Annotated in this window: 57 protein-coding genes and 1 pseudogene (1 of these 58 running past the window's edge); 54 read left to right on the top strand and 4 right to left on the bottom strand. The window is 43.6% G+C overall.

The features are described 5' to 3' along the window. The 11 genes from pelF to G519_RS0118425 all read left to right on the top strand — a co-directional run. Nucleotides 1-701, top strand: the final stretch of a protein-coding gene (pelF, locus tag G519_RS43585; RefSeq protein ID WP_051253498.1) for a GT4 family glycosyltransferase PelF. It extends 1,051 nt beyond the left edge of the window; only the last 701 of its 1,752 coding nucleotides appear in the window; the start codon falls outside the window, past its left edge; it ends in the stop codon at nucleotides 699-701. An 11-nt stretch (nucleotides 702-712) separates the two neighbouring features. Beyond that, entirely contained in the window at nucleotides 713-1,105 is a 393-nt protein-coding gene (locus tag G519_RS0118470) for a hypothetical protein (protein ID WP_029195971.1), read from the top strand. A gap of 2 nt (nucleotides 1,106-1,107) precedes the next feature. Then, nucleotides 1,108-2,448, top strand: coding sequence for a hypothetical protein (locus G519_RS0118465; RefSeq protein WP_029195970.1), 1,341 nt, complete (start codon nucleotides 1,108-1,110; stop codon nucleotides 2,446-2,448). Beyond that, nucleotides 2,448-4,082, top strand: a complete 1,635-nt coding sequence (locus tag G519_RS0118460) for a hypothetical protein (protein ID WP_029195969.1) — start codon at nucleotides 2,448-2,450, stop codon at nucleotides 4,080-4,082. The genes G519_RS0118465 and G519_RS0118460 overlap by 1 nt, the downstream gene beginning before the upstream one ends. A 32-nt stretch (nucleotides 4,083-4,114) precedes the next feature. Continuing rightward, nucleotides 4,115-6,205 (top strand): hypothetical protein, encoded by a 2,091-nt coding sequence (locus tag G519_RS0118455; RefSeq protein WP_029195968.1) that lies wholly within the window; start codon nucleotides 4,115-4,117, stop codon nucleotides 6,203-6,205. A 63-nt stretch (nucleotides 6,206-6,268) separates the two neighbouring features. Further along, nucleotides 6,269-7,162, top strand: a complete 894-nt coding sequence (locus G519_RS43580) for a DUF3473 domain-containing protein (RefSeq protein ID WP_051253497.1) — start codon at nucleotides 6,269-6,271, stop codon at nucleotides 7,160-7,162. Then, nucleotides 7,159-8,568, top strand: coding sequence for a murein biosynthesis integral membrane protein MurJ (gene murJ, locus G519_RS0118445; protein ID WP_029195967.1), 1,410 nt, complete (start codon nucleotides 7,159-7,161; stop codon nucleotides 8,566-8,568). The genes G519_RS43580 and murJ overlap by 4 nt, the downstream gene beginning before the upstream one ends. Beyond that, nucleotides 8,565-9,293 (top strand): glycosyltransferase family 2 protein, encoded by a 729-nt coding sequence (locus G519_RS0118440; RefSeq protein ID WP_029195966.1) that lies wholly within the window; start codon nucleotides 8,565-8,567, stop codon nucleotides 9,291-9,293. Before murJ ends, G519_RS0118440 begins: the two co-directional genes overlap by 4 nt. Further along, the gene (locus G519_RS0118435) at nucleotides 9,286-9,657 is read left to right on the top strand and encodes a DUF2304 domain-containing protein (protein ID WP_029195965.1); all 372 of its coding nucleotides are present in this window, start codon (nucleotides 9,286-9,288) and stop codon (nucleotides 9,655-9,657) included. Before G519_RS0118440 ends, G519_RS0118435 begins: the two co-directional genes overlap by 8 nt. 47 nt (nucleotides 9,658-9,704) lie before the next feature. Next, on the top strand, nucleotides 9,705-11,609 hold the full coding sequence (locus G519_RS47660; protein WP_051253496.1) for an HD domain-containing phosphohydrolase: 1,905 nt from the start codon (nucleotides 9,705-9,707) through the stop codon (nucleotides 11,607-11,609). 46 nt (nucleotides 11,610-11,655) lie between these two features. Then, the gene (locus tag G519_RS0118425; protein WP_029195964.1) at nucleotides 11,656-12,825 is read left to right on the top strand and encodes a carboxylate--amine ligase; all 1,170 of its coding nucleotides are present in this window, start codon (nucleotides 11,656-11,658) and stop codon (nucleotides 12,823-12,825) included. 127 nt (nucleotides 12,826-12,952) lie between these two features. On the opposite strand, the gene G519_RS0118420 is transcribed toward G519_RS0118425, so the two are convergent. Beyond that, nucleotides 12,953-13,555 carry a nitroreductase family protein gene (locus G519_RS0118420; protein ID WP_029195963.1) on the bottom strand — a complete coding sequence of 201 codons (603 nt, stop codon included), beginning with the start codon at nucleotides 13,553-13,555 and terminating at the stop codon, nucleotides 12,953-12,955. 155 nt (nucleotides 13,556-13,710) lie between these two features. Here G519_RS0118420 and G519_RS0118415 point away from each other — a divergent pair, with 155 nt between their 5' ends. The 25 genes from G519_RS0118415 (at nucleotide 13,711) to G519_RS0118290 (ending at nucleotide 42,193) form a co-directional block, all read left to right on the top strand. Beyond that, nucleotides 13,711-13,926, top strand: a complete 216-nt coding sequence (locus G519_RS0118415) for a hypothetical protein (protein ID WP_029195962.1) — start codon at nucleotides 13,711-13,713, stop codon at nucleotides 13,924-13,926. A gap of 168 nt (nucleotides 13,927-14,094) precedes the next feature. Next, nucleotides 14,095-16,341, top strand: coding sequence for a DEAD/DEAH box helicase (locus tag G519_RS0118410; protein ID WP_029195961.1), 2,247 nt, complete (start codon nucleotides 14,095-14,097; stop codon nucleotides 16,339-16,341). Nucleotides 16,342-16,423: 82 nt separating this feature from the next. Beyond that, nucleotides 16,424-17,800 (top strand): ribonuclease H-like domain-containing protein, encoded by a 1,377-nt coding sequence (locus G519_RS43570; protein WP_051253495.1) that lies wholly within the window; start codon nucleotides 16,424-16,426, stop codon nucleotides 17,798-17,800. Between the two features lie 528 nt (nucleotides 17,801-18,328). Beyond that, nucleotides 18,329-19,138, top strand: coding sequence for an Fpg/Nei family DNA glycosylase (locus G519_RS0118400; protein ID WP_029195960.1), 810 nt, complete (start codon nucleotides 18,329-18,331; stop codon nucleotides 19,136-19,138). Nucleotides 19,139-19,153: 15 nt separating this feature from the next. Continuing rightward, nucleotides 19,154-19,987, top strand: a complete 834-nt coding sequence (locus G519_RS0118395; protein WP_029195959.1) for a deoxyribonuclease IV — start codon at nucleotides 19,154-19,156, stop codon at nucleotides 19,985-19,987. Between the two features lie 59 nt (nucleotides 19,988-20,046). Next, on the top strand, nucleotides 20,047-20,400 hold the full coding sequence (locus G519_RS0118390) for a cyclic-phosphate processing receiver domain-containing protein (protein ID WP_029195958.1): 354 nt from the start codon (nucleotides 20,047-20,049) through the stop codon (nucleotides 20,398-20,400). 21 nt (nucleotides 20,401-20,421) lie between these two features. Next, nucleotides 20,422-21,195 carry an ABC transporter ATP-binding protein gene (locus G519_RS0118385; protein ID WP_029195957.1) on the top strand — a complete coding sequence of 258 codons (774 nt, stop codon included), beginning with the start codon at nucleotides 20,422-20,424 and terminating at the stop codon, nucleotides 21,193-21,195. Between the two features lie 23 nt (nucleotides 21,196-21,218). Continuing rightward, a complete protein-coding gene (locus tag G519_RS0118380) occupies nucleotides 21,219-22,256 on the top strand; it encodes an SAM-dependent methyltransferase (protein ID WP_029195956.1) in 1,038 nt (345 codons plus the stop codon). An 86-nt stretch (nucleotides 22,257-22,342) separates the two neighbouring features. Continuing rightward, nucleotides 22,343-23,983, top strand: a complete 1,641-nt coding sequence (locus tag G519_RS47655; protein ID WP_127527924.1) for a serine/threonine protein kinase — start codon at nucleotides 22,343-22,345, stop codon at nucleotides 23,981-23,983. A 107-nt stretch (nucleotides 23,984-24,090) separates the two neighbouring features. Continuing rightward, the gene (locus G519_RS0118370; protein ID WP_029195955.1) at nucleotides 24,091-24,603 is read left to right on the top strand and encodes an acyl-CoA thioesterase; all 513 of its coding nucleotides are present in this window, start codon (nucleotides 24,091-24,093) and stop codon (nucleotides 24,601-24,603) included. A 256-nt stretch (nucleotides 24,604-24,859) separates the two neighbouring features. Continuing rightward, nucleotides 24,860-25,975 (top strand): nucleotide-binding protein, encoded by a 1,116-nt coding sequence (locus G519_RS0118360; protein WP_029195954.1) that lies wholly within the window; start codon nucleotides 24,860-24,862, stop codon nucleotides 25,973-25,975. Beyond that, nucleotides 25,972-27,234, top strand: coding sequence for a CpaF family protein (locus G519_RS0118355; protein ID WP_029195953.1), 1,263 nt, complete (start codon nucleotides 25,972-25,974; stop codon nucleotides 27,232-27,234). Before G519_RS0118360 ends, G519_RS0118355 begins: the two co-directional genes overlap by 4 nt. Continuing rightward, nucleotides 27,231-28,103: a type II secretion system F family protein gene (locus tag G519_RS0118350; protein ID WP_029195952.1), complete on the top strand. Its 873-nt coding sequence runs from the start codon at nucleotides 27,231-27,233 to the stop codon at nucleotides 28,101-28,103. The genes G519_RS0118355 and G519_RS0118350 overlap by 4 nt, the downstream gene beginning before the upstream one ends. A gap of 1 nt (nucleotide 28,104) precedes the next feature. Then, nucleotides 28,105-28,974 carry a type II secretion system F family protein gene (locus G519_RS43560; protein ID WP_051253493.1) on the top strand — a complete coding sequence of 290 codons (870 nt, stop codon included), beginning with the start codon at nucleotides 28,105-28,107 and terminating at the stop codon, nucleotides 28,972-28,974. Nucleotides 28,975-28,989: 15 nt separating this feature from the next. Beyond that, on the top strand, nucleotides 28,990-29,217 hold the full coding sequence (locus G519_RS43555; protein ID WP_051253492.1) for a Flp1 family type IVb pilin: 228 nt from the start codon (nucleotides 28,990-28,992) through the stop codon (nucleotides 29,215-29,217). After that, entirely contained in the window at nucleotides 29,183-30,211 is a 1,029-nt protein-coding gene (locus G519_RS0118335) for a TadE/TadG family type IV pilus assembly protein (RefSeq protein WP_161632935.1), read from the top strand. The genes G519_RS43555 and G519_RS0118335 overlap by 35 nt, the downstream gene beginning before the upstream one ends. 14 nt (nucleotides 30,212-30,225) lie before the next feature. Further along, complete coding sequence (locus G519_RS0118330) at nucleotides 30,226-32,517, top strand: hypothetical protein (RefSeq protein WP_029195950.1); 2,292 nt, start codon at nucleotides 30,226-30,228, stop codon at nucleotides 32,515-32,517. Between the two features lie 17 nt (nucleotides 32,518-32,534). Beyond that, entirely contained in the window at nucleotides 32,535-33,200 is a 666-nt protein-coding gene (locus G519_RS0118325; protein WP_029195949.1) for a TadE/TadG family type IV pilus assembly protein, read from the top strand. A 37-nt stretch (nucleotides 33,201-33,237) separates the two neighbouring features. After that, complete coding sequence (locus G519_RS0118320; RefSeq protein ID WP_036633353.1) at nucleotides 33,238-33,747, top strand: A24 family peptidase; 510 nt, start codon at nucleotides 33,238-33,240, stop codon at nucleotides 33,745-33,747. Between the two features lie 13 nt (nucleotides 33,748-33,760). Continuing rightward, on the top strand, nucleotides 33,761-35,221 hold the full coding sequence (locus tag G519_RS0118315) for a DUF6382 domain-containing protein (RefSeq protein WP_029195947.1): 1,461 nt from the start codon (nucleotides 33,761-33,763) through the stop codon (nucleotides 35,219-35,221). Between the two features lie 203 nt (nucleotides 35,222-35,424). Beyond that, nucleotides 35,425-36,981 carry an ABC-F family ATP-binding cassette domain-containing protein gene (locus G519_RS0118310; protein ID WP_029195946.1) on the top strand — a complete coding sequence of 519 codons (1,557 nt, stop codon included), beginning with the start codon at nucleotides 35,425-35,427 and terminating at the stop codon, nucleotides 36,979-36,981. Nucleotides 36,982-36,994: 13 nt separating this feature from the next. Continuing rightward, a complete protein-coding gene (locus tag G519_RS0118305; RefSeq protein ID WP_029195945.1) occupies nucleotides 36,995-37,285 on the top strand; it encodes a Dabb family protein in 291 nt (96 codons plus the stop codon). 175 nt (nucleotides 37,286-37,460) lie between these two features. Next, complete coding sequence (locus G519_RS0118300) at nucleotides 37,461-38,483, top strand: M42 family metallopeptidase (protein WP_036633365.1); 1,023 nt, start codon at nucleotides 37,461-37,463, stop codon at nucleotides 38,481-38,483. Next, complete coding sequence (locus G519_RS0118295) at nucleotides 38,480-40,450, top strand: ABC-F family ATP-binding cassette domain-containing protein (protein WP_029195943.1); 1,971 nt, start codon at nucleotides 38,480-38,482, stop codon at nucleotides 40,448-40,450. Before G519_RS0118300 ends, G519_RS0118295 begins: the two co-directional genes overlap by 4 nt. A gap of 129 nt (nucleotides 40,451-40,579) precedes the next feature. After that, complete coding sequence (locus G519_RS0118290) at nucleotides 40,580-42,193, top strand: ABC-F family ATP-binding cassette domain-containing protein (protein WP_029195942.1); 1,614 nt, start codon at nucleotides 40,580-40,582, stop codon at nucleotides 42,191-42,193. Nucleotides 42,194-42,256: 63 nt separating this feature from the next. On the opposite strand, the gene G519_RS0118285 is transcribed toward G519_RS0118290, so the two are convergent. After that, nucleotides 42,257-42,469 (bottom strand): hypothetical protein, encoded by a 213-nt coding sequence (locus G519_RS0118285; protein ID WP_051253490.1) that lies wholly within the window; start codon nucleotides 42,467-42,469, stop codon nucleotides 42,257-42,259. A gap of 72 nt (nucleotides 42,470-42,541) precedes the next feature. Here G519_RS0118285 and G519_RS0118280 point away from each other — a divergent pair, with 72 nt between their 5' ends. From G519_RS0118280 to G519_RS0118270, 3 genes are read left to right on the top strand one after another with little or no spacing between them, the layout of a single operon-like run. Further along, nucleotides 42,542-43,060, top strand: coding sequence for a hypothetical protein (locus tag G519_RS0118280; protein WP_029195940.1), 519 nt, complete (start codon nucleotides 42,542-42,544; stop codon nucleotides 43,058-43,060). A gap of 1 nt (nucleotide 43,061) precedes the next feature. After that, complete coding sequence (locus tag G519_RS0118275; RefSeq protein ID WP_029195939.1) at nucleotides 43,062-43,382, top strand: thioredoxin family protein; 321 nt, start codon at nucleotides 43,062-43,064, stop codon at nucleotides 43,380-43,382. Nucleotides 43,383-43,409: 27 nt separating this feature from the next. After that, nucleotides 43,410-43,805, top strand: a complete 396-nt coding sequence (locus tag G519_RS0118270) for a kinase-associated lipoprotein B (RefSeq protein WP_127527922.1) — start codon at nucleotides 43,410-43,412, stop codon at nucleotides 43,803-43,805. Here G519_RS0118270 and G519_RS0118265 read toward each other — a convergent pair. Continuing rightward, on the bottom strand, nucleotides 43,802-44,023 hold the full coding sequence (locus G519_RS0118265; protein ID WP_029195937.1) for a hypothetical protein: 222 nt from the start codon (nucleotides 44,021-44,023) through the stop codon (nucleotides 43,802-43,804). The genes G519_RS0118270 and G519_RS0118265 overlap by 4 nt on opposite strands. A 288-nt stretch (nucleotides 44,024-44,311) precedes the next feature. On the opposite strand from G519_RS0118265, the gene G519_RS0118260 reads away from it, so the two are divergent. From G519_RS0118260 to G519_RS0118185, 15 genes and pseudogenes are all read left to right on the top strand, one after another. Then, the gene (locus tag G519_RS0118260; protein ID WP_029195936.1) at nucleotides 44,312-45,388 is read left to right on the top strand and encodes a Gfo/Idh/MocA family protein; all 1,077 of its coding nucleotides are present in this window, start codon (nucleotides 44,312-44,314) and stop codon (nucleotides 45,386-45,388) included. Between the two features lie 16 nt (nucleotides 45,389-45,404). Continuing rightward, on the top strand, nucleotides 45,405-46,040 hold the full coding sequence (locus tag G519_RS0118255; RefSeq protein WP_029195935.1) for a trimeric intracellular cation channel family protein: 636 nt from the start codon (nucleotides 45,405-45,407) through the stop codon (nucleotides 46,038-46,040). A gap of 38 nt (nucleotides 46,041-46,078) precedes the next feature. Further along, nucleotides 46,079-46,558 carry a hypothetical protein gene (locus G519_RS0118250; RefSeq protein ID WP_029195934.1) on the top strand — a complete coding sequence of 160 codons (480 nt, stop codon included), beginning with the start codon at nucleotides 46,079-46,081 and terminating at the stop codon, nucleotides 46,556-46,558. Nucleotides 46,559-46,703: 145 nt separating this feature from the next. Further along, nucleotides 46,704-46,859, top strand: coding sequence for a hypothetical protein (locus G519_RS50275; protein ID WP_154669586.1), 156 nt, complete (start codon nucleotides 46,704-46,706; stop codon nucleotides 46,857-46,859). Nucleotides 46,860-46,886: 27 nt separating this feature from the next. Beyond that, entirely contained in the window at nucleotides 46,887-47,591 is a 705-nt protein-coding gene (locus G519_RS0118240; RefSeq protein WP_029195933.1) for a hypothetical protein, read from the top strand. A 476-nt stretch (nucleotides 47,592-48,067) separates the two neighbouring features. Further along, the gene (locus G519_RS0118230) at nucleotides 48,068-48,952 is read left to right on the top strand and encodes an AAA family ATPase (protein ID WP_029195931.1); all 885 of its coding nucleotides are present in this window, start codon (nucleotides 48,068-48,070) and stop codon (nucleotides 48,950-48,952) included. A 49-nt stretch (nucleotides 48,953-49,001) separates the two neighbouring features. Continuing rightward, on the top strand, nucleotides 49,002-50,879 hold the full coding sequence (locus G519_RS0118225; protein WP_244280153.1) for a nitric oxide reductase activation protein NorD: 1,878 nt from the start codon (nucleotides 49,002-49,004) through the stop codon (nucleotides 50,877-50,879). A 148-nt stretch (nucleotides 50,880-51,027) separates the two neighbouring features. Further along, complete coding sequence (gene purT, locus G519_RS0118220) at nucleotides 51,028-52,206, top strand: formate-dependent phosphoribosylglycinamide formyltransferase (protein WP_029195929.1); 1,179 nt, start codon at nucleotides 51,028-51,030, stop codon at nucleotides 52,204-52,206. A 45-nt stretch (nucleotides 52,207-52,251) separates the two neighbouring features. After that, nucleotides 52,252-52,734, top strand: coding sequence for an acyl-CoA thioesterase (locus G519_RS0118215; protein WP_029195928.1), 483 nt, complete (start codon nucleotides 52,252-52,254; stop codon nucleotides 52,732-52,734). Nucleotides 52,735-52,804: 70 nt separating this feature from the next. Then, nucleotides 52,805-53,302, top strand: coding sequence for a DinB family protein (locus tag G519_RS0118210; RefSeq protein WP_244280152.1), 498 nt, complete (start codon nucleotides 52,805-52,807; stop codon nucleotides 53,300-53,302). Nucleotides 53,303-53,480: 178 nt separating this feature from the next. Then, on the top strand, nucleotides 53,481-54,293 hold the full coding sequence (locus tag G519_RS0118205; RefSeq protein WP_029195926.1) for a class I SAM-dependent methyltransferase: 813 nt from the start codon (nucleotides 53,481-53,483) through the stop codon (nucleotides 54,291-54,293). Between the two features lie 24 nt (nucleotides 54,294-54,317). After that, nucleotides 54,318-54,767, top strand: a complete 450-nt coding sequence (locus tag G519_RS0118200) for an NUDIX hydrolase (protein ID WP_029195925.1) — start codon at nucleotides 54,318-54,320, stop codon at nucleotides 54,765-54,767. Between the two features lie 67 nt (nucleotides 54,768-54,834). Beyond that, nucleotides 54,835-55,713 (top strand): annotated as a pseudogene (locus G519_RS43550) (class I SAM-dependent methyltransferase). A 54-nt stretch (nucleotides 55,714-55,767) separates the two neighbouring features. Continuing rightward, on the top strand, nucleotides 55,768-56,628 hold the full coding sequence (locus tag G519_RS0118190) for an aminoglycoside phosphotransferase family protein (RefSeq protein WP_029195924.1): 861 nt from the start codon (nucleotides 55,768-55,770) through the stop codon (nucleotides 56,626-56,628). A 73-nt stretch (nucleotides 56,629-56,701) separates the two neighbouring features. After that, on the top strand, nucleotides 56,702-57,250 hold the full coding sequence (locus tag G519_RS0118185; protein WP_029195923.1) for a nucleoside/nucleotide kinase family protein: 549 nt from the start codon (nucleotides 56,702-56,704) through the stop codon (nucleotides 57,248-57,250). A gap of 220 nt (nucleotides 57,251-57,470) precedes the next feature. On the opposite strand, the gene G519_RS43545 is transcribed toward G519_RS0118185, so the two are convergent. After that, nucleotides 57,471-57,671, bottom strand: a 201-nt coding sequence (locus G519_RS43545; RefSeq protein ID WP_036633349.1) for an ATP-binding protein, incomplete at its 5' end; no start/stop codon positions are given.

The following is a 57,671-nucleotide window of genomic DNA, read 5'->3' as shown; positions in this document are numbered from 1 at the left end:
TTCAAGCTTATTATGAGGAATGTTTAGCGCTTCGTGAGCAGTTGAATCTAAATGATTCATTCATTTTTGCAGGACATACCAGTAACATGTCGGCCGCTTATCAAAGCGGTGATGTAGTAGCATTATCTAGTATATCAGAAGCTTTTCCCTACTCAGTTGTAGAGGCCATGATGTCAAGCAAGGCCATTGTAGCAACGGATGTCGGTGGAGTAAGTGAGGCCATCGGTGAGACGGGGATTATCGTACCGCCAAGAGATCCTCAAGCACTTGCTGATGGGTTGATTAAACTGTTGAAAAATCCGGAGCTGAGGCACTCGTTAGGGCGTGAAGGACGCGAACGAGCCATGAACTTCTTTACGCTGGGAAAAGTTTTGGATCTGCATCTAAAAAGCTATATACAATTAGCTGCTCGTGCCGAAGAACGAGTCGTAGAACGTATAAAGCCAGTTGCAGCCGACTTGCAGAAGCTGCACATGGATCGGGGGTACGCTTTATTGGCTATCGGTCAGGATCGGGATGCAATTTTGCAATTCCGTATTGCTGTGAAAGAGAAGCCTATTTCTAGTTATGTGCCCGTACTTTTAACGGAGATTGCGAGGGCTTTCAATAGGCTAGGTGAGTATGATCAATCCTTCCAGGAGCTTGATAAATGTAAAGCCTATATAGACTGGCTTCAAAGTAGTGGTCAGGAAATCGCGTAAGGGGGATCAAAATGGTGAAACGTTCAATCCGTGGCTATGACCCGCTGCAGGTACGAGAACGAATGGATCACATGCGTAGTGAGCACGAATTAGCAAGTTCAGTGTTACAGCAAGAAATTGCTCAGTTATCAGAAGATAATAGAAATTTGCATGAGGAAATCACTAGTTTTCAGTACCAGCTTCAAGTGCCATGGGAAGAAAGCTTAGGTCATACTTTGGCTGAAGCCCATTTAAGTCAAACAATGCTTGTGATGATGGCAATGGAAGAACTTCAGCAATCCGAAGCGAAGCATGAGGATCTGGCAGATGATGAGAAGGAAAGCAAGGAATCTGTTCGTGTCGAATTGCTAAGAAAACTTCAAAAGTTGCAAATAAAGCTAGAAAATGAGCAGGAAGGAGGTTAAGAATGGATAATCAAGTTGGAAAACTTAAAAATAAGTGGTTTGGGCTGAAAAAAAGTGACGTACGGCAAGAAATTCGAAGACTGGGAAGATTGCAGAATGCAGAACTGGAGTCGTTGATGGTCAAAAAGAATGAACTCCAGAAGGAGAGGGCTCGTTTGCTGGAACAGCGAAATGAGTTGCTTCAAAAGAACGAAGGAGGACTCCCCGCGGAAGACAAATTAAGGCAGCTGGCTATTGAGCGATTACCTGATGCCATCCATATTTTGCAGCAATTTGCCGAAGAAGAGAATAATGCGATTCAGAATTTTCGTGCGAAGGTGGATCAGGATTACGAGAATAAAACCATTCAGCTGAAGCATAAAGCGCAGCGATACAGTGAGTTAACGCAAGATTTGTTGCGGGAGTTGGCATCGTTAATTGAACGATTACGTGACGAAGGTTGGCAGGAACTTGAGGAATCGATTGTATATACAATCGCGGCAAAAAGTCTTGAGGCGAAGCGTTTAATTGATGACATTGGCTTAACGAAGCCAAATGAAAACTTACCGAAAACCGATGTTGATGATCAAGATAGGGCTGTATTGCCACAAAGAGCCGAATCCAGAGTGAAGTTGGCTCAAGTTATTCAATTTCGCGCCAGATCCATCGTAGATAAATATGCGAAGCAACTTGTAACCGCTGACGGGCTGACATTGCTCCATGAACAGAGTCTTGATCAGATTGAGGCAAGTTCGCAACCTAATACGACGGATCAACCTATGGAATTGACGATTATTCCGACTGATTTGGAGTTAAAAGAAATTTCAATGAGTTCTATGGAGCAAGCGACAGCCAATGAATTGTCTTCCGTACTAGTTGAGCCAAGCAGTCAGCCAGAGATAACTGCCCCATTATGCGTCGCAAATGAAACTCGGAAACGTTCCAAGTTTTGGAGTGAGGTTGAAGAGTTTGTTCACCCAGTTGGGATACAAATGTCAACGTCTTCCATTCATAATACAGATAGTTTAACATACTCCGCTACTGTACCCGAAGAGAAGAAACCTTCTATTACTTTAGAAAATTTAAAAGTCTCAAAGATGGATAAAGTTCAATCTGCTGAACAATTGTCACCTTCAACTTCTGAAGGATCGGGCAGTCCAGTACTCGATGAAGAGATTATGGCAATCCGTTCCCGATATATTGTAGGCAAAACGGCAGGTGAAGACCTGATCGCTCCCAACGGTCAACGACTTATTAGTCGAGGCGAGATGATTACATCCGAAGTGGTTGCTCTAGCAGATCGTCATGGTAAATTACCGGAGCTAATCGTTAATATGACCATTACTGGAGTAGGCGATGCCTAATGGATAATGTGGTTAGCTATCCTGTGAATAGGGCTCGTTCCAACGGCTCAGTAGAATTTCAAGAATTAATTGAATTGATAATTGAACGAAGACATCAACCAGAAGATCGTTATGAGATTGCCGCTATATTGGAATCTATGGGTTGGAATGATACTAGGGCCAATCTCGCGTTTGGAGTGGAGGATGTATTCGAACTTGCGGAAGAACTCTGGGAAGCTATCCGACAACGAGTGGTTTATACACCGTTTACACTTCCAGATCGATTAGTAGGTTTGAAGCTTGCTCTTGATATTTTCAAAAGCTTTTTGAGAGGACTTATTTTTGCTTTACCGATGGCTATTTCGGTTTTTGCGATGCTTACGCTGCGATTTTCACTGTGGTCCTACGAAAAATTGTCCATTGAATTTGCAACCTGCATCGCAGTAGGCACGATCTTAAGCTTTCTTACCGTAGGCGGGTTCACACAAGCCATTGCTCGACGCGGTTTTTTTTACTTGTTTCAGAATTATTATAATATGGCACGGCGCATTACTTTTTTCTTTATTCGCTATGGGATTGTGGCATGCGTTATCATTTCTGTATTACTTTATTTTGTTAATTTAGTTTTTAACATATATCCGCAGAAGATGTTTATGATTATTGTGCTGTATTACTTTTTCCTAAGCTGTATATGGCTTTCAGTGACGGTTATGTATATGCTCCGAAAGGAACTTGTTTTTACAGCTTTGATTGTGGCTGGTATCGGTCTGGTTTATCTCATGTTTGTAATTCTAAATATTCCGATTGTATTGTCGCAATTGATCGCTGTAACCCTTGTATCCATTACGGGTATGGGTTTAGCTCTGTACTATTTCAGAAAAGCAGAGCAGAGGGAGGAGCGGGGGATCGCCCCCCAAATGACGAGATTGTCGATTATGATCTACGCGATAATGCCCTATTTTATTTATGGCTTGTTATACTTTGCTTTTTTGTATACAGATCGAGTAATTTCTTGGTCAACGGATCATCCTTGGGATTTTGATCAGCAATATATGCCTTATTTTATTTGGTTCCGTGGTCCTTATGAACTTGGACTAGACTTCGCTTTATTAGTACTGATGATTCCACTTGGAATCAGTGAGGTCATTGTTAATAATTTGATGCGTGATTTGGAGATCAGCCAGAAAAGTTTTCTTGGATTTGATTACGCTAAAATGAATCGATTGTATCGAGCAGCATACGTTAAAATGCTAGCAGTTAGTACAGCGACAGCGATTATTAGTGCTATCATTGTTTACAACGCGGTACTTTATTTTAATGTAAAATATTTGGTCTATGCGGGTAAACCTTTGCTACCAAATGATACGGCGTGGTTTGTATTTGTGATCTCCCTCATTGCATATGCGATACTATCAATTGGTTTAATGAACGCTGTTATTATGTTCTCGTTTTCGCAGCCTGGATTTGTGAATCGAGCTTTGGCGCCAGCTTTCGCGGCAAATGTGTTAATTGGTTTTTTGCTAACGCGTTGGGTGGATTACAGTTGGGGGGTATACGGACTTCTTATCGGTTCCGTACTCTTTACGGTTCTTACAACACTTAGCATGATTAAGATGCTGGGACGACTCGATTACTATCTGTACTCCGCTTCGTAATACGTTTGCAGTAGCAAGGAGAGGAGGTCGCTATGCGTTACGACTCGCTTGTCAACCAGTCGTATCATTTGGCTCACTTTGCAATAGCATTTTTGATACTGTATTGGCTCTTGCCACGCTTCATTTTTCAAGATTCAAGCGTGGATCGGTTAGAGCGGTTAACCAATTTATTCGTGAAGGCCTGCTATTTCTACATTGGTATTGGGTATTTATTGGTGCTCACCCATCTTTACGAAGTACTAGCGGTGGCTTTTGTCATAGCTTGTGTCCTTATCTTTCCCTACTTGCGCAAAGGCAAAATAGAGGAACGAGAGAATGCGATCAATAACTTTAGATATCGTTTTTACGATGCATTAGAATCAGGATTTATGCTCCGCCAGACTGTAGCGAATTGGCGAGGGAGAAATGTACTTCCCTTCAAGCGATTCCGACCTATGCGGAATTCCCCGGAAGTGCCGATTGATGTAAGTGTTTTGGGTAAAGGAAAGAGAGATCTAAGATGGATGGTAAGCCAGTTAACGAATCTAGCACCATTTTGGTTGCTTGTACTAGTAATTGGTGGATCGGCCTATATTCGATATTTCGATGCGCTCACGCAAGCCTCACCTCCGTTATCAGATTCTTATGTTGCATTAGCATGGATGAAATATATCGAAAGACGTGTATTGTTTCACGACGGTTTTTACCCAGCAGGCTTTCACATTACATTAGCCTACTTGCATAAATTTGCTGCGATTGATCAGCTATATGTATTGAAGTATACGGGGCCTTTGATGTCTCTGTTTATCGCACTGGGGCAATATCTCGTAGTTTCTCGGCTAAGTGGAAATCGGTATGCTGGCATTATCGCGGCTGCTTTCTACGGTTGGGCTGGAAACATCTTTCTAGGAGGCGTGTGGGAGCGGCAAATTGGCACGAACTCGCAGGAATTCGCGTTTGTATTCATCATGCCCGCCATTTATTTTGCGATTCGTTACCTGCAAACGGGTAAACGAGATGTACTTACAGCGCTGTTAGCCGCTTGCTCTGTTGCTGGTTTTGTCCATACTCTTGCTTATGGTTATTTGGCCATAGGTGTCGCATGCGCGGTAGGAACTGCCTTGCTGCTTTCTTTACGGCAATTCGGTATGCGAGCGGTATGGGTGTCTTTAATCGGCTGTATTTCTGCTGTTGAGTCGGTGTCCCAGCTACTTCTAGCGAAGTTGATTCACGCATCGGAAAATGACTCTGTTAAAGATTTTATTAATTCCAAGGTAAGTGTGCCGCCAACTGAATTAAAGCCTTGGGATTATGTAGCTGCGGCCGGCATATTACTAACACTTATAGCAGCTTTGCTGCCAAAGAAAACAAAAGTGGAACGATTACCTGAGCTAGCTTCAGCAGTTTTTGGGATCACTGCGCTTTTGTTCTATCGTTATGGGGGGCATTTGTCGCATAGTGTCGTAATTGTGTCGAGAGCGGATGATGAATGGGCCATTGGTTCTATTTTTAGTATTGGAATGGGGTTAGCTTCTGTATGGAAGTTGATTGCGTTTATGCCAAAGTATCGAATCCTAGAGCCCATAGTCTGTGCTAGTCTTCTTGCAGGGCTATATCAAGTGAATCCTTTACAACCCATTAAGGCCATCAAGATGGAGTGGGAAAGCGGCGTCAGACAATATCTGCGGATTGCTTCTGAATACAGACCGAAGACTTGGACGATCTTTTCACAAGAAGAAGGCTACGATTTGGCGCTTGGGAATGGCTTTCATACCTATTTAAGGGACTTTTACGCTATGTATGACCCTACAGGAGAGTCAAATTTTCCAACACGGAAAGGTCAAACTAAGCCGGACAAATATATCGCGCCTGATGCATTCGTTTTTCATGAAAAGCAGGTTTATCGCTTACCCAAAACCGTTGGTATTTCTACTGTTTTAGAGCCTACTTACCAAAGAAGAGAACAAGAGAATGCCTTATTTGCAAAATGGTTAGAAGAGTTCGAGAAGACGCATGCGAAGCCAGACGTATATTACGAGGATGACAATTTGGTGATCTATCATTTTAAATATCCTGTAGATCCTCTCAATAATCCGGAATCCGTCGTTAATGGACCGGAACCGTTGCATCGGAAAGAACATTAATCATTTGACAAGCATGAATCTGCCGAATTGATTTTGGAAGTTCATAGAGAGGAGGACCTTTCATTGCTTAATGCACTCACGGTTGATGTAGAGGATTGGTATATGACTAGTGACTTCAATTTTCCGCAGGAAAAATGGGGAGGGTTTGAAGATCGTGTGGTCACAAGCACGATGAATTTATTAGAATTGTTCGATAGATATGAGGTCAAAGGGACTTTCTTTGTTCTCGGTTGTGTAGCCAAACGACATCCTTATCTAGTAGAGGAAATTGATAGAAGAGGGCATGAGGTTGCTTCTCATGGATACTGGCATCGGATGCTTACAACCTTGTCGGCTAACGAGTTTCGTGAGGATCTACGCGCATCTAAAGAAATTCTGGAGCGAATTGTGAAAAAGCCAGTGACGTTATTCCGAGCGCCTTCTTGGTCCGTTGCGGCAGATCGTTATGATTATTTGCGAATCATGCAAGAGGAAGGATTTACATGTGATTCGAGCTTGCAACCCTTTCATACACCTTTATCGGGTGTAGCCGGTGCACCGGTTGAACCCTTTGTGCCGATTGTGGGAGGCGAAGCATTAGAACTGATTGAGTTTCCTCCTACGGTTTTGAAGCTAAAGGCTCTAACATTACCATTTTCAGGCGGATTTTACCTAAGAGCTATGCCGTATCAGGTCGTACGAAAAGCACTGAAACAAGTTAACAACTCCCGTCACGGTATGATTTATATCCATCCATGGGAAATCGATCTTGAGCAGCCTCGAATGAAGGCTTCAGCCTTTACTCGGTTGTCACATTATTACGGAATGCGCACTACCTATCGTAAGCTGGAGCGATTGTTGAGCGAATTCTCCTTTACAACACTTGGGGAAATCCTTCAGAAAAATGAGAGCTACCCGATGAAAACATTGACCTCACCAACCAAAACCGTACTTTCGAAGGGAAGTACCCATTCATGATGAGTGCACTGATCAAATACATGCGGGGGCTCGATCGATTTGGACAACTTCTGCGTGCGATCAATGTAGTTGCCTTAATCAATTTATTACTGGCTTTGGTCGCTTTTGTCAAAGATGTGGTGTCTGCGGCTTACCTTGGCACTTCTGCAGCCGCTGATGCTTTCTCACTTGCTTTTTTTATACCGGATATGGTGGGAAATAATCTAAGTTCAGCAGCACTTGGGGTGGCTTGTGTACCTTTTTTCGCATCATGGCTTGATTCGGAAAATGGACAATCCATTCGAACGAGTATTATGGCGATTACTTGGCGAGTAGTTGTTGCTTCGGTGATCATCTGCAGCCTTCTTTATTTGTTGGAAAATTCATTACTTGGAACACTTGGCGCTGGTTTGCCTGATTCAAGTTTGACGTTGAGCTATAAGCTATATGCGATCATAACGCCAATCGTACTATTATTGCCTATAGCTATGGTCGTTTCCGCCTACCTTCAGGTCAAACAGATATTTGTGCCAATAGCTATTGCTCCAGTGCTGTACCATATCATTGGATTGTTAGTCATTAGTTCTCTTATGTTTTTAAGGCCCCCTATTGTTGAAGGAACAAAATGGATGTCAATTGCTGTTCTCCTTGGCGTCGTGATTCAGACTTTGTTTTTAGGCATCGTTGTGATTAGACGGGTACAACGTAATCGGAGTTCTATTCCTTCTGTGACTAGTGGCTATACAATTAACGTAAAAAAAACCAATTTGAAAGCCTTCTATCGGATTTTTTGGCCTTATTTAGCGATTTTGATAAGTACACAGTTCGTGTTATCAGCGGAGCGCTGGTTTGCTTCTCGCATGGAAATAGGAACTGTGGCCGGATTAAATTACGCTTATCGGTTGGCGCAATTTCCAAACTGGGTATTTGTGGCTGCGGTAACCATGGTGGTATTACCTGCTTTAGCTAGATCCTGGAATGAAAATAATTTACTGGAAATGAAAGCAATGCTCCATCGCGGATTGCAGGTTACTTTATGGATTTCCGTCCCAGCTTCGATCATTCTATGTTTCGCTCGTGATCCGATCATACATGTTCTATTTGGTCATGGTTCCTTTGACAAGCACTCGGAGTCGATTACATCAGCTATACTTGCTGGATATTCGTTGGCGATTGTGGGACAAGCCGTATCAGCTGTTTATCTTCGTTTATATTTGACAATCGGGAGGATGCATATACCGGTTATCAGTTACGGTGCTACTGCCATTTTGAATGTATCGCTCGATGCCTGGATGACTTCCTTATGGGGAGCAGCAGGTATCGGCATAGGGGCAGCGATTAGTGCGGCAGTCAACGCGATCGTTCTGAATATGTGGGCTTATTACTATATGAGGTTACCTAGAGCTTTACGGGAGGAATGCAGATGAATGAATATTTGATTATTATTCCAGCTTTTAATGAAGAAGCTAATATCGGTAAAGTGCTTCAAGGTATTTATGCAAGGAAGCTTCCTGTTGATGTGCTTATTATTGATGATGGATCTCTTGACAAAACAGCAGCTATTGCAAGATCTCAATCTGCAATCGTCGTTTCGCATCCATGTAATCTCGGTTATGGTGCTGCGCTGCAAACTGGTTATCAGTATGCATTTGCAAAGGGATACCGCTACTTAATTCAATTTGATGCGGATGATCAACATGACCCTGCTTCGCTTCCATCGATGATTGATGAACTGAAGAAGGGTGAATCAGACATTTTGATAGGATCCCGTTATTTAGTTGATTCTGGATTTGCCGCTGGCTTTATGAAGAAATTAGCTACTGTTTTTTTTCGTTGGTTGATTGCTCGATTAACCGGGGTAAAAGTTTCTGATCCGACCTCTGGCTTGCGTGGGATAGCAAGTAAAGTATTTGGTTATTATTCTGTACGAGATAGGTTTCCAGCTGATTTTCCAGATGCGGATATTTTGATTCAAATGATATTACAAGGGTATCGAGTTAAAGAAATACCGGTGCAAATGCGCCAACGCCTTGCAGGAGTCAGCATGCATGCAGGTCTAAAGCCATTCTTTTATATGTTAAAAATTATGCTAAGTATCGGAATTGTAATTTTACGCCATCAACTAACAAAGAAGGTACCCGACCATGAGTGAGCTATTAAAGTTGATCCTGCTTGCATGCGGTCTAGGATTTGGTACGGTAGTTGTTCGTTTGCTGCTTAAGAAAAAAATAAGTGAACGCAACTCCATTGCGTGGATGAGCGCAGCTATTTTGATATTGATTCTTTCTGCATTTCCTGAAATGGTAGACAAGCTTGCCCAAATGGTGCATGTTAGCTATCCGCCATCTCTTATCTTTTTGTTTTCGACGCTCGTTTTGCTGCTGCTTGTGCTTTTTCAATCTATACAAATTTCTATACTAAATGAAAAAATCAAAGAATTAGCGCAGCGCATTGCATTGTCTCAGCATCTTGAACAAAAGCCGCAGGAGCAAAGCGAACATCAAAAAGTTGAATAAAACGATAGTATCATTTTGCAGCAGTATATGGAAAGGAGACGGACAACATGGGCATAACGATCAATTCGATATGGCAAATGTCTATGCAACGAATAGCACCCTACGAAACGGAAATGTTCATTGTTCTGGTCGGCTTATTTCTCTTGGCTGCTCTTTGCTTCCGCATTGCCAATCAATTCAGAAAGCAAGAAAAAAGTCGATTAGAGCACGCTTTACTATTGTTGGAACGCTTACAGCCCTCTGCTGGTTTAGAAAATAACCTTTCAGCTGTGTTAGAGCTCATAGGCACAATTGTAATTGCACCTGGTTATGCCTTCTATATTCTCGATACAAAAAACCATCAATTTAGCTTGAAAGCAGTACGCAATTCCAACAAGTATCCCGGAACAATGGCCCCTTCCTATAGTGGGCTGCTTCCGCACAATAAAGAAATTTATTTGCCTGTGCTTTCACTGCCTGCACAAGCAGCTCCTACACAGCTTACCTTGGGTAAGGAGGGGGAACTTCCTCTGTTTAGCATGCCAGTCGGTCAATACGGACTCATTCGTATTGGACCTCTGTCGCGGATATCAAAAAAAGCCATAGGTCAATTGAAATTCGTAGCAAGTATATTGCCCAAACTACTGGATCTGCTAATTGAAGCTGAGCAAATGAAGATGAAAACAGAGGTTATTGTCACTTCGGGTGATGCTCTTCACGCTGTCGGAGCCATGGCTCTGGATTCGGAAGCTGCAATTAGTAAAATGGTCAGCATGTTTTCAGTTGCGCTTGGCGTAAATGCTGCTTTTGTTTTAACTAATGAAAATGATGGAACATCTCCTGTGATTGCACAGGGTTGGGCAGAGGAAGCTGAAATTCAACTGGCTGATGCTGCAGTATGGGTTCGCCCGCTTTTTAACCGAGAAGAACTTAAAGAAGATACCATAGTTGTAAGTCCGCGAGACTTGCTTTATGAACGTATTCCACAAATATTTAAAAGCCAGCAAGGAGACACATTTGTTTTCTGCAGATTCCGAATGGGAATAAATCATGGAGTGCTAGTATGCAGAATGGAACGGAATACATCGGGGGACTGGAACGAAAGCGAGAAGATATCTGCACTCTCAGCCGCTGCTCAAAGCATGTCGAAATTAGTAGGGGCTCAGGGCCAAATGAAGCTCTTAGCAGCAGCATATTCCGAGCTATTGAAATTACTTTCACGAACGATTGATAACTTAAATCCCTACACGGTGGGTTATTCTGAGCAGATGGCTTTGTATTCAGCGGCAATCGCTCAAGAGTTGAAACTACCACGAAAGGAAATCGCTGCTATATCTTTGGCTGCATATTTAAGCAATATTGGCGTACTGGGGTTACCTGAGGATCTATACCTGAAAGAAGGGAAGTTCTCGGAAACGGAGTTTGAAAAAATGAAGCTGCATGCTCAGGTCGGGGCAACAATCGTAGAAATGACAATTGGAGACAAGGTAGTAGCTGATAGCATTCGTTATCACCATGAACGGATGGATGGTAATGGTTACCCTTCAGGCTTAAAAGGATGTGATATTCCTGTAGGAGCAAGAATTATTGCCGTTGTACAAACGTTTCTTGCTAAAATCGGAGGACGTAAATATCGTGAGCCGCTACCGTTTGACAAAGCTCTCAATATGCTAAGATCTTCAGAGGGGTCACAGCTTGATGCAATGGTTGTTCAAGCGTTTATACAATGGTTCGAACGCAAGCGAACGAGTCCTGAAATTGCTTCGAATAAGCCATTAGGACCTTGTTGGGAGATGTGCAGCGCTCCGTCTTATATGTGTCAATCTTGTCCAGCTTATGAACAAGAAAGCAAGCCATGCTGGGAGTTTGAAAGCAATAATTGTCAATCCCATGGGAAGTCATGTCAAAGTTGTTTTGTATATACCGAGACTCAGGGACGTTCCTCCAGAATTACTGTGGCTGGCAAGTTATAAGTTATTCGCTAACTAGGAGTGAAAGATCAGGGAAGATGGGGATTGAATGAGTATTGTATTGTGCACCAATGGCTTGTTAAGCAAAACTCTCTGTGTTGTTCGTTCACTCGGCTCTCGTGGGATTCGGACAATTACTGCAGAAAAAACAAGGTTGCATGCAAGTGGTTTTTCTAAATATTGCTCAAGTTCTGTCCTATCACCTGATCCGGGGAAGGTGCCTGAACAGTATCTAGAGTGGTTAGTCGATACCATCCGTAAAGAACATTGTGATGTGTTATTTCCAATGGATGATGACACATTAGAAATTGTAATGGATAATCGAGACTTGCTAGAATCTCTCTGCAGGGTCGTAATACCACCGACAGAGAGTTATCGTATAGCTGCTGATAAAGGAAAAACGATACAAGTTGCATCAAAGCTCGGGATACCTTGTCCACAAACGGTAGAGTGGGATGATGATGAAATAGATGCCGACATACTCAGGAAACGAACCGAACATATGAGATATCCCTTATTGCTTAAACCAAGGAAAAGTTCGGGCTCACGAGGTATCCGTTGTGTGGAGCACCCTGATGAATTGCTTGTTACATTTTTGGAAGTGCATAAATATTATCCGAAGCTGCTTATTCAAGAAATGATTCCTCAAGGCCCTAAATATGATGTCTGTGTATGCTATGATGCCGAACATAGGCTTCAAGCATCATTTGTCCAAAAAGAAGTTCGCAATTATCCTCTTGATCGAGGTCCTAGTACAGTATGCAAAAGTGTTGAGTATCCTGAACTCCTTGAGATATCAAAAAAACTGATGGATCACCTGAATTGGTATGGTGTTGCTGATATTGAATTTATGATCGATCCGAGAAGTGGTGAGCCGAAACTCATGGAGATTAATCCAAGATTCTGGGCATCAGTTCCTCTTGCTGTTCGTGCAGGTATCGATTTCCCGTGGTTGCAATATCAATTGGCTATAGGGAAAAGTATTGAGCCAGTTCATACGTATCAAGTTGGTGTATACAGCCGCTCAATTATCCCAGGTGAAATACTTCATTTTATTAGCAATCCTAAGCGATTTCAAATGGATCCACCGATGTGGACGACGAAAATTGCAGATGATACTCTGTCGATTCATGATCCAATGCCTACAATTGGGCTGTTGCTCTCTGCTGCTCGCTATGGCTGGAAACCTGAAACTTGGCGTTTTTTAATCAGAAGGTAAGTATCTAAACCAATTTTGGCCGGCGTGATCAACCAAGGCGAAAGTTGATAAAGTCGAGTCCATATACATTGAAAAAGAACACCTCATTACACGATTCAATCGTGATGAAGTGTTCTTTTTTTAAAATTTAAAGCGTCTGACCAAATTCTCCGCCATATAATAGCTCGCTTAACTCTCGTCTGCCTGATGGGATTTCGCGTTCTTGGAACTTCTCATCGAGAGCGTTGACAGGACCACGATAACCAATGGCGATTACCGCATGAATATCGTAATCCTCAGGGATTTGAAGGGCTTCACGTGCTTGATTCCGATCAAATCCGCCCATAGCGTGAGTGATTAGACCTTGATTGTTTGCTTCTAAAGCCAAGTAGCCCCAAGCAGTACCAGCATCGAAGGCGTGACTTGGGTTATCGCCGCCTCTTGCCGTTTTGGTATGTGAAATGACAAGGGTGAGGACGGGGGCTTTTTCGCACCATTCTCGGTTGCCTGCCATAATGAAGTTGTGAAATTTGCCTCTTTGCTCGGGTGTACGCGCAATTATGAAGCGCCAAGGCTGCAAGTTGCTTCCGGAAGGTGCCCACCTAGCAGCTTCAAAAAGACTAAGGAGAACATCTTCTGTCACTTCTTGTTCGGTAAAGGAGCGTGGTGACCAACGTGTTAGGAATTGAGGGTTGATTTCGTGATCAGGTTGGCGATTGGTTTCGACTTCAGCAGGTAAAGAAGTTGTCATTATGAATTCCTCCTTATTTTGTAATCTTCCTAATATTACCTGATTTCAAATTGAATTACGAGTTTCTGAAAATCCCCTTGAATTGTATGGTTATTCATGATTATGGCAAAACTAGTTGTTATGAAATGAAGGACCAAGAAGAGGTGCGATAAACCGTGAATTTTACTAGTCATGATGTAATAATTATTGAAAGAGCGCTAAGAACTGCGATGAAATATGATAGGGATGAGCATCGATCAAGAGATTATCGTGAAGTTTTGCTCAAAATGCAAGAAAGTGCGGAACAAGCCCTTCATGTGAATGCTCAGCTTGCTAGCGCCGATCATGACGGAATACGTTACGATTATGATGATTCATCCGATCTTATGTAGACATACGAAGGTATATTACCAGGCAACCGCTTCCGGGGACTACCGCAGCTAAAAAAATGAATAGTAGGTTACATAAAGAGGCCCTAGTAAATAAATGGGGCTTTTTTATTTTGTGTGAGACGTTTATAATAGGGGAACAATCGTTCTATGCGGAGTGGTGAAAATATGATAAGAAAAAAATCCCTATCGGATTTAATACAAGGATTAAAAAGTAATGAAAATATTGTTAACTGGCACGAAGTTGAACCGCAAGAAGCAAAGACCCATTCAATGCCTGAAAGCGTAGACCTTAGAATAAAGGCCGCATTAGCTCAAAGAGGAATAGAGCAGTTATATACTCACCAGCACACAGCTTATGAAACTGTACGTAAAGGTGAAAATATTGTTGCTGTTACACCAACTGCTTCGGGTAAAACACTTTGCTATAACCTTCCTGTATTACAGGCAGTAGCCGAAGATGACGGAAGCCGCGCGCTATACTTATTCCCAACGAAAGCTCTGGCGCAAGACCAAAAAAGCGAATTAAACGAAATCATTGCTGAAATGGGCATTGATATCAAAAGCTTCACATATGACGGTGATACTTCCCCGGCAATTAGGCAGCTTGTAAGAACTGTAGGGCATATTGTAATTACTAACCCAGATATGTTACATGCAGCAATCCTTCCCCATCATACGAAATGGGTAAGTTTATTTAGTAATCTTAAATACATTGTCATTGACGAATTACATACGTACAGGGGTGTTTTCGGCAGTCATGTAGCGAATGTTATACGTAGATTACAACGAATCTGCAAATTTTATGGCAGCAATCCCCTTTTCATTTGCACTTCTGCGACAATAGCAAATCCGAAGGAGCTAGCAGAACAGCTTACAGGAAAGCCTATGCGGCTAATTGACGATAACGGCGCCCCCAGGGGAAGGAAGCATTTTGTTTTTTATAACCCGCCAATTGTTAATAAGGCGTTAAACATTCGGAAAAGTGCAACAGTAGAAGTAAACCATTTAGCCAGGGAATTCTTAGCAAATAAAGTACAGACTATTGTTTTTGCTCGAAGCCGGGTACGAGTAGAGATAATTTTAAGCCACATACAAGAACTGGTTAAGAATGAATTAGGGGCAAAATCTATAAGGGGTTACAGGGGAGGCTACTTACCAAGTCAGCGTAGGGAAATTGAAAGAGGGTTAAGGAACGGGGAAATTTTAGGAGTAGTAAGCACGAACGCTTTAGAATTGGGAGTTGACATAGGTCAGCTGCAAGTCTGCATTATGAGTGGCTACCCTGGAAGTGTAGCAAGTACATGGCAGCAAGCAGGCCGGGCTGGTAGACGGCATGGGGAAGCCCTGGTCCTTATGGTAGCCAGCAATACACCCATAGATCAATACATTGTCCAAAATCCTGAATATTTTTTCGACCGTTCCCCGGAATCAGCAAGAATTAACCCTGAAAATTTAATTATTCTTGTCGATCATTTACGCTGCGCTGCTTATGAACTTCCTATGAAGAAGGGGGAAGAGTTTGGGCCTTTAGAGATAGCCGACATTCTGGAATATCTGGTAGAAGAAAGGGTGCTGCACCAAGCGGGGGATTCTTTTTTTTGGGCGAATCAGTCTTTCCCAGCAAGCGAAGTAAGTCTGCGTTCGGCAGCGCAAGAAAATGTAGTAATAATCGACCAGTCGGACGTAGCGAATGTAAAAATTATTGGGGAAATGGACAGATTTAGCGCTATGACCCTGTTACATGACGAAGCTATTTATCTTCATGAAGGGGTACAGTTTCAAGTAGAGAAGCTGGACTGGGAACATAAAAAGGCATACGTACGGGAAGTGGATGTAGAATATTATACGGACGCAAACCTAGCAATAAAGCTTATCGTATTAGAAGTTGACCGGACGGAAAACAGGCGAACTACGTCACTAAATTATGGAGATGTTCGAGTAAATGCGATGCCAACGCTTTTTAAAAAAATCCGCTTAAGCAGTTTTGAAAATATCGGATACGGCCAAATCAACCTACCCGAAGAAGAACTGCATACCAGCGCGACCTGGATAGAGTTAAAAGAGGTTGACCCGACATTAGGGGTGAAAACACTGGAACAGCTGCTTTTAGGAATTTCCAATGTCCTAAGGCATATAGTACCAATTCATGTAATGTGCGACCGAAGCGATATACACGTAGTTTCACAAATTAGGGCCGAACATACGCAGCTGCCTACGATTTTCATATATGACCATTACCCTGGCGGTATTGGACTTGCCGAAGACGTTTATAGGCGTTTTGACGATATAAAAGCTGCCGCAAGACATTTAATTCGAAAATGTCCCTGTGAAGACGGCTGCCCTTCATGTATTGGTACGGAAATTGAGGGACTTCACGCAAAACAAAAAAGCATAGAATTGTTGGGGGTAATATGAAAATACGTGGCTCTGTACCCTGCTACATTAAAATACGCTTGAGAACGCACGAGAACATAAACCGGCTCGAAGGCGGTGCCCGATGAGCGGGCTCCGTGAGAAGCTTGGCCGCCTGCGGGGACCTTCTGCGGCTCAAATAGCTCCGCCGTCCCTGCCTATGGCAGACGGCGAGTGGGCGCAGCTTGGCGCCCATGTAGAAACGAGCCCGGCGGGCTCGTTCGTCATGCGGCGCCGTGTGTACGGCGCGGACAGCGTGCACGGCAAGTATCGGCTGCGTGAGCTGGCCGGTGTTGCACAGCAGCTGTCCTGCTTTCACGACCGTGACGCCGTCGTCCGGCTCGAAGAGCTGCTCTTCTTCGACACCGAAACGACCGGACTCGGCGTCGGTGCAGGCAACGTGCCGTTCATGGTCGGCATCGGCTTTTACACCGGTGAGCTGTTCACGGTAGAACAGCTGTTGATTCGCAACCCAGCGGAAGAGCATGCTATGCTTGTTTATTTGCAAGAACTGCTCGACCGCTTCACGCATATTATTTCCTACAATGGCCGAACGTTTGATTGGCCTATTCTAAAGAATCGGTATGTGCTTAATCGACTCCAATTGGACGATGCGAAGCTGCTTCAGATTGATCTTCTTTACCCCTCGCGAAGCCTGTGGCGAAACACGCTGCCATCTTGCCGATTGAGTAAAGTTGAAGAGAGCCGCCTAGGTTTTGAGCGAGTAGATGATGTGCCAGGATCTATGGCACCTGCTTTATATTTTCAATATTTAGCGGAAAAAAATCCATCCGTACTTGAAGGTGTTTTCGTTCATAATGAGCACGATATTGTTACTTTAGCTGCACTTGCCATACATTTCGGCAAACTAGTGAGTGGAGAAAGTGAACTTGATCCCGAACTCGAATTAGAAGAAATGTTCCGAACAGGTTTATGGCTAGACAAAATGGGACGTTCTGCAATTGCTGAGAATTACTTCGATATATTGTATGCTAGGTTATTGAATGATCTGGAGTCATCTAATCCAGCAGATCAAGAATCAGCCATTCTTCTATTAGCTGCCTTTTACAAGAAGAATGGTGAATATCTTCGAGCAGTTGAACTGTGGAAGCGCTGGATTGTTATTAAAAACGCGAGCATTGCGCTCCATTTAGAGCCTTATTTAGAGCTAGCGATGTATTACGAGCATCGAGAGAAGAACTTTTCTCAGGCGATATTTTACGCTGAGGAGGCTTGGGCGAAGCTCTGGCGCCGTCGTTCGCTTCATCGTGGAGATAAAAGGCAAAACGAGGTCGAGGAAGCACTGGAGAAACGAATCCGCCGATTGAAAGGTAAGTTGAGAAAAGCTGAAAGTCATCCGGTTGAGATAACATCACTTGCTGTGAAGGGAAAGAACACCTCGAAAGCGAAAACCAAAACACATAAAATAAAGCCGATTTACGTTAGTGAAGGGTTGATTTAATGGGGAAAGATATTATTACTGAAGATCCTTTAGCGTAGATCTATTTATGGAGAGTCTTCTACGTCTATGTTAATTCTAGTCAACTCAATACATTAGATAAGAGCTTCAAAAGGCTGCTAAATGTCATTTTTCATCAATAATTCAAGAAATAGAAGCCCCTAAAGGCTTCTATTTTAAACATTCTCAACAATTTTGATAGCATTCCATTGTGATAGAAGTCTTTAAAGACTGCTATTACTCATTTTAATACCAATATGATTGAAATAAGAGTCTCTAGGGGCTCTTATTTTTTGGATTTCAAGACGAAGGGACAATCTGCGTTTTGTAAAAAGAGAAACAGGGGTGTACATAAAGGAGCACTAAGAGCACTAAGAGCACTAAGAAACCCAAGAACACTAAGAACTAACCAGAACCAACCAGAACCAACCAGAACCAACCAGAACCAACCTAAAGCCTATGTAAGGTAATCTTGTTTACTTTCCCACTCATTTGGATATACAAGGAAGAAAACGGCAAGGAGAGAGTGCCATGCCCGAACTTCCAGAGATGGAAACGTATCGACAGCAGTTGACGCGATTGATTCAAGGTGCGCCAATCACAGGGGCGGAAGTTACGCGTCCGAAATCATTAAATGTCGAGCCGGAAACTTTTATTCATAAGCTGACCGGGAACCGCATTGAACGAATAGATCGCAGAGCTAAACATCTGCTATTTCACTTGGTAACAGGTGAAGTTTTATTATTGCATTTAATGCTCGGTGGTTGGATGTTCTATGGCTCGGAGGATGAGAAGCCGGATCGGACAACGCAAGTTGTGATCCATTTTGGCACGAGGCACTTATATTTCATCGGTTTGCGGTTAGGATATTTACACATGCATACACTGCCTGAGGTTGATCTGCTTTTAGGCAAGCTTGGGCCTGAGCCACTGGATTCCGGGTTTACTTTTACACAATTCCAACGGGTGTTGAAAAGTAAGAATAGCAACTTGAAAGTAGCATTTGTCGACCAATCGTTTCTCTCAGGGATTGGGAACTGTTATTCTGATGAGATATGCTTTTATGCGGGCATTCTCCCTACTCGTAAACTGTCCTCACTGACAGAAGATGAGCAAAATCGCTTATTTCAAGCCATGCGTTCGGTACTTCTCGAAGCTATTCAATTCGGTGGATATATTGATGAGCCTTTGTTTGTTGGAGACCGTTTAACGGGGCAATTCGATGCGAAGTGTCGTGTATATGATCGAGAAGGTGAGCCATGTTTGCGCTGCGGACATCCACTAATCAAGACAGAAGTTTCAAGTCGCAAATGCTTCTACTGTGCTAATTGTCAAGCGTGAAAGGGCTGATTCATGATGTTTATTGGCGCTCATGTTAGTACGCGTGGCGGCTATTTAGGTGCGGCCAAAACCGCTCTGTCTATAGGGGCTAATGCCTTTCAATACTTTCCCATGAATCCGCGCAGTCTTTCTACGAAATTAGTTAATCAAAGAGATACAAACGCATGCGTGAAATTTTGCCAAGAACATGGCATTTTGTCAATTGGGCACGCTCCGTATCCCTTGAACCCAGCGGCTGAAGTTGGTGAACGCGAGCAAATGGTAAAGCTTTTGAGGAATGGTTTAGAAATTACGGATGCCTGCGGTTCAGTGGGATTAGTGGTGCACTTTGGAAAATATATTGGAAAAGACCCGTTACAAGGCTATAAAAATATAATACAATGTTTGAATAGTGCTACTCAGGGATATGAGGGGTCTTCTTTGATTTTGCTTGAGAATCAAGCTGGAGAAGGTGCTCAGCTAGGGCTAACCATGGAAGAAATGGTTCAAGTACGTAAACTCAGTGAAGCACCTGAGAAGGTTGGATTTTGCTTAGATACGTGTCATGCATTTGCAAGTGGTTTATGGCAGGGGCATAATTGGTTAGAGCTTGAGACCAAGGGTAAACAGCTTGACTATCTTCCTTATCTGAAGGCTGTTCATTTGAATGACTCCGTCCATCCTTATGGTTCCCGCCGAGACCGCCACGCGAATATTGGTGCTGGTTATATTGGCCTTGAGAATTTACAGAAGATGCTAGCCTCATCTTTTTTGAAGCAAATTCCAATCGTTCTTGAAACGGGTTCAGGTCGTGACGGTACGCATGCTCAGGAAATTGAACTGGTGAAATCTTTGGTTACTAGTACTTGATTCATTAAATCTTTGGTTACTTCATTCATTCCATCATGAACAGGAAAGGAAATCCGATCATGATTCATGTATACTTAGATGACTTACGGCCATGTCCTCAAGGATTTACTTTAGCCAAAGATGTCAAAGAATGCATTTTACTGCTTCAGGAGTTTGATGTTGATATTTTGTCATTAGATCACGATTTGGGCTGGTCTACGATGGAGACAGGCATGGACGTCGTCATTTGGTTGACGCAGCAGCGTAAATTTCCCAAAACGATTTATATTCATACTTCCAGTCCCTCGGCTTGTACGGCTATGTACCAAACGCTTTACACGGCCAAACCCGAAGGGATGAGTCTATACCCTCACCGAATTCCTGACGATTTGCTCTTGCAGATTGCTCAAAGGACTTATAAGAGGGAGCCATAGTCAGAAAGGAATCGACCGCAAATGATCCATTTATCCGGTATTCATTTTATTAGAGGAGAACGTCATATTTTACAGGATGTGAATGTACACATTCAGCCAGGTGAACACTGGGTATTGTTAGGCCGCAATGGTTCAGGAAAGACAACATTGCTCGAAATGATGAATGGATACGAGTTCCCAAGTCGGGGAACGGTAGACGTGCTGGGCAACCGATATGGCCAATGTGATGTGAGGGAAGTTCGCAAGAAAATCGGCTATATTTCACAGTCTTTATTCGAAAAATTGAACCTAATTGACCCCGTCCTCGAGGTTGTCGCCACGGGTGAGTACGCCTATCTACGGTTTTATCAGGAAATACCGCAAGAGGTGAAAGATCGTGCTCTAGTCATGTTGGAGCGTGTCCGTATTCCTCATTTGGCTCATCAGCCTTTAGGTAGCCTTTCGCAAGGAGAGCGTAAAAAGGTCATGCTTGCCAGATCGCTCATGATGAAGCCTTCCATTCTTATTATGGACGAACCAGCGGCTGGTCTAGATTTATACGAGAGAGAACGTTTTCTTACAGATGTAAACGACCTTAGCAAGCAAAACATTACTGTCGTTTATGTAACGCATCATATCGAAGAAATAATCCCTTTATTTACGCATGTTGCTATTATTGAACAAGGTGAAATCATTGCAGCTGGGCGCAAAGAAGAGGTATTGACTCCGGAAAATATTCATCGAGCTTTTGGGATCGATATCACGTTGGAATGGTTCCAAGAACGACCATGGATTAAGGTTATTGAATCAAGATAGTAGATTACATAAAGGATGCGGCTATGACACATTTAACAACATACATTGGTACTTCGAATCACGGTTTCGCTCAATATGCACAGGATGAAATTCGTAAATTATTTCCTTTAACTAAGTTTACTTTGTTAGTGCCGACAGAGGTATTTATATTCGAAGTGCCTGAGGGTACAGAAGATATGATCACAACGCTTAAAGAGCAGGAGCCTATGTTTCTTAGGCATGTTCAGCCTGTAAGTCAAGACTGGGACCTAAGCCGAACGGATGCGGATGTCGAACACCTCAAGGCTTGGCTAAGAGAAGCTATTTCTACAGGGCTTATTAGTTCAGGCGATAAAATAGCTACCCAAGTGCGCAAAGAAGAGCGGGCGGATGTACCTTATGCGCCTTTCACCATTAAGGCAGCTTTAGATGAAATATTGGTTTCGGAGATTCAGGCTGAACCCGTCGTTCGGTATGCGGATCAAATCATTTCTGTGTATATAAGTGCCAAGAAGCTATTCGTGGGGCTGTCCAAGCCTGCAGACAATTTGTCGGATTGGTCAGGCGGTGCGATCCGATTCATGAAGGAAGAGGATCAAATCTCACGTGCTAAATTCAAGCTTTTGGAAGCGGAACAGCGATTCGGTATTGATTTCAGTGTTGCTCGTACGGCACTAGATATTGGCGCAGCCCCTGGTGGTTGGACATCCTTACTTTTGGAACGTGGCTTGCGTGTTACGGCTATTGACCCTGCATCCATGAGTCCTAGACTTCAAGGTAACCCCCTTCTCACGGTCCTTAAGAAAAATGCTGGCGATGTAAAGTTGCGGGAAAATGAGTTTGATTTGCTCGTCTGTGATATGAGCTGGGACCCACGTCAAATGGGTCGTTTAGTCGCTGATTTACTCTATTCCTTACAAAGCGGAGGAACGGCGATCATTACGGTCAAACTCATGCATAAAAAACCATTCCAAACGGTTCGTGATGTGTTGAAGATTTTGGAGCCGACTCTCTTCCTGCTTAAAGCCAAACAATTGTTTCACAATCGGGAAGAATTGACACTTTATTTGCAAAAGTCGTAGAATGTGGAAAAATATGTAGATTTTTAAAGGTGGCCCTCTTATAATCAAGGTAAATCTTACCTGATAAGGGGGTCATTTATTTATTGATGAATAAACAAAGCTGGATCGGAACATGTATTGGGGGAAGATACCGTATTGAAGATTTACTCGGTCAAGGTGGTATGAGTCACGTGTACTTAGCAGAGGATTTGAAGCTGAAAGGGAAGAAATGGGCAGTGAAAGAATGTTTGCCTTTTGAAGCTGCTGATATGACGTTCTTCCTGGAGGAAGCGGAAATGCTCGCTAGGCTCCAGCACCCACAGCTGCCGCAGTTAGTTGATTATTTTACAACTGAGGATGGGAAAGGCTTCTTGGTTATGGATTATATTCAAGGGCCAACATTGCAAGACTTATTCGAAGATAAGGGGCGCGAGTTACCCGTTGCGAAAATAGTTCATATTGCCTTTCAGCTATGCGATTTACTTCACTATTTGCACACGTTTCAGCCTCGTCCGATTATTTACCGCGATCTCAAGCCTTCCAATGTGATGTTGAATGAGCAGAACCAAGTCCGATTAATCGATTTTGGTGTTGCCAGACATTTCAAACACGGTAAACAATCCGATACCATGCAAATGGGTACGATTGGCTTTGCGGCTCCAGAGCAATTCTTGGGCTTACAAACCGACGCGCGCACGGACTTATTTACACTCGGCTCCATGCTGTATTACTTATTATCAGGCGGCCAATATGCGTATATCACCCAAAAACCGTTGGAACAAATTCGTCCAGATTTACCGGAAGCTTTAACCTCCACCGTACGATTACTACTGCAAGAACATCCTCAAAACCGCTGTCAATCCGCCATGGAAGTTAAAATGAGACTTCGTTCCATCTATTCCGAACCAACTGCGGCCCCAGAAGTTCTAAATCTGCACACCCCATTCGTCGCTTCAACACCTGATAAATTAATTGTTATTGGCGGTTTATTTGCTGGTGTAGGTGCGACATTCCTGGCGATTACATTGGCGAGAATTCTTCATTCTATGCAGATTCCGAACGCGCTTGTTGAGCAGCCAACAATAGAACCTGATTTATACATGCTCCTTTACGGCGATAGTAAGGCTCCTAAGGATTATACATTCGTGTCGAATCTCATTAGTGACCAAATGTCAGCAGCGATTTCATCATGGACCAACGGTTTTACGACATGGGTACCCCTTCATCCGGAGGGGTTTCAAAACGCATGGCATCCTGCGGATTCTTTCAAACTTCTTCATACGATAAAAAAACCGATCGTCATTTGGGATGTATCCACGCATTGGGAGGATCCTTCCGTTAAAGAGCTTTGTCATAGTTCGGATGAGATCATCGTTGTCATCGACTCTTCTCCAGGCAAATGTAATCGACCAAGTTCACGGGCGCATTTCAAGGGATTTGATAGGTATCAGCAGCGTGGTAAAAAGGTGCATTATGTGGCGAACAGCACGATGTCGGGACATTTCCGGAATGAGTGGGTAGATTCGCTTCCGGCGGCACCGTTATGCACCCTGCCTGAAATTCCGCGTGCTGAAGTCATGCGTGCTGTCTGGAAAGGGGAATGTATTCAAGATCAGACCGAGATTTTGGAAAAGCTGAAAGATGCACTAACCCCTTTGCTTAGAGAAATTTTGCCAGCTGATACGGTTAACAAAAACAGTCTGAAGGGGAGCAAATCTTTCTTCTCACGATTCAAAAAGCTTAGTTAGCCCCCTTAATAATTTTGTAAATCAATACTCAAGTTATAACCAAACGGCTTTAATTGTGTTATGATGAGTCATATTTCATTTTGATGCAGATATAGGGGGTCATACATATGGAACAACGATTTGCTAGAGAATCCAGATGCTTCAAGACGTCACGAATTTTTCCGACCGATGTAAATAATCACAACACGCTCTTTGGTGGAAAGCTGATGTCCTATATTGATGACATTGCCTCGATTGCGGCACATAAACATTGCCGGAGGTCTGTTGTGACAGCCTCAACAGATTCTGTTGACTTTTTGTCGCCCATACATACGTCAGACTCGGTTTGCTTGGAGTCATTCGTGACATGGACAGGCAAAAGCTCGATGGAGGTTTTCGTCAAAGTCGTAACCGAAGATTTGAAAACAGGGTCTAGAAAAATTGCCGCAACCTCTTTCCTGACATTCGTTGCACTCGATGACAACAAAGTTCCAGTTGAAGTTCCAGATGTGGTTCCAGAAACGGAAGAAGAGAAGAAGCTGCATGAATCGGCGCCACACCGTGCAGAAATGAGACGAATTCGAAGAGTTGAAAGTAAGAAGTTAGCAAGCTTTTTCACGATGAAATACCCTTGGGAATAAAAGGGATTGATTTCCTGTTAAAATGTGGTACAATTTGGATAAATTAAATCGGACAAGCGGAAGCACCGCTGATCGTGGAGATCTTATCTCCTCAATCGGCGCGTGCTTTTTTGTTTTCTCCGAATCGCGAAGGAGGCTGATGCATGAAGGTTGAGACGACCATTCGCATTGCGATTGTGCTCACCGTTATTAGCTTAGTTTTAATCGCCAGTGGCGTGTATGCCATGGTTTCATGACTTAAAAAAAGGAGGTAGGAATGAGTAAAATTCAACTTTATGTCTTAGATGATGACTTCCTTTACGCGGAGAGACTCGCTGCCTTCATTCGGTCTTCTGAGTTCGCTGAGAGAATCCAGGTGAAGCTTTTCTCGAAACTAGAGTTGGTCATAGATTTCTTTGAGAATCAGCAATTAGAAGGTGTTTTATTACTATCCGAGGCGTACTTTCCCCTGTTGATGAATCGAAGTACATCCTTATTCAAAATGATTTTGAGTGAAACAATTGCAAATTCCAAAGAAGCGGAGACAAAGATTCCATTCTTATATCGTTTTCAATCGCTGAATCAATTAATATCGCGCCTACTTGCTTTTTATACGGAAAAGCATCGATTTGATGCGGTTCCTGGGACGAAAAGAACTAAAGTTCTATCTGTTTATAGCAGCAGCGGGAATAGTGGGAAAACGATGACAGCCATTCATTTGGCGAAGCAGTTGTCTTTTCGTGGAGACCAAGTTTTTTATCTTAGTTTGGAGTTGGTCAGTTCAGCCTCTCAGTGGTTACAGGGTGATTTAGGCCGATTTTCACAGCTTTTATATTATATGAAAAGTTCACCTGACTTACTAGGACCTAAGCTGCAGCTGCTAAAATCCCACGATTCAAGGCTGCGTCTCGATTATCTGACTCCCAAAGATCAGATCAGGGAGATGCAAGAAATAAGTGGCGAGCATGTTCGTCTTCTTATTGAATCATTGATCTCGTTGAACGAGTATGATTACATCATTGTTGATTTAGAAGCCTCTGTGCATCAGAGAATTGTAAAAAGTTTGGATGTCAGTGATCATATCATCTGGATTGTGCGGGACGATTTGAATGATTTGTTTAAAACAGAGGCACTAACGAAACAAATGGGATCCTTGCAGAATGTACATTTTGTTATCAATAAATATACAGGCAAGCAAACGAATGATTTCTCAGGTTTAGGCAAGGACATCACGTATAAACTTCCGTATATTCCTGAGTGGAAAGTTTTAAGCACCCCAGAGCAGATCTGGCAATCTGGCTTATTTTCAGAACAGACGTATGAGATGTTCACAGCTATCCATTTGGGAAAAGGTCATTCTTCTTCGGTTAGGGAAGGGGCAGTTGCTTCATGAATCATGACTTGTTTCTTATCTTGAAGCAGCAGATTAAGGAGAGGATTGATCTTTCCAGCACGGTCAGCGATGTCAAATTAATTGAATTAATTGAGGAGTCCGTTTTCAGCGCAGCAGGAGAATACGGCTGGACCTCAACTGAGATGCAAGCTTTAGTAAAGCGAATATTCGATTCATTTCGAGGCTTGGATATCCTTCAACCGCTGATCGATGATCCATCTGTCACAGAGATTATGGTCAATGGGCATGAGTGTATTTTTTTCGAAAGGAAGGGCGCTGTTGAGCGTTATCCATATCCTTTGGAAAGTGCAGAGAAACTAGAGGATCTCATTCAGATGATTGTTTCTAAAGTGAACCGGATTGTGAATCAAGCAACGCCAATTGTCGATGCGCGTCTACCCGATGGGTCAAGGGTCAACATTGTACTTCCACCTGCTTCCTTGAGCGGGCCGACCTTGACGATTCGAAAGTTTCCGGAAAAGCCCCTGCAAATGGTGGATCTGATTGGTATGGGAAGTATTTCAGAGGAGGCAGCAGAAATCCTGCAAGTGATGGTTGAATCAGGTTTTAATGTTTTTATTGGTGGTGGTACAGGGTCAGGGAAGACGACATTTCTAAATGCACTTAGTGCCTGGATTCCGCCGCATGAGCGCGTTATTACGATTGAAGATTCTGCCGAGCTTCAGATACAAACTGTCCCTAACTTGGTGCGAATGGAAACCAGAAATGCCAATACGGAAGGGAAAGGTGAGATCACGATTCGAGACCTTATTCGTTCTTCGCTGCGCATGCGTCCCAATCGAATTATTGTTGGGGAGGTCCGTGGTGCAGAGGCATTAGATATGCTATCTGCGATGAATACTGGTCATGACGGTTCTCTCAGCACAGGGCATGCGAACACATCCGTGGATATGCTCAGCCGACTTGAGACGATGGTGCTCAGTGGAGCCCCGCTTCCAGTAGACGTCATTCGTAAGCAAATTGCTTCTGCATTAGATGTAATGGTTCATGTGAGCAGAATTCGTGATCGTACTCGAAGAGTAACAGAAATTCATGAGGTGCTAGGTGTGAAGGATGGTGAAGTTCAACTACATCCCCTTTTCTTATTTGATGAAAAAGGGGAAACGATGGATCGCAAGGTTATTGGAGAGCTTGTCTATACTGGAAATCGACTGCACAACATACACAAAATTCGAATGGCAGGCAAGAAGCTGCCAGCTTGGTTTGCACACTTCGAAGTAGAGAGTGATGCAGGATGAAGCTTATGCTGCTTCTCCTCATGTGTGGTGCTTTCAGCTGGTTTTTTCTTTTGTATTTGGAACGAAGAAAAAGATCAACTAAGAGAACAGAATCTCGGCCCATCCAGCAACCTTCTATAATTAACCAGTTAATTGACTATAACCATTATCAGCTAACCTCCAAGGAAAAAGTAAGTGCTTTCCTGATGCTTGCCTTGCCAGCTTTCGTTGTAGGTTATATTTTTTACAAAAGTTTCGTTCTAGCTGCAATATTGGCTGCGGTAGGCTTCACATTTCCTCATATACGCAAGCAGCAATTAATTCAATTACGTAAAAACAAACTGTATGTACAGTTTAAACAAGCACTAAGCTGCCTATCCTCCTCCATGACGGTTGGAAAGTCAATTGAAACCGCGTTTAGAGAGGCATTAGAAGATCTTAAAATGCTGTATCCTGATCCGGCATGCTTGATTGTCATTGAATTTAGTATTATTTGCCGAAAAGTAGAGAACGGTGAGCCCATTGAAGCTGCTCTGAAAAACTTAGCGGATCGCTGTCATCTAGAAGATGTAAGAAGCTTCACGGACGTTTTCTTAACTTGTAAGCGGACGGGGGGCAATTTGGTGGAGGTCATGAAACGAACGGCTGCGGTGATTGGCGAAAAGCTTGAAATATCACAGGATATCTCCGTGATGATTGCACAGAAACGTTTTGAATCTAGAGTGCTGCTCTTTGCTCCGATCGTCATTGTTGCCGTGCTTGCGTTCTCATCACCGGAGTACATGGTTCCTCTTTACACAGGCAGCGGCGTCATTATCATGTCAGTAAGCTTGCTGCTGCTTGGTGCTTGCTACATACTCACTCAAAAAATAATGAATATCAAGGTGTAGCATGTGGATCACGATTTTGTTTATTTCCCAGATTGCCGTTTGTATTCTGTTATTCCTATGGGGGCGCATGCAATATGCTGAGATTATCAAATCTCACACATATCCGTTTCAAATGAAACTGCTGCTACCTTATAGCTATTTGCTCGTCGACAAGCTCCATTTGATGGAAAAATGGCCCGATTTTACGGCTAAAGTACATCACAAATTAATTACATTGCATGGGAGAAGCTTCGCTGCGCATGGCAGTAAATGGTTTCTAGCAGAGCTTATCTCGGCCGCGACATTATGCTTAGTAATCTTAACATTGTTAGCCGTTCTGGCTGGTGGAGATAGTTCTTTGTTTGGATTTGGTTTGCTAGCCGCAGCCCTCGTTCCCTTGATCATGGTGCGTGATTTGGATGCGAAAATCCGTAAGAAACAGCAGCTGATGATTCTCGAATTACCAGAAATATTGAGTACAATCGTGCTGCTCGTAAATGCAGGAGAGACCGTTAATCGGGCATGGATACGCTGTGTAGAAGCCCGACCGCATAAAGCGCAAACACCGCTCTATAAAGAACTGGCTCAAGCCGTTCATGAGCTGGAGATGAATGTATCCTTTGCAAAAGTAATGGAGGATTTCAGCAAACGCTGCGCACTTCATGAAGTGTCATTGTTCACATCTACTCTTCTTCTGAACTATAAGCGAGGCGGTAGCGATTTTGTAATTGCGCTTCATGCACTCTCGTTGGATCTTTGGCAAAGAAGGAAAGCAGTGTCACGAACATTAGGTGAAGAAGCATCTTCAAAACTTGTATTTCCTATGGTGCTCATTTTCGTTGTCGTGATGGTCATCGTTGCGGCCCCAGCTTTACTAATGATGAAACAATAATGGAGGTATGTAAGGATGAAAACGGCGGTAAATTGGTTGAAACAGTTTTGGGAAGATGAAGAAGGATTAGGCACTTTGGAGATTTTATTAATCGTTGCTGTGCTTGTCGCTATAGCCATCATTTTCAGAAAGTGGATCGTCTCATGGTTCCAGAAGCTAATTGGTGATGCCAATTCTGATTTGAAAGACAACAGCGCGGTTGTTCCTTGTGCGCCTAGTCCAACAACGAGCTGTGCGCCATAGGTGTTTACGTAGTCTCCGTGTTAATGAGGACGGAAGCTTTACGTTAGAAGCTTCTCTTGTATTTCCGCTGATTCTATTTTGTACGGTTACGCTGCTTTTTGTGGGCATGTATGCGTATCAGAACGTATTTGTTCAGCAGCTTGCGAGAACTACGGCTGAGCGTCTTGCCTTTACTTGGAATAACAGTCACAAAGATCTGGTGACTGGAAACTTTAACCCTAGTGAAACAGATGGTCTTTATTGGAGACTTACACGCGATGGTGTATCAGATTTATTCGGAATGCTGAGTGGGAGTGGCACAACAGAAGTCTTGATTCCCTCAGGCAGTACAAGTGGTCACGTGGAGAGCAAACTTGCCAATTCCTCCGCTTTGCTACCACAGGGTGTGACGGGAACTGCCAAATACGCCAACTATCTTTTTGACCATCAGGTTGAGGTGAAGTTGAAAAAGTCATTTCTTATGCCGGCGCAGCTGAAGAGATGGTTGGGTTCTGAGCAAACAACTGGCAAGGCTGTTTCACATGTTGTGGAGTCGGTTGAACTCATTCGATTAACAGATATTACACGTACATATTTCAAAGCGATTAAAGGACGAATTTCCCCTCAGAAGGCGAGAGATGCACTTGTAGAACCTATTCAAGGTAACTTGTCTGGACCAAGTGTAACGATAAAATCTGAGCGTCAAGCCGCGGCATACTTGAAATCATTGGTGGGGGGTACAGAAGTCATTTTGAAGACAACATCAGGAAAAAGCAGAACAATTGATGCACTGGATGCTCGAGGTATTGGTCATCAAGCTTTTTACAATATGACGGAATTTCAGCTTCGCACTGAACAGCTGCCAAAGGATTTAGAGCTCCTTGATGAAAGGGCACAAGTGAAAGGCATCGTGTGGCACTTTTTCAAAAAAGATGCCAGCGGCAAAGGAATGCCTTCTAATTCATTTCGTAAGGAGCTGGAGCGCAAAGGCATTGTGGTTGTCATCCATAATTAGAAAGGGGGGAGTTTTTGAGGGAATTTGTTCGTTCAGAGAGAGGTGCTGTATCTGTCTATCTGATTCTCATTATTGTGCCGATTTTCTTATTTCAAGCCGTCCTCATTGATTTCGCAAGAATGAAGCTGGCCGAAAAAGAGACGGAAACTGCAGTCAAAGCGGCAACCCGATCGGTTATGTCATCATACGATAAAGAGCTGCAAGCGATGGGACTTTATGGTCTTGGTATTTCGCAGGATAAAACGGATGCGTTATTCCGCAACGTTTTTGCAAGTAATTTGTCAAGTCAAGTATCGGCTGGCGCATTCCATTATGTGGATACAAGACCCGTAGAGAAAGGTATGCGTGTTACTCCGGTGTACACTTTAGCCAGTCATGTGATTTTTGAGCGGCAGGTGCTCGAGGATATGAAGATCAAGGCACCCATCGAGTTTACACTTGAGATTACCGATAAGTTCAGGAAAAGCGGGACTAAAGCCCCTTTCCATCTTGGGTCTCAGTTTTTGAAAGAAGCGGCAGAGATTGAAAAGCTCATGGATCAAAGAGAAAGCGCGCTAGATGAAGCATGGCAGAGCAGCGAAGAGTTGATTGAAAAAATATCGAAAAATCATGCTTATTATCAAAAACGCATTAAAGAATTAGACGAATTAGCTGCCCAAATCGGCATTCATACAGTAGATGAAGTGAGGAACGAAATCGAGAATGTGAAAAATCAGCTGCGATCGATTCAAGATTCCATCAGGGATCTGGATATTTCAATAGCAGCACTAAGTCAAGCTGGACCTGACGGTGTGGCAGGCATTCAAGCACTCGCAGCGTCAAAACAACTACTAGCTTCTCAGGCACAGGTCGTCGCTCAAAAGTTAAACGAGTTAGAAGCTTTGCTACAGCTGATCATTAAATACGCTGCACTCCTAGCTGCTACGAAACTGGAGGTTCAGGCCAAAGGAAGTGAAATTGGGCAATTTCAGCAAACCATCGAACCAATTCTACGGTTAGCAAAACAGCGAAATGACGAGATCCGTACGAAGTTAAGTGGGATAAATCAAAGTTCGGTTAGTGGAACTCAAGGTGGAACCTCTGGTGTCTATGAAGTGTTTCAAAATGTTCCTGTTATGGGTGATGAATATTTCTATAGGTATCAGACAGCTATAGCTAGCATTACTTCGTTATTCACTGCATTCCAAGAAGTTATTAATTCCGTATATTTATACACATCTGATAATACTAGCAAAGCAAACCTAGCGAATAATGCTTATTTTTCTGAATCTAGCGAATTTCATAAGCAGCAAAGTGTTTTGGAAAAAACAAGAATGGACAAAAATGAGGCAACGTCAGCGAATAAGCGTCAGCAAAAAAACAAGATACAAGCCATTTTGGATCAAGCGAAGCAGTCAATCGGTTCTTGCAGCTTGCTGAGTACTATAAGTACTGACAATGAACTATACAGCCGCGTTCAGGGGGATGCAGGACAAACAGCAGGTGAGAAAGGATTGTACCAAAAGTACAGAGAAGCTAATGCTCAAGATACGACGATTGGCAGCGAGATTGCTTATGATTTAGAGAAACCAGAACCTGTTAGCTTCAAAGCGATGGGGATGCTTGAGGCGTTTAATAACGCGGCAGAATCGATGAGAAATGAGCTTTATGTGAATGAATTTGCCCTAACGAAATTTAATTACCGAACATATGGATTGGAAAAAGACCCTGCGGGTCAACCCAAATTGTCAAATGAACTGGTGAATCCAGGGTCACATAAGTTGGCAAATCAAGAGGTAGAGTATTTGTTATATGGATTTTCTTCCTGCGGGGCTAATATTTCATCCGCTTATGCGGAAATGTTCGCATTCCGTATGGCGATCCGCACAGTCGAATCACTACTTGATCCGAAAAAAGAGTTGCTCGGTATAGGCTCACCCTTACTCGTGTTCTTGGCTGCTGCTGCAGAAGGCGCGATGGAAGCTTTTCAAGATATGAATAAATTAACAAAAGGTGAATCTGTAGAGTTATCTGCCAAAATCACTACATCAGCTTTAAGTTTGACGTATAAGGACTATTTACGTATTTTTCTACTTTTACACAGTAATAATTCGAAACTTATGGCTAGAATGCAGGCACTTATCGAACTGGAAACAGGGAAAGACTTGGTTCAAGAAACGACGTATATACAGGGAAACGGATCAAGCGAAGTAAGGTTGTGGTTTATTCCGCAAATCATGAAGCTGCTAGATGGAACTGGTTTGCTGGGGTGTAAAGTGCAAGGGAATCGGTGCCGATTCAGCAGTACTTCAGCTGTTGCTTATTGAGGAAAAGGGGGCTGTTTATGCTTCGAAAGTTTCATCATGAGCAAAAAGGCGGAATGGTGTTAGAGGCTTCTTTGGTGCTGCCCTTCTTTTTAGCTTTTGTAATGGGTCTAATCATTTGTATTCAGATTGCTGTATTAGAAATGGAACTGCAAGCCGGGGTGTCGGAGGCAACGAAGTCGGTAGCTGGTCAATTATACCCTGTTCGGCTTCTTGTCCAAGAAGGCAAATCGAAATTCGAACAGAGTCATATTGGTGAAATGATGGGTTCCGTGGTAGATCGTATACAAACGGCTCGAGATCTGGTGAAAAACACGGAGAATCTGGCTGATGAATACGCTGCTTATATTCCGAATGCACTCCTTGAGCTTGTTAAATTGGAAAAGGAAAAGCGTGAGCTAGGTGAGGGGAAGGCTCAAGAAGAACTGGATGAGCTTTACGAGAGTCAAGTTAAGCCGCGCATTCATGCGGTTTTCACACCGATCGTTTATGCTTTTTGCAATCAAACAATCATGAAAAAAGAGAAATTCAAGGTCATTTCTGTGACTCTCCCGAGTATGGAAAGCGGTGGCGATGCCTTTTTTGGTATTGAAGCTCAAATCACGTACAGGCTTCCGCTGCCGTTTATAAGTCACACGATCATATTAAAGAAGAAGGCTGTGGAGCGGGCATGGGTAGGCGCCTAAGAACCTTAAGAAACGGTTAGGAGGGGACCTTTTTCCTTTGAATCATTTGGTCTTATTTATACTTATTGCCGTTGCATTTGTAATTGATGCACGTAAATCACTAATTCCAAACAAGCTTACTATCTGCGGAACAATGGTTGGCTTTGTATTCCATGCATTTACTGAAGGTTGGAGCGGTGTGCTTTTTGCTGGAATTGGTGCTATTACTGGGTTTACGGCACTTCTTTTGCTTTATTTTTTCGGCGCTCTTGGTGCAGGTGATGTGAAGCTTTTTGCTGCAATTGGGGCGATCATGGGAGTTACATTCGTCCTTCAATCGATGCTTTATGCCATCATTTGTGCAGGCGTTATCGGACTTATCTTGCTCTTTATCCGTAAACAGATGATAAATACAGGTCATAAACTTGCCACGTGGCTAGTCTCTATTGTTGTTATTCAAGATATGGGTAGTCTGCTAGGAATGAAGCATCAAAAAAACATGAAATTTCCGTTTATGTATGCGGTTGTACCAGGCGTTGCATTGACTTGGTATTATTCGTTTTTATGAGAGAGGTGAATCCATGACGCAAGAAGTATTTGGACTTCGTTATGAATTTGTATATCGACATGGTCATTACATGGTGTTGCATAAGGAAGATGGGTTGGATTCGAAGACTCTCTCGACTTTGCAGGTCAAGATGCTTGAAGCCAATGATGTACCGAACCTTCTACCGCTAGAAATACAAGAGGTGGATTTCCGCATAAGTTTACTATATAACTTGTCGTCTAAACGCATGCTGTCCCATGTTCTGAAGGTGGAAGGGTTGTCTAAACAGCATTTTGCAAAGCTCATGTATGCGATTGTTTGTGCACTAGGAGAAAGTAAAAATTACATGCTTTTTGAATCAGGATATGTTTTGAAAGATAATTTCATCTTTATTGGCAGTGATTGGTCGGATATATATCTAACATATGTGCCGCTTGAATCAATAAATGATGAAGTTTCCGTCTTCCTATCACTGGCGTCATTGATGAAACAACTCTCACAGAAATTGAATAATGATGAGAGGAGCAAAGTGATTTTATGGATGGAGTCATTGTCGCGGAATCAGAGCTTGCAAGGATATAAGGAGAATCTTCTAGCACTAATGGACGAACAAACACTCGTTCAAGATGCTTATCAGATATCAAGTCATGAGGATGGTGAACAAGACACAGTAGAACCTATTAACCTGCAGATGTCTCCTGTAAAAGAAAATGAGCTGCCCAAGCCACTTTGGAAGCGGGAAGAAGGTCAGCAGCAAATTCGCAAAAACACCGCAATAGAGGAGCTGCAGCAGCCCCATACTGCTCCGAAAATAAATGAAGGAAAAGGAAATCAGATAGTCCTTGTCGTTGTTATTCTGCTAACAGCGTTTCTTTGGCAGAATTATTTGACTTACCCTTCCACAGGTAATCTGCAAATAACAGCAGGAAGCTCGATTTTACTCATGAATGTTTGGTTTGTTATTCGATTTTTAGGATTACCGCGCATTCAAAGATACATAAAAGAAAGCAACGGGGTAAACCTGACTTTCTTGCCGATTTCAGAAAAGCAGCGAGAGTTAAACCTAGTAACACCAACACCTGAACCGATAAATATTCAAAATTATTATGAAAATTTACATATGCATACGACCTTGCTCACTAACAAAAAGCCAAACGCTACCGTGTTCCTTGGCAGGCATGTGAATCAACCATCGATAGCTAAGCTTGAATGGCAGTCTGAAGGCGCGACTAAATCTGTTCCTCTGAATAACGATCATTTTACGATGGGCAGAGGCGATGCCAGTTTGAAGGTCGATTATATTTTGGATGAAGCGGGAGCTTCCAGATTACATGCTGAAATAATAAAGAATGAAGAGGGTTACATGATTAAAGATACGGGTTCAACGAATGGAACCTATTTAAATGGCGAACCATTAGTTACTTATCAGCCCTATCCATTAAAAGATGGAGATGAGATTCGAATTGTACGGCAGGAGATTAAATTTCGATTGTGAAAGAGTTAAAACTTAAACACGATCTTTGGCTATAACTGCGACGTCCCAAGTGGGACGTTTTTTTGCATAGTTTTGTATAAAAGCCAATGAATACGCTTCCCAGAGGAATTTACCTATTCCTGTCTTGCATGAGCAGTGTTATAATAAGAAGTCGTGAGTAAGAGCGATTATCTTCGAAATAGACAGGAGTTTGGAATTACGAGATGAGTCTTTTGACAATTGAAGATTTGAGCCATAGCTTTGGAGATCGTACGTTATTTAAAAATGTATCCTTTCGACTGCTCGCTGGAGAGCGTGTAGGTATCGTTGGAGCTAATGGCGTGGGGAAATCCACGTTAATGAATATATTGACCGGAAAAGTTCTAAAAGATACAGGTAAAGTTGAATGGACGCCGCGCGTTCATTATGGATATTTGGACCAGCATTCCGTGTTAGAAGCGGGCAAAACCATTCGCGATATTCTGCGTGATGCTTTCCTTCCTCTCTTTGAAGAGGAGAAGGAGATGATGGCGATTACCGAGAAAATGGGTGATGCCACACCGGAAGAGCTTGAAGTTCTTCTGGAGCAAATGGGCGAAATTCAAGAGCGTTTGGATATCGGCGGTTTCTATATGCTGGATGTGAAAATCGAAGAAATGGGTAACGGGCTTGGCCTTAATGCCATTGGTTTAGACCGTGACGTTACTTCCCTTAGCGGTGGACAGCGGACCAAGGTTCTTTTGGCTAAACTACTTTTGGAGAAACCGACTGTTCTTCTCTTAGATGAGCCGACCAACTATTTGGACGTTGAGCATATTGAATGGTTGAAAATGTACCTTAAAGATTATCCGTTTGCTTTTATGTTGATTTCACATGATACAGAATTCATGAATGAAGTCGTAAACGTGGTATACCACTTGGAATTCACGAAGCTGACACGTTATACGGCGAATTATGAGAAATTTCTAGATATGGCTGAAATGAACAAAACTCAGCATATTGACGCTTATGAAAAGCAGCAAGAGTACATTAAAAAACAGGAAGATTTCATCGCGCGAAATAAAGCGCGGGCGTCAACGTCAACCCGTGCCAAGAGCCGGGAGAAACAACTTGATAAGATTGATCGAATTGAGCGTCCGGAGACGGCTATGAAACCGACTTTTGTTTTCAAGGAATCACGTTCAAGCAGCAGAGTTGTTTTTGAGGCCGAAAACTTGGAAATTGGTTATGATCGTCCTCTTTTACCGAAGATGAATGTAACGATTGAGCGCGGCGAGAAAATTGCGATTGTTGGATGCAACGGTGTAGGTAAATCTACCCTTCTCAAAACGATTCTTGGTAAGCTTGAGCCTTTCAACGGTAAAACATTCCGTGGGGACTACTTGAGTCCTGCCTATTTTGAACAAGAGGTTAAAGCACCGAGCATGACACCGATTGATGACGTATGGAACGAGTTCTCTTCGATGACTCAGAATGAGGTCAGAGGGGCACTTGCCCGTGTCGGGCTCAAGAATGAGCACATCACACGTGCAATGGGTAAGCTTAGCGGTGGTGAACAAGCGAAAGTAAGGCTTTGTAAACTGCTGATGAGAGAAAGTAACTGGTTGTTATTCGATGAGCCTACGAACCATTTGGACGTTGTTGCCAAAGAAGAGCTTCAGAGGGCTTTGAAAGAATATAAAGGAACCGTTCTGCTCGTTTGTCACGAACCTGAATTTTATGAAGGTTGGGTAACAAGAGTGTGGGATGTGGAAGAATGGTCTGCAAAAGTAACCAATTAGGGGGAAATCATTCATGTTAACTCACGTTGTGTTTTTTAAGCTCAAAGATCGCAGTCCGGAAGCGGTTGAAGTAACTAAGGCTGTCCTTACGAACATGGAAGGTAAAATCCCAGTCCTGCGTCATATAGAGGTTGGAACCGACATTTTGCATCTGGAACGTTCGTATGATATCGCGTTGATTACCAAATTTGATTCCTTAGAGGATCTTAAGGTATATGACACGCATCCCCTTCATGAAGAAGTGAAGGCTCATATGAAGACAGTCCTTGATGGAACGTCCATTTGCGTTGATTTTGTAAGCTAATCTAGTTTGAAAAACATAGGGGAACAGTGTAGTATCACTAGAGGAGACTTGTTTGTGACTTATGTCATAGGCTTGCTTACGAAACCTAGGCTGCACTGTTTTTTATGTCTTTAGGAAATCTAATAAATAGAAAAGGGAGGAATCCCGAGTGAAAACGAACTTAAATAAAACTTATATGACAGAAATTCTAGAGTTGCTGCTGAGGACTCCAAGCCCAACAGGCTACACGCATCACATTATGCAAAAAGTTGAACAAGAAGTGAATAAGCTCGGATTTGAGCTTACATATACAAAAAAGGGCTGCGGTATTGTGACGATTCCTGGTATCCGCCAAGACCGTGTCATTGGTATTTCTGCTCACGTGGATACACTTGGCGCTATGGTGCGTTCGATCAAAGATAATGGCACTTTGAAAATCACTTCATTAGGCGGCTTTATGATGGGCGCTATCGAAAATGAATACGTTCAAATTCATACGCGCGATGAACGCGTTTATGATGGGACTATTCTGACATCGAGGCCATCTGTTCATGTGTATGAAGATGCACGGGAATATAAACGCGATGAAGCCAACATGGAAGTGCGAATTGATGAGCTTGTGAAGTCCAAGAAAGAGGTTCAGGATCTTGGCATTCGAGTGGGGGATTATATTTCATTCGATCCGCGCGTACAAGTGAAGGAAAATGGCTTCGTAAAGTCGCGTCATTTGGATGATAAAGCGAGTGTGGCTTCCTTATTTGGGCTATTAAATCTGATCAAAGATGAGGGCTTGAAGCCTGAATTTACGATCAAGCTGTTCTTTTCCAATTATGAAGAGGTCGGTCATGGTTCTGCCTTTATCCCTGAAGATATTACGGATTTTATTGCCGTTGATATGGGTGCTCTCGGTGATGATTTGAGCGGAAGCGAGCGCGATGTATCGATTTGCGCGAAGGATTCCTCAGGTCCTTATGATTATCAAATGACTTCGAAAATGATTGAGCTGGCCGAGAAGCTGGGAATCGGCTATGCCGTTGATATTTATCCGCGATACGGTTCAGATGCATCTGCCGCACTTAGAGGCGGACGTGATATTCGTGCCGCGTTGGTAGGACCAGGTGTTCATGCGTCACATAGCATGGAAAGAACGCATATGGATGCAGTAGTGAATACTGCAGCTCTTCTTGCTGCCTATATCATGGAGCCTGACCAAGCATGAATATACTTAGTGCAGTTAATATAACCAAAACATTCGGCGACAAGGTGCTGTTCGATGATATTTCGTTCACGGTGAACGAGAAGCAGCGCATCGGTCTCATTGGCGTGAACGGAACCGGCAAGTCCACGCTGCTGAAGCTGCTAGCGGGGCTGGAAACAGCGGATCGCGGCAAGCTCGTGCACGCGAACCATTTCCGAGTGGAATACTTGCCGCAGAACCCGGAGTTCGATCCGAACTCCACGGTTCTTGAGCAAGTATTCCACGGCGATACGCCGCTCATGAAGACGCTTCGCGACTATGAGCTTGCGCTTGCTGACTTGGAGCTTGACGCCTCCAATGAGAAGAAACAAACGCGGCTGTTCAGCGCCCAGTCGCGCATGGATGAGCAAGGTGCCTGGGAAGCCAGCACCTTGGCCAAAACCGTGCTGATGAAGCTAGGCATCAGCGAGTTCGACAAGCCCGTCGGCCAGCTGTCCGGCGGTCAGCGCAAACGCGTTGCCATGGCGCGCGTTCTCATTCAGCCCGCCGACCTGCTCATCCTAGATGAGCCGACGAACCATATTGATAACGAGACGGCCATCTGGCTCGAGGAATTCCTCAGCAAATGGCGCGGAGCCTTGCTGCTCGTTACCCATGACCGGTACTTCCTAGAGCGGGTAACCTCCCGCATTCTGGAGCTGGACCGGGGGAAGATCTACAGCTACGAGGGGAACTACGAGTGGTTCCTCGAGAAAAAGGCGGAGCGGATGGAGTCCGAAGCATCCAGCGAAGATAAGCGGCAGAATCTCTTGCGCCGCGAGCTGGCTTGGCTCCGTCGCGGCGCGAAGGCGCGCACGACCAAACAGAAGGCGCGTATTGGGCGCGCCGAGGAATTACGGGACCGCAAGGTTGACGGTCCCGGTGAGAAGCTTGACATGGCGCTGGCTGGCAGCCGTCTTGGCAAGAAGGTGATGGAGCTCGAAGACGTCACCAAAGCTTTCGAGAGCGGGAAGCCGCTGCTGAGCGGCTTCAGCTACATCGTGATGCCGAGGGATCGTCTCGGCATTATCGGTCCGAACGGCAGCGGCAAATCGACGCTGTTGAACATGCTCGCCGGGCGTATTCAGCCTGACAGCGGGACGATCGAGACCGGCACGACCGTGAAGCTTGCTTACTACACGCAAGAGAACGTCGAGATGGATGAGAAGATGCGCGTCATCGAGTACATCAAAGAGGCGGCCGAGCAGATTCGCACCTCGGATGGGGAGACGATTTCGGCGTCGCAAATGCTCGAACGCTTCCTCTTTTCGCCAACCCTGCAGTGGTCGCCTATTGGCAAGCTCTCCGGCGGTGAGCGGCGCAGACTTTATTTGCTCCGCACGCTTATGGGAGAACCAAACGTACTGCTTCTGGATGAGCCGACCAACGATTTGGATATCCAAACTTTGACCATACTGGAAGATTATCTGGATCAATTTCCTGGGGCCGTTATTACGGTTTCCCATGATCGATACTTTTTGGATCGTACGGTTTCGCATCTATTTGCCTTTGATGGTAGAGGCCAGATCGAGCCTTACATTGGCAACTACTCCGATTACTTGGAAGAGAAGCAGGAGCAAGCAGAAGCGGATCAGACTCGGAAAGAATTGATACGTCATGCAAGCTCTGCCAAGTCTGATGGTGTTTCCAACACTGCTTCACCCATAGATAGCAGTAGTCCTGTTGCAGCGGGCGCATCGAATGCGAACCGTCCCAAGAAGCTAACTTTCAAAGAACAAAAGGAATGGGACGAAATTGAGAGTACGATAGCTTCTTTGGAAGACAAAGCGGCTAGCTTGAAAAAGCAAATTGAAGCGGCTGGCAGCGACTTTGACCGCGTTCGCGAGTTGTATGAGCAAGAACAGCAAACGGCAGTTGATTTGGAAGCGGCGATGGAAAGATGGACTTATTTATCCGAGCTGCTAGAGGAAATTGAACGAAACAAGTAGGAGAGACTTTATTCTCGACTTCGCTCTTCGATCAGGGATCCCAAAAAGGAGAGACTTTAATCTTCGATTAAAGATCCCTATATATGATATGATAGAACAAACTACTATAAAGGCAGGTATGTACTAAACATGATTAATGTTAATAACGTGACGCTTCGTTACGGCAAGAGAGCCCTATTCGAGGACGCCAATATCAAATTTACACCGGGTAACTGCTACGGTCTAATCGGAGCAAATGGTGCCGGTAAATCAACTTTTCTGAAAATTCTTTCCGGTGAGATTGAGCCTAACACGGGCGAAGTCAGCATCACACCTGGCGAGAGAATGGCTGTTTTGAAGCAAAACCATTATGAGTTCGACGAAATCGAAGTTTTGAAAACGGTCATGATGGGTCATGCTCGCTTGTTTAAAATTATGGAAGAGAAAGATGCTTTGTATGCCAAAGCTGATTTTACAGAAGAAGACGGCATGAAAGCGGCTGATCTCGAAGGCGAATTCCAGGATCTAGATGGCTGGCAGGCAGAATCGGATGCAGCTGAGCTACTCATCGGACTCGGTATCCCGACTTCCCTTCACGACACGAAAATGAAAGACCTTGATGGCAATGAGAAAGTACGTGTTCTCTTAGCGCAAGCCTTGTTCGGCAATCCGAATATTTTGCTGCTGGATGAGCCTACCAACCATTTGAACTTAGAGTCCATTCGCTGGTTGGAGAACTTCCTTTCCCGTTTTGAAGGCACAGTTATCGTTGTATCCCATGATCGTCACTTCCTGAACCAAGTATGTACGCATATTGCGGATATTGATTTTGGTAAAATTCAAATGTACGTCGGTAACTATGACTGGTGGTATGAGTCCAGCCAACTGGCACTTCGTTTGACTAGAGACGCGAACAAGAAAACCGAAGAAAAACGTAAAGAGTTGGAAGCCTTTATCGCACGTTTTAGCGCGAATGCCTCCAAATCTAAGCAAGCTACATCCCGTAAAAAACAACTGGAGAAGCTTACTCTTGAAGATATTAGACCATCCAGCCGTAAATATCCGTTCATTCACTTCAAAGGTGAGCGTGAAGCGGGTAAACAGCTGCTGGCTGTTGAGAAATTGTCCAAAACGATTGATGGCATTAAAGTGTTAGACAATATTTCGTTCACTATCAATAAAGGGGATAAAGTTGCCTTTGTCGGCCCGGATGGCATCGCCAAAACGACGCTCTTCAAAATCCTGATGGGTGAAATGGAAGCGGATGAAGGTACGTACACATGGGGGATTACAACTTCCCAAGCGTACTTCCCTAAAGACAGTCAAGATTATTTCAACTCAGATTTAACTTTGGTAGATTGGCTTCGTCAGTACTCCAAAGACCAAGATGAATCCTTCTTGCGCGGCTTCCTGGGTCGTATGCTGTTCTCAGGTGAAGAAGCTTTGAAGAAAGCAAATGTGCTTTCCGGTGGAGAGAAAGTACGCTGCATGTTCTCCAAAATGATGCTAAGCGGATCCAATGTCCTCATTCTTGATGAGCCTACGAACCATTTGGATTTGGAGTCCATTACGGCGCTTAACAACGGTCTTGTAGACTTCGATGGTACGATTCTTTTCGTTTCCCATGACCATCAGTTCATCCAAACGATTGCTACACGCATTATGGAAATCACGCCTAAAGGACTCATCGATAAAATGTTCACCTATGATGAATACCTAGAAAGCGAAGATGTGCAAAAACAACGCGAAGCGCAATACGCGTAATGATAAATGAAAAGCGCCCTGACGTGTTACTCTCAGGGCGCTTTTGCCTACGCAAAGCGATGTTTAGCTGCCGCCAGTACGACGGCGTTGATTGTTTACTTTTTTGGTCATTTGACTTTTGCCGCTTTGATTATTGTTTCCAGCTTGTTTCGGGTTTGCGCGTGCTGCGGCTTGATCCGCTTTCTTCTGGGCAAGTTTCTGTTTAATCGCATCAGCTAAACTAACTTTTTTTGGGCCTTGTTGTTCACCCAGTTGATCTTCAGGCTTGTCTGACATAGGAACACCTTCTTTACGTGGTATGCTTTTAGTATAATCGAATCTAAGAAAAGATGAAAGAAGGTGTAGGGGATGTTTGATCCAACGATCTATGACAATATCAAGGTTGTGCTTGAGGGAGCCGTCTATGACTTGGATTTGGACGGTAAAATTATTATCACACGGCGGCAAGATCAAGTGGATCTATCCTCGATGTCACGCACATATGCCATTGAATTTGCCCGTAAGATCGATAAACCAAGTAAAGCCGAAATTAACCTGCATGTTCATTTGAGTGATTTAGCAGCTGAAATTTTAGAGAATCCAACAGCCAAGCCAGGCTGTACGTTGACCATTAAGCTCTTCACCAAAGTGAAAAACCCAGAGATTGAGTGCCCTTATATCGAAGAGCAATTAGGTGCCATTTGGGAGCAGCGTCCTCAAATAATTCAGCTGCTTTCTTATGAATATGGTCTACATCCAATTTCCTATCATAATCAAATCACATTATCCTTCGGACGCAAAGTAGATGAAAGTCAAATTGATGATTTCCCTCATCTCATCGCGTATGCTGTAGATAGTTTAGCTTGGTTGGATGAAAGAGGGAACTAGTATGCAGGAATTAACAGAGCAGGAACTACTAGAGCGAGTAAGCAGACCACAAGAAGGTTCGTTAGTTGTGTTTCTGTATACACCTTTTTGCGGAACATGCAAAGTGACGGAACGAATGTTAGACATCATTATGACAATGCTGCCAGCTTTACCGCTTGTAAAGTGCAATATTAACTTTTTTCCGCAAATTACTCGTGAATGGCAAATTAGTAGTGTACCGTGTATAGTCATCTTAGAACAGGGAAAAGAGAAAGAATTTATGTACCGCATGCAATCGGTGGATGAGCTGTACCGTAAACTGCTGCCACTGAATCGCATGTGAATTAGAGGAGAATGGAGTTGTCGACGAATGAGTATGAGTAGTTTTCAAATAGGAGATCGCGTAACTGCTGAGTATAAAACAGGGGTTTATTTTGGTGAGGTTGTGGAGGTAAGCAGTTCGATGAAAGCGGCAGTCCGCATTTTGGCTGTAAAGGAGCACCCGACACAGGGGGATTTACATAACCCGATGGATCCAAGTGTAGCTTTTTTTCATCAACGACGAGCGTTGTCTTATCAAGAAATTGCCTTAATGCCTATATCGACTATACGTCCTTATGCGGGTCAGATTCCGGATTACCAAGATTCTCTGAAGAGAGCGCTAATGGCGCAAATCAGTAAGCTGTCGGAAATGGAAGCGTGGGCCCGACGCTCTCTGCAGGAGCTTGATCAGTTACAGAAAGAATATTTTCCAACGAAAGATTAAGAAACTTCCAGATACAATTTCGTGCCGTCGTTATATTTGAAAATGGCGACATCACCAATGATCTCGATCATCGAGATCATTTTTAATTTTTTGCGAAATTCAAAATTCAACTCAAGTTCCTTAAGTTTACTGGACAACAGTTCCATATGGGATCGTTTATGTGTGAAATTAAGCACAGGGATGGTTTTGTTTTTGAATTTAATGGTTAATGCTTGCATGTTTAAGCCCTCCTTCGAGTTTTCCTTTGGGAAAACTAACTTCGTACTTCTTACGTATTACCCATTGTTTAAGTCTGGTCTACACAGTAAGGATACATTTCAAATGTTAGATATGTTAGGGTCAAACTATTAAAAAAGTTTTAGCAATTTATTATATGTAAAGAATAGCTCTAGAGGGCCAGTTCCTCAAAGATTAATTTGAGCACAAGATATTGGTTGTTGCGGGGAAGGATAAGCACATTTATAATAAGAAAGATTGAAATCTAACACGTTCTGGGGGATAAAGAAATGACAACTGGAAAGCCAATTCGTATAGGTATTATAGGTTCCGGAAATATCGGAAATGTACATATGGAAGTGCTGAAAAAAGTACCGGAGGCTGAAATTACCGCCGTCACTGATGCATATTTGCCACTTGCGGAAGCTAGAGCCAAAGAGCATAACATTGAACGTGTTTATGAGAGTACGGACAAGCTGCTCTCAGACCCGTCTATAGATGCGGTAATTATTGCCGTGTCCAATGAATGGCATGCGCCAATTGCGGTACAAGCCCTAGAAGCTGGTAAGCATGTTATGCTTGAGAAACCCATGGCATTAAATCTTGCTTCGGCTAAACAAATTGTTGAAGCGGAACGCAAAGCAGGTAAAGTCCTGATGATTCCGCACCAACTGCGTTGGGATGCCTTATCGCTGGCTGTGAAACAGCAGGTTGAGAAAGGAGCGCTTGGTCACATTTATCATGCAAAGGCTGGCTGGTTAAGACGCAAAGGAATTCCGGGCTGGGGAACATGGTTTACCCAAATGGGAAAATCCGGCGGCGGACCTCTGATTGATCTTGGTGTGCATATGTTGGATTTATCTTTATACTTAATGGGAAATCCGAAGCCTGTATCGGTTTATGGAGCTACCTACGCTGAATTCGGCCCGCGAAAAAAAGGGATTGGATCATGGGGAGCACCCAACTGGGATGGTCAATATGATGTGGAGGATTTGGCAACGGCTCTGATTAAATTTGACAATGGCGCTACCTTATCTTTGGATGTAAGTTGGGCAGCTCTCATTGAAACAGATAACCAGCCTTATGTTCAACTGCTTGGAAGCGAAGGCGGGGCTTCGATTCGCGGAACGAAAGGCAAGCTGTTCGCAGAAATGTTTGATCGCGAAGCTGACATTGACCTTACGGTGCCTGAATTCGATGAAGGACCTCGTGTCCGAATGGCGAGACATTTCTTATCGTGTATCGAGAGCGGCTTACAGCCATTGACATCCGTCATGACGGGTTATACGAATAATTTGATCTTGGATGCGATCTACCGTTCGTCGCAAACGGGGAATGAAGTGAAATTGGATTGGGACATCGAGTAGATAGGGGCTGCAGGAAGTGAATTGGGAGTTATTTAGTATTATCGGAACGATTGCATTCGCGGTGAGTGGAGCCATAGTTGCGATGGAAGAAGAATATGATATATTAGGCGTCTATGTACTCGGGCTTGTTACGGCGTTCGGCGGCGGCGTCATACGAAACTTACTGATTGGTAAACCGATCGTCTTGCTATGGGAGCAAGGTATATATTTTCAAATTGCCTTGTTTGCAATGACGCTTGTGTTCTTTATGCCCGTTCGATACATTCGATTATGGAAGACTTGGGAAGCTTTCTTTGATGCGATTGGTTTGGCTGCTTTCTCCATCCAAGGTGCGCTGTATGCAACGAATATGGGACATCCGCTAAGTGCCATTATTGTTGCCGCAGTTCTAACGGGAATTGGCGGAGGGATGGTTCGGGATGTATTAGCAGGACGCAAGCCGCTCGTGCTTAAGGATGAAATTTATGCCGTATGGGGCATGCTGGCTGGTGCTTTAGTCGGACTTGGTTGGACCCAAGGAGCTTGGCAGTTAGCTGTACTATTTTCACTAATCGTGGTTCTGAGAATGCTATCCGTCTTTTATAAATGGAAATTGCCCAAACGTTCCTTGCGGGGTTCCATCGGTGAGACAACACGTAGAGCTGATCTGTAGCATCCTGTTATCTAAAGTTTGAAAGGAGGATGGTTAAGATGGAAACTTCATTGTTACAACAGCAAAAGATTTCGGCAGAGACGATTGCTATGCGAATTATTTCGGTGAAAGAGTTACTGCAAACGGAGCTTGATATGTATGAGGTATCTAAGGACGTAGAAACAGGAGAGCATTATCTGCATTATGCATACATGCATCGGGATTTTACGAACACCGGCGAGCCGGAATCGTTTCATTATTTGCTGCCTATTGACAGCGATGATGTGCTCGGTTTGATATTTGGGGAGCAGGGCTACGCCTATCCAGAGCATTGGCAGAAATCATTTTTGCGAAATGGACCAGAGGGATTTTACATTTGGTTCGACCCTTCGCATGAAGTGCAGCAAACAGAGGATGATGAGATTGCGCAGGATCTATTAAATAAGCTAAGAACTTTTCGTGAAAAGGGAAATGTAGATCCGGAAGCGGTTCGTAAATTACTTGAGGAACTGGATGAAACACGCAATAAAAAGGAATAACGATAATGGAGTGTTTTTATTATATTTTTCTACATGAGCCAGTTTGCCGATGTTTCGGCGGCGGGCTTTTTTTTGTTTAGTAAAAATCAGGATAAATGTCCATATTAACACTAATGGCTTTTGCTTAGGAGAGGAGGGAGAAATCATGGATACAGAGTCCTACCGTTTTGCTAACTTTGGCCCACGCGAAGATTTGCTGGAAGATCTGCGCAGCCTAGAGTCCCGTATGAAGGATGAACTGGGGTATGAGGTCGCCCTAATTGCTTACACGCAAGAAGATGATCAGAGTAACGATAGTTAAGTTTGACCTATTAGATGGGGGGCACATATGAAAAAGACGATATTCAAAATCGTGGTGACCGCTTTACTCGTTGGCCTTTCAGCAGGCTGCACAGCAGCGAGTCCCAAAAATCAAGCAGGCGCAAGCTCTTCTAACCCGAAAGCTGGCAGTTGGGATACAGGATTAAGAAACAATGAAAATCCTTCAATGGGTGCAAAAAGTGTCAATCAATCGCCGCAGCCAACGATGCTTCAACCTACGATCGATAATGTGAAAGCACATATCAACACGCATTTGAAGCTGAATCGGGATTTGGCGGATCAGATTATTCAAGCGGCGCACCTAGGCTCTACAGCGGTTGCAGTAACCGATAACAATATTTATGTTGCAGTTGATATGGGGGGCATGCAAGCGATGGGCGCCGATGATGGCATTAAAATGTTAAGTAAACATAATGACCCGGAAAACGAAGCAGGCTTGTTCGGCTCGGGGGTAGGCTCACAGATGGATTGGCTCTCGGCCAAACCGCTTCCAGCGGAAAGTGCCAATGCCATTCGACATTTGTTAACTCGGATTTATCCGGAAACGAATATTTTCATCTCGTCGAATCCACATTTCGTGAATCGGATGATGTACTATGACACCCAGCAGCGAAATAATAAACGAATGGATACGTATTTGAATGAATTTAACACGATGGTCCATTATGTGTTCCCGACCTATTCCACGGGGCAAAGAAATGTCTTACCTTAAACTTAAAAATGCTTAAAAAGATAAATTGCGTTACATTCCATAATTGCGCTCCCTCAGCTGTATGCTGGGGGTTTTGTCGTATATTTACTTGTTTAAAAAGTGTAATGACTTTTATAAAAAGGAGACCGACGATGTTAATGCATTCGAAGTATCTGAATTCTGAATGCTGGACAACCGTCTACTAAGATGAATGAGCAATCGGTATAAGGTCCGTGCTTATTGTAGTTCGCGAGAGTGTGATTATGTTCATAAAGAAGATGTGATTCAAGCGATTAACTTTGAAACGGCATACGGTTTGGCGCTGTATTATAATGATATCCCTTCCAAACCGAGTTGTCCGAAATGCGGAGAATCGATGGCTTTTTATTCGCATTCGATCATTGATGAGCCGTGGCTGCCCTAAAAAGCTTGACAATCTAAGCTTTCCTGATAAATAGTAAGAGGACTAAGGATCAGGGAAGGACCATCAAGACAAGATGACAGACACTTTACCACAAGAAATACATGAGCACATAGAGAAAAATAAACAGCAAAGACATAAAGAGCATACCTCAGAAGAACGTAAACTTATTGGAACTGCAGCTTACGAAGCCCCTAGTGAAGACATTATAACGGATGCCTTGATTGCTTTGTATTTAGGCAAAAATATCTTGTTGAAGGGTCCAACAGGGTCGGGAAAGACGAAGCTGGCTGAGCACGTTTCAGCGTTCTTTGATCAGCCCATGCATGCCGTAAACTGTTCAACGGATCTCGATGCTGAAGCCTTGCTAGGATTTAAAACACTAACACACGATGAGCACGGTCGTACTCAGATTTCATTCATTCCCGGTCCGATCATGAAAGCTATGACGAAGGGACATTTTCTATACATAGACGAAATAAATATGGCCAAGCCGGAAACTTTGCCATTGATAAACGGTGTTTTGGATCATCGCAGATCGATTACAAACCCTTTTACAGGGGAGGTCATTACTGCGCATCCGGACTTCCGAGTGATTGCAGCGATTAACGAAGGCTATATTGGCACAGTGCCTCTGAATGAAGCCCTGAAAAACCGATTTGTGACGATTGATGTTCCTTATTTGCAAGGAGAGACACTATTTCAACTGCTTAAGAGCAAATCTGTTTTACGGGATGAAAAGCAGTTAAAAACATTCGTACAGTTATCTGCCGACTTACTATCTCTTATTGAAATGGGGCAGCTGCCCGATGAAGCAGGATCAATTCGAGCTTTATTGGATGCTTGCGATTTGACTGCATATATTCCTCCCATGCGGGCAGTTGCGCGAGCGATCGCGGATAAGTTGGAGGATGAAAGGGAGCGTGCAGCCGTGATGAATGCGGCCGAGACGTTATTCTGAGCCTATGTTTGTAGGAAAGCTAAGCTTATTAGAGGATAAAATCGATGCAATGCTGCAAATGCAGCTTGTAGATTTGGCCCGGATGTTCACCAAGCGCAAAGAACTTGAGGTAGAAGCAGCGTTCCATTCAGACTATGAAGAAGCTTCCGGTCGTATAACCGTGAGTCAGTTTTGGCGGGATTATCCTCCGGTTGATAAAACGGCAGGAATGAAGAGTGATGTTTACCTGCGTGGTATCGGTAGTGCATGGTACACAGGGGCTGACGCGTTAAAGTCATATCTACGCTTTTGCCAAAGAGTGAGTTTCCCGAAGCTGGCTAATTCGCTCTTTGCACTATGTGAGGATATGCGGTTAGAGCGTATTTGTCGAGCCCGCAGACCGGGGACGGCCCATGTATTCGCACATCGGCATCGCATTTTGCGTGCCTATTTTCAACATAAGCTCCGGACACACCTGAGCAAAAGCGAGTTGGCAGACGCTATTCTTTTATTGGTGTATGGTTGGTTTACTGGTTTGGAATGGCATAGAGGCTTAGAAGATGCTGGTGCTGGACTTTCTGGCCGGTTAGCTCAGTTGTATCCGATTTTGGAGCAGATTGAGGAAGCGGCACATACAGCTGATGTTGCCTCTTGCTGCGAGGCGATGATGGACTCGCTGTCTTATTGGTTAGACAGAGATGCGACAGCCGCTTATTTCTGGATGCAGCCGGGCAGCGGAGTGGCGGAGCCGCTGCCTGCAGGGTATAAGGGCGAGCTTAAGCGTGCGAAGCGGCTCGCCAATGATGATGTGCTCCCCGAGCTAGAAGGGGAGCGTCAATTGCCGGGCCAGGAGCGCATGCCGACCTGGCACCGCGAGAGCAGCGACCGCAGCCCGGGGCTGCTGCGGTTCGAGCTGGAGCGCGGCTCGCGCACAGCCGCGCAGGGGTCTGCGCCCCGCGAGGACGACGCGGCCGATCAGGCGCTCGCCATCGCCCAAGGGCGCTCGGTGCGCGCCAGGCGCACTGGCGCCGCCTCCGGCGAGCGGCGCGAGGGTGCTTCCGTGCCCGCTGCCGCGGGGCCCGGGGAGGGCACAGTCGCCGCGTATGCGACGGCGACTTGGCTGGCGCCTGCACGGCCGACTGCTGCGCAGGAGGCCGGGTACAGGCGCCTGAGCGAGCGCGCAGCGCCGCTCGCGAAGCCCTTGCAGCGTGCCATTCGGCGCACGCTGGAGCAGAAGCGGATCGCCCCGCATGGCGATCGGTTGTTCGGGCGGCTCGACAAGCGGCTTACGCGAGCCGTGACGCAAGAGATGCCGCGCTTATTCTATAAGAAGCGCGCGCCGGTACCCCAGCTCGATGCGGCGTTCGCGCTGCTCGTCGACTGCTCGGCGTCCATGTATGACAAAATGGACGAAACCAAGCTCGGTCTCGTGCTCTTCCACGAGACGCTCCGATCCTTGAGAATCCCTCACGAAATCGTGGGATTCTGGGAGGACGCGGACCGCGTCACTGAGCAGGAAGCGCCGAACCTGTTCCAGGTTGCGGTCGACTTCAGCTCCTCGTTAGCGTCCGGAAGCGGCGCTGCTCTGCTGCAGCTTGAGCCGCAGCAGGACAATCGCGACGGCTTCGCGATTCGCCGCATGACGGAGCGGCTGCTGCGGCGCACAGAACGGCAGCGCATCCTCTTGGTGTTCTCGGATGGCGAGCCTTCGGCCGCCAATTACAATGATGTTGGTATCCTCGACACCTATGAAGCCGTGCTGCAAGCTCGTCGTCAAGGTATTGAGGTCATCAGCATTTTTCTGGCCAGTGGCGCTGTCCACGAAACGGAGAGACTTGCTATGCGCAACATGTATGGGCGCAGCAGTATTGTCGTCCCCAATGTGGAGGATCTCGCCGAACAGTTGGTGCCTATTTTGCGCAAACTTCTGCTCAAATCTATCTTTTAATGTCGAAATCCTTTACAATAGATCAAGGTATTTTTATGTTTATGTTAGCAGAAATGCCCAGTTTATCACTATTATTGTTTTTTTACTTACATACACGTCAAACCATTTATTAGCTTACTTCGACATCACATAAGGGGGATTTCATTTCATGTACGGAGCACCATTATCGAACAAAGCCAAGAAAATTATGCTGCTTGGATCTGGGGAGCTTGGGAAAGAAGTTGTTATCGAAGCGCAGCGCCTAGGGATTGAAACAATTGCCGTTGACCGTTACGCGAATGCACCAGCTATGCAAGTAGCACACCGCAGTCATGTTATTAATATGCTTGATGGAGATCAGCTTAGAGCCTTGATTGAGCAAGAGCGTCCGGATCTTATCGTACCTGAAATTGAAGCGATCGCTACGCCTGTTCTTGTGGAGCTTGAGAAGGAGGGCTATCGCGTCATTCCTACAGCTACAGCATCCCGTTTGACGATGGACCGTGAGGGGATTCGTCGCCTTGCTTCAGAAACACTAGAGCTGCGGACAGCGAAGTATGCTTTTGCAAATAGCCTAGAAGAATTACATGCAGCTGTTGCGGAGATTGGTACACCATGTGTCATTAAACCGATCATGAGCTCCTCGGGTAAAGGTCAAAGTGTATGTCGCACACCTGAAAATGTAGAACAATCATGGAACATTGCAATGGAAGGCGGCCGCGCGAAAAACGCTCGTGTGATTGTAGAAGAATTCATTCATTTTGAATCAGAAATTACGCTGTTGACTGTTCGATCTGTTTCTGGCACAACCTATTGTGAGCCGATTGGTCACATTCAAAAAGATGGAGATTACATCGAATCGTGGCAGCCTCATGCAATGACGGAGCAGCAAATTTTAGACGCCCAACACATGGCCAAAACCATTACGGATGCTCTCGGAGGCTTCGGACTTTATGGGGTTGAGCTGTTCTTGACCAAGGAAGGCGTTTATTTCAGTGAAGTTTCGCCGCGGCCGCATGATACAGGCATGGTTACGATGGCAACGCAGGATTTGAGCGAGTTCGCCTTGCATGCTAGAGCTATTCTGGGGCTGCCAATCACAGGAATTCGTCTTTTGACGCCAGGTGCTAGCTATACCCTTAAAGCGGATCGTGAACAAGTAGAGTATACAATTAGCGGATTAGAGCAAGCTTTATCCGTACCCAGTACACAGGTTCGCGTCTTTGGTAAACCGGAGACGAAAGTGGGACGCCGCATGGCTGTTGCGCTGAGCAGTGCAGATACGGTAGAGGAAGCGCGAAGCTTAGCGAAGCAAGCAGCTGGACTACTTAAACTAAACTACGAATAAGAATAGATTATCCAAGTCAAAAGTCATCATCAGGAGGAAATCACAATGGAAGCAAAACCAGCAAGACTTTCTCGAACCGTGCTGACAGAAATCATTTTGCCGGCGGACACGAATTATCATAATACCGTGTTTGGCGGCCGTGTAATGCAATATATAGATAAGGTAGCAACGATTGCTTCGATGCGTCATTCGCGCAGAGGTGTCGTAACAGCATCTAGTGATAGCTTGGATTTCTTCGCCCCTGTCAAACTAGGTGAGGCTATTCAATTAGAGGCATTTGTTACGTGGACCCATCGAAGTTCGATGGAGGTATATGTGAAAATCGAGTCGGAGAACCTTCTGACAGGCGAAAAGAAGCGTACTGCAACAGCATACCTAACCTTCGTGGCGCTAGATGATAACGGACAACCGTGTCCGGTGCCGGAAATCATACCTGAAACGGATGAAGAAAAGCGCCTGTTCGAAACAGCCGAAACACGATTTGCCGCGCGCAAGCTGCGTAAAGAAGAGCGTAATTTGAACATGTAGTTTTTTAATAGAAAGAAATCGATCCTTATGAAATTATGGTATAATATGCCATAAACAATGATTTGAAGGAGTGAGGACGATAGAACACTATTTGTTCAAACAGCTGGCTTTCGTGAGGGGCCAAACCTTAAAATTGATGGATGGAGTTACCGAAGAAACAGCTGACCGTATCCCCGATGGCTTTCGAAATACGATCCGTTGGCAGCTGGGGCACATTTACGTGGTGCTTGAACGGTTCGCCTTTCAATATTTGGGACTGCCGATTCGTTTGCCTGAAGGGTTCAAGGAGCAGTTTGAGTATGGTACTACGCCTTTAAATTGGCCCGATTCCGCTTTAGTTCCTACTTTGCCAGAGTTGGAGAACTTGCTGAAAGATCAGCAAGGGCGGATACGTGACGTGCTTGATCTTCGCATGCATGAGAAGATTGTTCCACCTTATACAACTTCAGCCGGAATGACCTTGGAAACGCCAGAGCAGTTTCTTAGTTTTAATTTGTACCATGAAGGCATGCATATAAGTATCATTAAACTTTATAAAATTTTATTACGAGATTCATCGTCAATGTAATGGTAAAAGCGCATGTTGCTTAGTGACGTGCGCTTTTTTGCGCACATTTTTGTCTTCGGGACGGATACTCCAAGGGGGTGCTGTCCTTTTTGATTTTCTCCTTATATGAAATAGAGGGATATTTTGGAATATATTGAATTAAAGAAAGGAGTGATATTAAATAAAGGAGAAGATATGCGTGGATAAAGTGATAGATTATTATAATAGATTTGACGAATGGGGCCGGCTTGATAGAGAGCCAATTGAATTCATTGTTAACTGGCGCCATATTAGGAGCTTGCTGCCGCAGAAAGGGCACATCTTAGATAACGGAGCTGGACCAGGTAAATACTCAGTTGAGTTAGCGAAAAATGGTTATGATGTTACATTAACGGATCTTACTCCGAGATTAGTGGAATTAGCTGGTGAGAAGGCAGTCGAATTGAAATTGGAAGAATTTTTCAAAGGTTTTCATATTGCTGATGCAAGAAATTTAGACATGTTCAATGATGAGCAATTTGATGCATCTTTAATGTTGGGACCATTATATCATTTACAAACATCAGCGGACCGGGATTCTGCCGTACAAGAATTGCATCGAGTTACTAGGAAGGATGGTATTGTATTTGTCGCATTTATGACAAGGATACGTCACCTAACCACTTCCTTATTATACCCTCAACACTGGAAACCGAATGATAACATAGCAGATATCAACTTATTTTTGGAAACGGGTATATTTAATCATCAGGATGAAGGGAGATTCACAGGGGCGTATTATTTTAACATAGAAGACATTAATCCATACATGGAATCTCAGGGATTTGAGACCATCAAATTGATTGGGTCATCAAGTATAGCTGGCTCATTTAAGCAAGAGCAATTTGAATATTGGCGTTCCCGTGGCGAAGAAGAATTTCAAGAAGTAATGAATACGATTTACAAAGAATCTGAGAATCCTCACATATTAGGAGTGTCTTCACATTTATTGTATATCGGTCGAAGAAAATAGATAATCTCGAGGAGTGATATAACTATGGGTTACATAATGGACTTAAGAAAGAACGTTGGAACAAGACCTTTGATTATGGCCGGTGCTTGTGTCGTTGTTATTCATAATAACTCCATTTTATTTGAGCGAAGAACTGATAATGGCATGTGGGGATTGCCTGGAGGATCCTTAGAGCCTGGGGAAACAATGGAACAGGTAGCAAGAAGAGAATTATTTGAAGAAACCGGTTTGCAAGCCAAGAAGTTTGAGTTATTAGATGTATTTTCAGGTCAGGAGCTGTACTACAAATATCCACACGGCGATGAGGTCTATAACGTAGTGGCAGCTTATATTTGTAAAGAATTTGATGGAATTATCAATCAAGACGAGTCAGAAGTAGCAGAAATTAGATTTTTTGAATTAGGTGAGATACCTGACAATATTAGTCCTCCAGATAAACCAATACTACATGCTTTTTTAAAAGAAAATCATTAATCAAAAATTCAACGGAGTGAATGAAAAATGAAATCACCTTAAGTCATAATAAAGAAGGAACCTTAAAATGTCCGAATATTACTGGGATAACAAGATTGAATATTTAAGAAATACGCGAGGGCTGTATTACAATGATGATTATTTAGAGTTTTTAGTGAAAAGTGTTTGGAAGATTGTAAAACCGGTGAACATCATCGACTATGGTTGTGGCTTTGGATATTTAGGGCTTAAACTGTTGCCTCTTTTACCTGAAGGATCAACCTATACGGGAATTGACAAGGGGAATGAACTTATTAATACGGCAAGGGAGGTCTTTCAAAATCAGCCTTATCCATCAGAATTTTTCATAAGTGATATTGAAGAAGTAACAATTGATAGAAAGTATGACATAGCTATTTGTCATGCTTTTTTATTACATATGACTGATTCGAAGAAAATACTTCAGAAGATGATTGATTGTGTTTTAGATGATGGAATGGTCATTTGCTTTGAACCACATTGGATTGCTAACATGTCAAACTACGGTTTTGATGAATTGGAGCAGTCTCAAGTGATTAAATTGGGTATTTTGCAAAAATTGTACGAGGGAGATTTTAATCGCAAGGGTAAGGACGGAAATATTGGAATCAAATTACCTATCTATCTCAGTCAGTTAGGTTTGAAGAACGTTGAGTGTAGAGTAAGTGATAAGGTTAATTTCTTGGATCAGAATATGAACTTGCTAAGTAAGCGAAGTCTTTTTAACTCTTTGAGGGAAGAAGGGTTAGGGGAACTACCTGGAGAGAAATAGGAATTTATTCATAATTTAGTGAATCAGGGATTAATGCTGAATGAGGCGATGGAGCAATATGAAGCTGAGTTGCTATTTTCAAAGGAATTCGCTGATCATTCTTACTTAACATATGCACCAAACATGAAAATTACATTTGGTAATGTAAAGAGGTAGTGGAATTGCATTAACTGGAAGGTAATAAGAAATCCCCGCGAAAGGTAGAGAACCATGGGTGAACCAATTAGAGATATTAACTGGATAGTAAAAAGCAAAGTAATTGATTCATTGCTAGAACAAGGAAGTTCATTAACCATTATCCCTTTGGATTCTGGACTTGAAGCAGAAGTAACAAAAATTTGTACAGCCGAAACAAGCTTTGTACTAAAAGTATGGAATAGGGATTCAAAGCCAGATGTTGAACGTCAGTATAAGTTGCTAGATGCTCTTTATATCCGAGGGTTATCAGTTTCAAAGCCTTTTGGTTGGGGTTTGGATAAGAATAAAAATCAGGTTTTACTAACCAGTTTTGACGGGTCACCTATAAATAAAGTAAATCAGTCTAAACTTACTAAACTTGCAAAGTTATTAACCAATATTCATAGATTTCCTCTAGAAGATTTGGATAGTTTAATATATCAAAAACATGATTTTGTCAGCTATTTTTACCCGAGAATTGAAGAACATCAGGACATTAAGAATCTATTAATCCGGCTTACTGAAAGTGCGAATCTTAAACAAGATTGTCTTATTCATGGTGATTTTAATTTGGGAAATATTTTGGAAGCGGAAGGTAAGTTCACAATAATAGATTGGACGAACGGGCAACTTGGTGACCCAAGATATGATATTGCTTGGTCAATTGTTTTAATTAAGATTTATGTTGGAGAAAGGTATGGTTCCGTTTATCGTTCTGCTTATAAATCGCAAAATCAATATACAAATGAAGAACTAGAATTATTTGAGGCAATAGCTTGCCTTAGATGGTTATTACTGAATAGAATTGTTGGTCTGCCTAAAAGCTCAAATACAATTACCAGAGTAAAGAACATATTAAAGAGTAATTCACATTTAAATGGAAATTTACTTTGAAAGCGACTTGATGAAGGCGAGGACATTTACGAAATTCTTTAAAAATTTTCTATTTTTGAAAGAAGGTGTACGGATGCTTCAACAAAAACCATTTGTACTTGCTGTTTCAGCAGTATCTGGTGGTGGCAAAACCACTTTAGTAAAACAATTGAATGCTACTTTAGTGAAATCCAAGGCATTATATTTTGATGAGTATGATTTTGATGATAGTCCAAAAGACATTTGTGAGTGGGTAGAGAACGGGGCTGATCATAGCCAATGGAATTTAACACCACTAATTAATGATCTCAGATCTCTAATTTTTGCTGAAAACCAGTCACTCAAATATATAATACTTGATTATCCTTTTGCTTATCGGCACAAGGCAATGAGTGAGCTATTAAACTTTACAATTTTTATTGATACCCCACTGGATGTAGCGTTATGTAGACGAATTCAGAGAGATTACAAAAATACGAAGACCGAAATAATTCAAAATGATATCACTAATTATCATGATCGCGGTAGAAATGCATATCTAAATATGTTAAGTACAGTAAAGCCTAACTCGGACTATATTGTTGATGGATTATTACCTATTGAAACGATCATTGAATTGATAATACAAGAAATAACAAAGTGAATTGCATGCATATTCAGATAAGTAAAGGAGAAGCCCCCTTAGTCTCCCCAAATAAAATAACAAAGGATATAAGAGCTCATGCATTTGTTGGAAATTGAATATTTCGGTGCGGCAGAGCCGCTGGGTTAATGAGTGAGAGCCACGTTGTTAATGAAATAGAGCCGCCCTCTCAGAGGTGAGAGCCACCGCGAATAGATGGCTCTCGTTAGCAATGCTGGACTTAAATCAACTGTGCTTTTCGCTTTCTCATCGAATCTTCGCCGTCGATGAGCATGTGATAGGAATTATGAACGATACGGTCTAAGATGGCGTCCGCCATGGTGTGTTCTCCAATTTTATCGTGCCATCCTTCGGGAGCAAATTGAGAGATGAAAATCGTTGAGGCATTCTGATGCCGAGCCTCAATGATTTCCAGCAGATC

It is taken from the genome of Paenibacillus alginolyticus DSM 5050 = NBRC 15375 (assembly GCF_000422905.1).
GTDB lineage: Bacteria > Bacillota > Bacilli > Paenibacillales > NBRC-103111 > Paenibacillus_E > Paenibacillus_E alginolyticus.
The sequence above is the reverse complement of the archived record's forward strand: the minus strand, read 5'-3'. Positions and strand labels throughout refer to the sequence as shown.

What these genes read in the sequence shown, in the direction of transcription:
- G519_RS43560 (WP_051253493.1), top strand. Translation starts at nt 28,105, where the DNA reads ATGTGGATCACGATTTTGTTTATTTCCCAGATTGCCGTTTGTATTCTG.
- G519_RS47660 (WP_051253496.1), top strand. Translation starts at nt 9,705, where the DNA reads ATGGGCATAACGATCAATTCGATATGGCAAATGTCTATGCAACGAATA.
- G519_RS0118295 (WP_029195943.1), top strand. Translation starts at nt 38,480, where the DNA reads ATGAATATACTTAGTGCAGTTAATATAACCAAAACATTCGGCGACAAG.
- G519_RS0118435 (WP_029195965.1), top strand. Translation starts at nt 9,286, where the DNA reads ATGAGTGAGCTATTAAAGTTGATCCTGCTTGCATGCGGTCTAGGATTT.
- G519_RS0118470 (WP_029195971.1), top strand. Translation starts at nt 713, where the DNA reads ATGGTGAAACGTTCAATCCGTGGCTATGACCCGCTGCAGGTACGAGAA.
- G519_RS0118425 (WP_029195964.1), top strand. Translation starts at nt 11,656, where the DNA reads ATGAGTATTGTATTGTGCACCAATGGCTTGTTAAGCAAAACTCTCTGT.
- G519_RS0118420 (WP_029195963.1), bottom strand. Translation starts at nt 13,555, where the DNA reads ATGACAACTTCTTTACCTGCTGAAGTCGAAACCAATCGCCAACCTGAT.
- G519_RS0118260 (WP_029195936.1), top strand. Translation starts at nt 44,312, where the DNA reads ATGACAACTGGAAAGCCAATTCGTATAGGTATTATAGGTTCCGGAAAT.
- purT (WP_029195929.1), top strand. Translation starts at nt 51,028, where the DNA reads ATGTACGGAGCACCATTATCGAACAAAGCCAAGAAAATTATGCTGCTT.
- G519_RS0118230 (WP_029195931.1), top strand. Translation starts at nt 48,068, where the DNA reads ATGACAGACACTTTACCACAAGAAATACATGAGCACATAGAGAAAAAT.
- G519_RS0118275 (WP_029195939.1), top strand. Translation starts at nt 43,062, where the DNA reads ATGCAGGAATTAACAGAGCAGGAACTACTAGAGCGAGTAAGCAGACCA.
- G519_RS0118285 (WP_051253490.1), bottom strand. Translation starts at nt 42,469, where the DNA reads ATGTCAGACAAGCCTGAAGATCAACTGGGTGAACAACAAGGCCCAAAA.
- G519_RS0118440 (WP_029195966.1), top strand. Translation starts at nt 8,565, where the DNA reads ATGAATGAATATTTGATTATTATTCCAGCTTTTAATGAAGAAGCTAAT.
- G519_RS0118465 (WP_029195970.1), top strand. Translation starts at nt 1,108, where the DNA reads ATGGATAATCAAGTTGGAAAACTTAAAAATAAGTGGTTTGGGCTGAAA.
- G519_RS0118455 (WP_029195968.1), top strand. Translation starts at nt 4,115, where the DNA reads ATGCGTTACGACTCGCTTGTCAACCAGTCGTATCATTTGGCTCACTTT.
- G519_RS0118265 (WP_029195937.1), bottom strand. Translation starts at nt 44,023, where the DNA reads ATGCAAGCATTAACCATTAAATTCAAAAACAAAACCATCCCTGTGCTT.
- G519_RS0118270 (WP_127527922.1), top strand. Translation starts at nt 43,410, where the DNA reads ATGAGTATGAGTAGTTTTCAAATAGGAGATCGCGTAACTGCTGAGTAT.
- G519_RS0118305 (WP_029195945.1), top strand. Translation starts at nt 36,995, where the DNA reads ATGTTAACTCACGTTGTGTTTTTTAAGCTCAAAGATCGCAGTCCGGAA.
- G519_RS0118280 (WP_029195940.1), top strand. Translation starts at nt 42,542, where the DNA reads ATGTTTGATCCAACGATCTATGACAATATCAAGGTTGTGCTTGAGGGA.
- G519_RS43555 (WP_051253492.1), top strand. Translation starts at nt 28,990, where the DNA reads ATGAAAACGGCGGTAAATTGGTTGAAACAGTTTTGGGAAGATGAAGAA.
- G519_RS0118200 (WP_029195925.1), top strand. Translation starts at nt 54,318, where the DNA reads ATGGGTTACATAATGGACTTAAGAAAGAACGTTGGAACAAGACCTTTG.
- G519_RS0118370 (WP_029195955.1), top strand. Translation starts at nt 24,091, where the DNA reads ATGGAACAACGATTTGCTAGAGAATCCAGATGCTTCAAGACGTCACGA.
- G519_RS0118400 (WP_029195960.1), top strand. Translation starts at nt 18,329, where the DNA reads ATGCCCGAACTTCCAGAGATGGAAACGTATCGACAGCAGTTGACGCGA.
- G519_RS0118240 (WP_029195933.1), top strand. Translation starts at nt 46,887, where the DNA reads ATGAAAAAGACGATATTCAAAATCGTGGTGACCGCTTTACTCGTTGGC.
- G519_RS0118395 (WP_029195959.1), top strand. Translation starts at nt 19,154, where the DNA reads ATGTTTATTGGCGCTCATGTTAGTACGCGTGGCGGCTATTTAGGTGCG.
- G519_RS43570 (WP_051253495.1), top strand. Translation starts at nt 16,424, where the DNA reads ATGAGCGGGCTCCGTGAGAAGCTTGGCCGCCTGCGGGGACCTTCTGCG.
- G519_RS0118380 (WP_029195956.1), top strand. Translation starts at nt 21,219, where the DNA reads ATGACACATTTAACAACATACATTGGTACTTCGAATCACGGTTTCGCT.
- G519_RS0118460 (WP_029195969.1), top strand. Translation starts at nt 2,448, where the DNA reads ATGGATAATGTGGTTAGCTATCCTGTGAATAGGGCTCGTTCCAACGGC.
- G519_RS0118385 (WP_029195957.1), top strand. Translation starts at nt 20,422, where the DNA reads ATGATCCATTTATCCGGTATTCATTTTATTAGAGGAGAACGTCATATT.
- G519_RS0118350 (WP_029195952.1), top strand. Translation starts at nt 27,231, where the DNA reads ATGAAGCTTATGCTGCTTCTCCTCATGTGTGGTGCTTTCAGCTGGTTT.
- G519_RS0118325 (WP_029195949.1), top strand. Translation starts at nt 32,535, where the DNA reads ATGCTTCGAAAGTTTCATCATGAGCAAAAAGGCGGAATGGTGTTAGAG.
- G519_RS0118360 (WP_029195954.1), top strand. Translation starts at nt 24,860, where the DNA reads ATGAGTAAAATTCAACTTTATGTCTTAGATGATGACTTCCTTTACGCG.
- G519_RS0118190 (WP_029195924.1), top strand. Translation starts at nt 55,768, where the DNA reads ATGGGTGAACCAATTAGAGATATTAACTGGATAGTAAAAAGCAAAGTA.
- G519_RS0118225 (WP_244280153.1), top strand. Translation starts at nt 49,002, where the DNA reads ATGCTGCAAATGCAGCTTGTAGATTTGGCCCGGATGTTCACCAAGCGC.
- G519_RS0118310 (WP_029195946.1), top strand. Translation starts at nt 35,425, where the DNA reads ATGAGTCTTTTGACAATTGAAGATTTGAGCCATAGCTTTGGAGATCGT.
- G519_RS47655 (WP_127527924.1), top strand. Translation starts at nt 22,343, where the DNA reads ATGAATAAACAAAGCTGGATCGGAACATGTATTGGGGGAAGATACCGT.
- G519_RS0118250 (WP_029195934.1), top strand. Translation starts at nt 46,079, where the DNA reads ATGGAAACTTCATTGTTACAACAGCAAAAGATTTCGGCAGAGACGATT.
- G519_RS0118355 (WP_029195953.1), top strand. Translation starts at nt 25,972, where the DNA reads ATGAATCATGACTTGTTTCTTATCTTGAAGCAGCAGATTAAGGAGAGG.
- G519_RS0118215 (WP_029195928.1), top strand. Translation starts at nt 52,252, where the DNA reads ATGGAAGCAAAACCAGCAAGACTTTCTCGAACCGTGCTGACAGAAATC.
- G519_RS50275 (WP_154669586.1), top strand. Translation starts at nt 46,704, where the DNA reads ATGGATACAGAGTCCTACCGTTTTGCTAACTTTGGCCCACGCGAAGAT.
- murJ (WP_029195967.1), top strand. Translation starts at nt 7,159, where the DNA reads ATGATGAGTGCACTGATCAAATACATGCGGGGGCTCGATCGATTTGGA.
- G519_RS0118390 (WP_029195958.1), top strand. Translation starts at nt 20,047, where the DNA reads ATGATTCATGTATACTTAGATGACTTACGGCCATGTCCTCAAGGATTT.
- G519_RS0118290 (WP_029195942.1), top strand. Translation starts at nt 40,580, where the DNA reads ATGATTAATGTTAATAACGTGACGCTTCGTTACGGCAAGAGAGCCCTA.
- G519_RS0118300 (WP_036633365.1), top strand. Translation starts at nt 37,461, where the DNA reads ATGACAGAAATTCTAGAGTTGCTGCTGAGGACTCCAAGCCCAACAGGC.
- G519_RS0118185 (WP_029195923.1), top strand. Translation starts at nt 56,702, where the DNA reads ATGCTTCAACAAAAACCATTTGTACTTGCTGTTTCAGCAGTATCTGGT.
- G519_RS0118315 (WP_029195947.1), top strand. Translation starts at nt 33,761, where the DNA reads ATGACGCAAGAAGTATTTGGACTTCGTTATGAATTTGTATATCGACAT.